The organism is Mucilaginibacter sp. A5337 (genome assembly GCF_059690695.1).
Window position 1 is genome coordinate 115,344 of record NZ_JCAWEC010000001.1, and the last position, 57,671, is coordinate 173,014.

Consider the following 57,671-nt stretch of genomic DNA (forward strand, 5'->3'; position numbering starts at 1 on the left):
GCCGGCAAATTACCAACAAACACAACTTAAACGGCAAGTGGCTATGCAGCAATCGCCGCTCAAATTTATACCTGGTTGTTTTGCACAGGAAAAGGAATGGCTGCAAAACCGCAATTTTCAATAAAGGATAATCTGTTTTGATGCCGACCTTCAGGTTATCAAAATAAAACGCAGATGATAACCAAATTGAACCACGTAAGCGTATTTGTACTTGATCAGGACAGCGCTTATGATTTTTATGTAAACAAATTAGGTTTTACAGTAAACACAGACGCCGCCATGGGGCCGGGAATGCGCTGGCTTACTGTTTGCCCGCCCGAACAGCCCGAACTGGAAATAGCATTAATGGCTATAAGCGAGGGCATGATGTTCGATGCACAATCAGCGCAACAAATGCGCGGGCTGGTACAACGCGGCACTTTTGGGTTCGGCGTTTTTGAATGCAACGACCTTATAGCCACCTATGAAGAACTGAAAGCCAAGGGCGTTGAGTTTAGTAAAGCCCCCACCAAAGAGTTTTACGGCTTTGAGGCCTTATTCAAGGATGACTCGGGAAATTGGTTTTCATTGGGCGAAAAGAAAAGTTAATCCTCCATTTTGCCATGGCGCAAAAACACCCTATTTATGGCACAAACGCCAAGGTTTAAACTTTGATTTTGAGCGGAGATTTGTATAAATCAATTTTTAAAACGCCATGCAAAATCAAACCACCACCCATCAAACCGATGCACGCATTAATTTACTGGCAGTATTTGAAGATACTGCCGGTAACCTGTTATCAACCTTTGCTTTATTTAATGATCAGCAAATTAATATCTCCTTATCTGCCGACAGCTGGTCTGCAGGGCAGATTGCCGAGCACATTTTTAAATCAGCAGCTCAACTTATTCCGGTACTTAACGGGGCAACCAAACCGGCCGAAAGAGATCCTGCCGAAAAAGTAAAAATGATCAAAGATCTGTTTCTTGATTTTGAAGCGAAATTCAAATCTGCACCGGAGATCTGGCCGTCAGACGGACCTCATAGCAAATCTGATATTATCGAATCATTAGCAAGCGTTATAATACAGGTTAGGGACATAATTAACTCCAAAGATCTTTACGCTATCTGCACCGACCTGGTAGTGCCCTTTTTCGGCGAACTTACCCGACTGGAATGGCTGTACCTTATTTGCTATCACACCCAAAAGCACATTCATCAGTTAAAAAACATCAGGCAATCTTTGTGATTTACTTAATGATATGCGTGTGTTTCCGGTCACCGGGTTTAGAATATAAATAGCAAGCCATAGCAAGCCGATCAAAGCATAGCCACTCAGGATAATAAGAGATAAGGCGCTTACTGAAGCCCCGTCCCTGCCACTTTGCATAAACAATGTGAGTATAGACAAGCCCACACCGGCACCTAAAAAGTAGGTTGTGGTGCCAAGACTTGAGGCCAAGCCGTAGTGTTGTTTGGGGATGTCTTTTACAGCCAATACCGATAAGCTTGTAAAACAAATAGTCATACCCAGACCGGATATAAATGCGACAGATAATAGCAGTAAAGGGAGCGAATGCCCTGCAAACACCGCGCAAATTAAAACCAGCCCGCCGGTTAACATGCAGCTCATGCCCAGCAACCCGGTTTGTTCGGTTGTTAAGCGTTTCATAATGCCCGGCAGCATAAACTTGGCTACGATGGCCGATAACAAGCTAAAAGGAACAAGCAGTAAACCGGCTTTTGCCGCGCTATAGTTCATATCCTTTTGCAACAGTTGAGATATAATAAACAGATACCCGGTAAAAAAGGCACCCAGTAAAATAAATACGCCATTTGCCGTAATAACCGATTGCGCTTTAAAAACCGACAGATCAATGAGCGGATTTGCCCGGCCGGTTAGGCGGGTATATAACAGCCTCATACAAATTATTACACCCGCAGCACAAAGCATAATTATAACATATTGCTGCTTGATATCTGCAAGCTGATGTACGCCATAACTAAGCATCAGCAAGCCGAGTACCAACAAAATGCCTGAAAACAGATCAGGAGATGGTTGTTTTTGTTCGGGAGTATCATTAGCCAGATAAAACCAGCCTACAATTATGATAAAAGCTAAAATTGGCACATTGATCAAAAACACCCAGTGCCAGCCCATGTAAGTGCTGATGATGCCTCCTATGGAAAGTCCGCTTCCTGAGCCTACTGCCGCAAACGAGCTGAAGATCCCTATAGCTTTGCTCCTCTCCTGCTCCTCGGTAAAAGTATGAGTTACTATTGAAAGCGCCGACGGCATGATCAAAGCCGCCGCCAAACCTTGTATGGCCCTTGATAAACTAAGAAACACGAAAGTGCCGGCCAAACCTGCTCCTAACGAGGTTAACAAAAACAATGCAGCACCGGCAATGAAGATCTTTTTCGGCCCCATAACATCAGCCAGTTTACCACCTATGATAAGGAATCCGCCATATAACAATACATAAAGTGTTTGCAGCCATTGCGCCTGGTCATTACTTACCAAAAACTGCTTTTGAATTGCCGGAATGGTGAGGTTAATAATAGCGATATCCAGTGCTTCCACAAATATGGCCATTGAGGCTATAATGAGGATATTGTTCTTTTTCAATGACATAATTATAAATTTTGTCCTTTCAAAACTATATTAATAGAAATTAATATCACTATTTATTATAATTTTGGAACATAAATTCAATTTACCTTCAATTACAAGAACAAACGTTCAGTCAACCTACCAATATGACACTTCAAACAGAACAAGAAAAAACAATTATCCAGCTTGATGAAAAGGATTACGAAATATTACGACTGATTGAACGGAATGCCAAGCTTACCGTTAGGGAGATTGCTGTTAAAATAAATCTGAGCCCTACACCTACGCACGAGCGCCTTAAACGCCTTGAAAAGGCAGGGGTTATTAAAAACTATACAGCCATTTTAGATAAACGAATGCTCAATAAACGCATTATGGTTATTTGCATGGTAACCCTGCGTGAACACAGCCGCAAAGCAGGCGCCGATTTTATTAATGCCGTGCTGGAGTTTGATGAGGTGATAGAATGTTACAATATATCAGGCGATTTTGATTTTATGCTAAAAATTGTATCTGAAAGCATGGATAGTTACCATTCCTTTTTTGTAAACAAATTAAGCGAGGTAAAAGGTATAGGCCATTCCAAAAGCACCTTTGTAATGGATATCATCAAAGAAACCAATCATTTACTTTAAGCGCAAAACAATAGCGGCGTTCTCAATCCGTTTATATGTCCGGATAATTAATCGGTTCAATATCCTGTTTTATCGATTCATTAACCTGGCTTATAAAATTGTTATCTTATTTTTATTGCCAACTAAAACTGTTATTTTATCGTAATTATTACCACCCGGGTTTATAACGGATATATATGACTACAAAACATTTACTGTTCACATCCAAAATTATTGGCTGCTTTTTAATAGCTTTTGCTTTTTTCGCCTGTAAAAAGGAGAAAACAACGCCTCAAACACAAATAAATCCGGTTACGCTTGGTTTATATGAATATGCTAACGGCGTAAACAAACGGATTTTTTTACCAATTACACAGGTGGGTACAAAAGCTGTGACCTATTATACTGTATTTGATACCGGCTCATCGGGCATGACGCTTGATGCCACAGATATCCTGCCGGCATCAATGATCACCTCGTCGGGTATCCAGGTTACCGGAGATTCGGTAGTGGTAAACGGCATAACAGTAACCAGTACCAAGGGAACCATAAGCTTCGGCGACCAACTAAGCTCCACCAAAGAATATGGTAATTTGGCCTATGCCAACATCACTATAGGCGATGCCCAGGGCAACCTTGCATTAAAAAGAGTGCCGTTCTTTTTATATTACAAAATAATTGACGAAACCGGCGCCAAATTACCGGCCCATGCCAGCGATGTTTTTGGTGTTGGTCCGGGTAACAGCTATGTAACCAGCCTGATTCAAAGTCCGTTAAGAGCGTTTGACACAGGTAACAACCTTACAAGCGGGTTTAAACTGGCTACATTAAACAAAAGCATGTTCTCTACCAGCGGCACTTATGTAACCAACCTATTAACCATCGGCCTAAGTAACAGCGACCTTTCTTCGTCGGGATTTATCATGCACCCGCTTTCATATTCAAGCAGCGGCGGATATTCACCCAATATACCGGCAACTATCGCATATAATGGCAACACGATTTCCGGACAGATCCTGTTTGATACCGGAACCCCGTCAACTACCGTTATTGAAGACAGACTGGCAACCACCTCTGTAGGCGACCTTCCTGCAAACTCAACAGTAACTATAACTACCAACAAGGGTTTTGTTTACACGTATACAACATCAAGCACCGGTAACCTTACAGAAGTGCAAAATCCAAATAACACAGGCGATTACCGCACCATTTTCAGTCTCGACTTTTTTCTCAGCAACGAATACTTAACCGATTACAGCAACCACCAAATCGGGTTAAAAAATAATTAATGCTTTAATATGATAAGGGCAGGCAATTTACCTCTTAAAAAACCTGCCCTTTAAAAGCCTATCCATTACTTCGTCATGAAAGCTCAAGCCTATATTGATTTTGGTGCCGTTAATATTTACCATATTACCTTCAATATTGCTGATCATGCCTGTATTAACCACATAGCTTTTATGTACCTGGATAAATTTACCGGCAGGTAGTTTTTCCTGCAAACCTTTAATGGTGAGATAAACGATTAGCCTTTTATGAACAGTATACAGTGTTACATAATTGGCCATAGCTTCTATATAAACCAGCTCATCATAAAGCACCCTTTCAATTTTGCCGTCGCACTTAACATAAAAATGGTCGGCTTCGTTTTTTTCGGGCGATACCTTTTCCCTTAACGTTTTTAACTCCAATGCTTTTTGCGATGCTTTCAGAAAGCGCTCAAGCGAAAATGGTTTTACCAGGTAATCAACCACCGCCATTTCAAATCCTTCAAGTGCATACTCCCCATAAGCCGTTGTCATGATCACCATTGGCAATTTTACCGCCGAACGAAGGAATTGAAAGCCATTCATCTTAGGCATATTAACATCCAGAAATATGAGGTCGATATCCAGTTTATTGATCAGGCCTGTAGCTTTTAGCGGATTTTCGGCAGTGCCTGATAATACTAAAAAATCGGTTTCCTCAATATACTCCTGCAGCAGTTTTCGTGCTATAGGCTCATCATCTATAATAAGGCATTTAAGTATCATATATCCAGTAATACTAAATTTATTTCAAAACTATCGCCACTATCGGTTATCTCAAGCCGGTGCTTTTGGGGATAAAGAATTTCAAGCCGCCGTTTAGTATTTGCAATTCCCAGGCCTGATGAGTGCTCATCCCGACCGGGAAAACTATCCTTAGTATTATAAACCCTGAATTGCAGGTGATCCCCTTCCTGCTTCAGGCTTATATCAACCTTATTTATCCTGCTCTCATTAAATCCCACATACTTAAAGGCGTTTTCTACAAACGTTATAAATAACAGGGGCGCCACATAAATCTGCCCCTTAATATCATCCGCACATAAACTAACCACCACCCTTTCGTCAATCCTTCCCTTTTGAATAGCGATGTAATTACGGATATAATTAAGCTCCTTGTTCAGGTCAATTTGTTCAACATTACATTCATATAACTGGTAACGCAGCATCTCTGAAAATACCAGCAACATATCCCGCGCATCCTTATTAACTTTATCAATATGCCCGTATATGGAATTAATGGAGTTAAACAAAAAATGAGGATTAAATTGCGCTCTTAAAAAGTTAAGTTCATTAGTAGCCCGCTCCTTTTCAATCTGTTCAATATAAACCTGCGAACGCATTCTTTCGATTACCATTTGAGCACCTAGAATACAAACCACCCAAAAGAGGATATTAATAAATGAATCGGCAAAAACGGAAAGCGCGTTAAACTGCATATTCAGTTTAAAAACATGAATAACAACCCACGCCGATACAGGCACTCTTAAAAGGGCGGTTATCAATATCCCGGTTAAAAAAACAAGACCAAACTTTACATATTGCTTTTTATTGAGGAGATGCGGAATTGCATAAAGCGTATTGAGGTAATAATTTGCCGATATAAACATTAGGTAACAAAACTGGATGGTTATGGCATGAGTTAACACCAGCGTACCGTTCCTGAAAATAAAGATCCAGAAAAGGTACGCCAGCAGCCAAAATGCTATATGATATACTACTTTGTTGAATTTCAATTTTCAGGATTATTTAATCAGGTTGTTATAGGTTGATTTATAAAGCAATTTACAATTAATTATTACCCGCGGCACCATCAGGAAATGCCTGCCCCTTATGACAGGTAGTACAGGAAATCACCAGTGCAGGGTTGCCTATGTTGATATGTTTAAGCTTAAAATACTTTTTGTTGATCCCAATGGTCATCCGCATCATTTGGCGTGCTATCACTTTTTCGGGCTTCGCATCGCTTACAAAATCAAGCCCGTGACCATCCTTTGCATTGGCATGGCAAAAACCGCAGGTTACACCAAGGCCGTCTTCAAAATCGTCGGCCATAATACTTTGCAGATCATGCGAACTTATATCCTTTGGCAATACCTTCAGGTTTTGATAATGTGCGGGTTCGGGTTTATTGGCTATTGCGGCGGTACAAGTTACCGAGGCACCTAATACCGCAATAACGCAAAGCTTTCTGTTTATCTTCACATTCATAACTTCTCTAACCTTTCCTTGCTGTTACACTGATTTCAACCTCAAGTTCATCAGCAATTGTGCTTGCGCCACCTATCCCAAAATCTTTCCTGTTTATTTTAAATCCCCCTTTAAAAATATAACCGGCGACGGCAGACGTGGCCGAAAAAGGGAATGATACCTGCTTTGCCTTACCTTTTATAGTCAGTACTCCCGTTAGCTGGTACATTCCACTTTTATTTAATCCGGCCACTTTTCCCGAAACCAACCTAATTTTGGGATAATCCTTTACGTCAAAATAATTTTCTCCGCGCAAATGCTCATCGCGCAGGCTATTATCAGTATTTACTGTTGATGCATTTATAGTTACATCAAAGCTGCAGTTAGCTATATTTTGAGGATCGAAATTGATGATCCCATCAAAGCCGCTAAACCTGCCATCAACGCCAAACCCCAGGTTTTTAATTGTAAATTTCAAGTTCGAATCCTGCTCAACAGGTTTATACTGCGCATTACTTATTGCCGCCGAGCAAACTATCAGCAGCATTAACAACATTCTTTTTATATCGAGTCCCATCTTCATTATTTCTGCCCTGTTACTTTTTCGCCTTCTATTAAAGGTGTATCAGTAATAGCAAGCGAATGATCATGTTCAACATAGTTTACACTGGTAAGCCCTAAAAAGCCACGAAGCTTTTCGGCCGGAACCTTCATCGGTCCGGGCGAAGGTGCGCTGCCTGGTGCAGGCTGAGGGAATGCCGTTGAGTTAGCTGTATGAAAAGTGATGTTCCCCTCCACCTTTTGAATAGCTTGATGGATATGGCCGTTTAACACCGATACCGATCCAAACCGTTTAAGCAGTGCCAAAGCCTGGGCGCTATCATCAGTACCCCAACCCCATTGCGGGTAAATAGCCCAAAGCGGAATATGCGCAAACACTACAATAGGCCTACTATTTGACAAGGGTTTCAAATCGTTCTCCAGCCATTTTAACTGGGCCGGCCCAATGTAACCCAGTCCTCCGTCAACATGATTGGTTACATTCACTAAACCAATAAAATGTACGCCATGCGAGTCAAAACTGTACCAGCCATCGCCTAAAGTACCTTTGCCATAACGCTCAAGGTACAATTTGCCATTATCGGTTACATCATGTTCGCCGGGCACATAAAATATTTTTTCGGTTTTCACACTTTTTAATGATTGTTCGAGGGTATCAAACTCATCCGCCTGTGCCAGGTGCGAGAGGTCGCCGGTATGCAATACAAACGCCGGCGCGTTGGGCATACTATTTATTTTAGCGATAGCAGCATTAAGCGTACCAACAACATCGGGATTAGCAGCTTTGTTAAACCCGATATGGCTATCGCTGATCTGTACAAAACTAAAATCAGATTTAGGCACTATCAGTCCCTTTTTAAGTCCTCCGGTTGCCCTGTCAATCATCTGGCTCATGCCGTATGATTTAAGTACGCCTCCGGTCATCATCCAAAGTACACCGGTACCTGCCCAGGCCATACATTCAAGAAAACCACGGCGGTCAATCCCATCATTACCCGCATCGTGGCTGGAGTTTTCATCAGCATGAAAGTGATTCTTCATAACGTTGTTTTTTGTGTTTTAATGAATTACAGCACTAAAAAACACAAACAGCGCCCCCTGCTAAAGTATTTTACATGAACCTGTATAAATACTTGATGAACATCAATTGCAGCACAAAAATCATAAAGGATATGATAAAGTTAAAGTGAAGTAAAATACCTGTTAAAGTTTGGGATGATTGGCATAGCAAAAGGCCGCTACAAGATTTGCAGCGGCCTTTTTATTGAAAGTTTATAGCTGATTGATTTATACGATAACCATGAATTAGTTAACGTTAATAAACGGATCCCAGCTAAAGTATCCAATAATCTGGCCATTTGAGTTGTTAACCAGCACAAACGATAAGGTATATTGAATTTTAACCTTAAGCTGAATAATTGTTCCTGAAACAGTGCTCACCTGGTTAATAAATTGCGTTGGTGTATTTACCGGCGGATTGCCTAAAGCAAGGTAAGAGTAAGCCTGGCCACATGCGTAAGATAGTGGCAGGTTAATAGCTGTCGAAGGATTAAATGAGCCGCCATACAAATATGGGGTTTGATCAAAATTATTATCAAATGAGGTAATAGCCCATTCAACGGTGTCACCGCTGTTGGCGCTGATCTGTAACTCTGAATCGCCCTGGGTACTATTGCTAACGTAGCTGTTTGGAGCAATCATTGCTACATAAACATCTGATGTACCATAAGATCCCAGGTTTGTTGGTGATCCTGCTGTGCCTGCTGAAAGGCTGCCGTCTGCTACTTGTGAAGCTAATTTTGCTGCATCTACTGCGATTAAAACATTAATTGTTGCCATGATTTTAGATGTATTTTTTCCTACTCGTTTGGCTTTTCGGTTTCGCCCCTGCAATATTTGCCTTTACAGGTAGACCCGTTTTTTTAAGTGGTAGCTGAATTCCACCTTTTTAAACCATTAAATCCTAAACATATGCATACAGACATATCCTGCTACACAAGTTGTGTTGATCAGTTTTTTTGATAAACTGTAAACTACATTAGGTTCAATTGCCAAAAAATGAAATTCCCGGGTATCATTTTCAATGTAAAATTAGCAGCCGCGGGCACGCGATTCAAGCGTAGAAATACCTGATTGATATAATGCGTATAAACTCCTGATAAAACGGGGAAGAAAAAAAGAAAAATCCCAAAATGGTTGCGTGTTTGGAAATGCAACAACGAACAGCTTTAAAATGCGGAACTCCCCCGGGATAGCAACAAAGCTTGCGTATATACTATGCAAAACTTCTCCGTCAGCTTACTTCGGTTATTATTACAATAACCTTATATCACGCCCACTATTTCTTATTACATATTTCGGTAACAGCGGTGCGGCGGGTAGCAGTATAAACTATACCGTTAACCATTTCATATCCGGTTGAAACGCTCTGTGAATATCGTTTTAAAATAACCCCGGTATTGTTGTCTATAAGTATTGATCCGTTGATACGGCTATTTAAACTACTGCCTAAAACTGACGTTTTATAGGTAATAACAGTAGTTGGGCCGTTTATAGCATAAACTGTATAATTGGTTTCGGCGGATGAGGTAGCAATTTTCCAGGTATAACCTTTTTTAAGTGTAAGGCTAACCGGAAAGTCAACCATGAACTGCAGCGTGGTGCCGGGCGATAAACGCTCGGGCTGGATGCCTGCAAAAGATAGAAGTGTATCATTAATAACAACAGGGCGTTTCAAACTCAACACCTCGCCTTTGCTATTTATTGATACTATTGATTGATTATTCAGCATCTTCTGCAAACCAACCTGTATAACAGAATTTGGATCGGCCGGTTTGCCTGAATGATACACCAGGTTCTGGTTCATAGCATTTATAGTATCAATAAGCTTATCAGTAGTAATGATAAAAGAGGCACCTTTTTCAGAGGCATCGGTTACTTTGTAGCTTTTAACAACTGTAGAAACCGAACCTACATGCAAAGTTTGGCTGCCGCGTTGTAAAACACAATTTGACTTTGTAACTATCTGCCTTTGAAACTCATCTCCCTGTTTAAACTTAACCTGCGCACAGCTAGTGCCACTTGCAAAGGCTAATATTAAAACTAATATATATTTTAACTCAATTGGGGTACTTTTCATTTTGGTGTTCTTGTTATAATGCCTTTAATAATTTGACATTATGTTACCGCTACTGTTTTTTCCTGTTTGAATGGTGCTTGCCTTTCAACTTTTCGTCCTTAGCTCCGGGCGGCGATATCATTTTAAAATTCTCGCTTTCGGGCATTTCCGGGATATTCCACGGCGTTAAACTTTCCGATGGTTGTAAAAGCAGTACGGTACTTGTTATATCGGGCATTACCGGTATTGGGCCTTTAATAATATTCACCTGTCCTGATATGGTTGGTTCAACCGGCGAAGGAGGCAATTCCGGAGATTCTGGCAAAGGAAGGTCAATAACAGATGCAAATTGAAGGTCCTGAATTGTTTGCTTAGGTAAATGAGGCGTTTCAGGTGCTTCGGGTGATGGAATTTCGGATAGTCCGCTTACCCCGGCGTTAATATTAGGCTGATCGGGAGCATCGACAATTGGTGGTGTTGTACCAATGGCAGCCAGCAAAGGAGCTTCAGTTGCGGAAACAAACGGCTGCGAAACTACCGGGATATCAGTAAGCGTAAGCACAACAGGCTTAGCCACCGAACCATTCCCCTGTGGTGTATTACCTTTATTTATTGTGCCGGGTGTTAACGGAGGAGGCACGTTCCAATCCGACTGATTACTTCTATTTTGAGCTACAGCCTGATATGCACAGCTCCAAACAACTAATAACCACACAAGGCCCGGTATTAATTTATTGCGTTGCCGGTTTTTCTTCTTTTTTTGGACGATGTATGACATTTCCATTTTTTTATCTTTCTGCAGAAAGCGATTGTTTTGAAAACAACCAGTCAGTTTTTATTGATGAATGATATCTTATTATTTTAATCTTTATTGATAAACCCTGGGTAAAACACCCGCTGTATTTGGTTCACCATTTATACATGCAAATCGCTAATAAAGTTAATCCTTTTTATGAATTTGCTTCGTATACCTTTCGATATACCTTATCTGTATGGTACAAAAATAACACATCTGAATAGTATAACTTTTTTAATATTCATTTGTAAAACTACGCTTTATCATTGTACACTAAAATACCAACTGCTTTGTATTGTGTGCATTTGTGCTGCTCCCTAAAATTGTACTATTAAACGCAACGATGAAATAAATATAACCAATGCCATTAATGGTTTTGAAACATATCAATTCATCGTGCTTCACCTAAATTAAAAGATCATGGAAAGCAATTTAAATTACCTGGTGGGCTTCATTTCCTTAATTTTTATGGGATTATCAGCCATGTACAAAATTAAACTCAACAAATTGCAGGGAACAGGCCGTATACCCAGCATCATCAGCGCCCGGCAGCGGCAAATTTTGTTCCTGATGTTATCGGTGTTATCGGCTTTAATCATACTCGTTGCCTGATTTGTAAAACACATTTAACAGGTAACCACCTTAAAAATCGTGGCTTTTGCTGATAAACATCAAATTACTATCTTTAACCGGGACCAAAACCCCGGGTATGAAATACTTTTTGTTTCTTCTGCTTATTGGGGCTGTAGTTCCGTGTTACGGTCAAAATATTGACAGTTTAAAAAAGATTGTCTTCAGCAATTCACCGGCGCAAAACCGTTTAACAGCCGCTACCCGGGTAGCCACCTACCCTGTTGAACAAAACCCCGCTAAAATTATCACCATTGCAAAAGAGGGCTTGACCTTAGCCTATAACTTAAAGCGTAATAAGGCAATTACCCTGCTGTCTCAAGCTTTGGGAAAATGTTACTATCAAACTAACCAATACGATTCCGCGGCATATTACTATAATATTGCCGCGGTTATACTCAATAAAACAAATCAGCAGGATATTTTAACGGATGATTACCGCAGGCTGGCGAAGGGTTACTTCAAAATAAAAAGCTACGATAAAGCTATTGAGTTTAATAACATGGCCATTGCGTATGCCCCCCAAACAGGTGATCGTACTGCGCTAACAGAAGCCTTAAACCAGGGCGGAACATTTTATGAAGCAAAAAACAATTACCAGCAAGCCTTAAATTATTACAGGCAGGCCTTTGATATAAAAGACTCCTTAAACCTTGCCCCGCAAACAAACGGAAATACTTCTGAAACTTACAGCCACCAATTTATGGGGGATGTTATGGGAAGCATCAAACAAAGCCAATCGGAGGAGGAAATTATAAAAACCATCGATATCAAAAAGTCGTTAAATGACACCCTTGCACTCTCAATTAATTACTTTAACCTCGGCGTATTGTATAAAAACAAACGGCTTTATACGCAATCGCTCGATGCTTTAAAAAACAGCCTTCAGTTTGCCACCCAGATAAATTATGCCGACATGCAAAGAAGCGCTACAAATGAAATAGCTGATTTGTATGAACAGATGGGGGATTATAAACAATCATTGATTTATTTAAAAAGGCATGCCTCCGTTAAAACCTCGGGTAGTAGTACGATTGATGAGTTACAGGCAAAATACGAAATAAAACAGCGTGAAGAGCAGGTACTGCAACAACAGTTTGAAATAACAAAACGTAATTACTGGATGGCAGGTATCTGTATTTTCATTTTATTGATGTTGTTTGGAGGCTTTTTTTATTACAAGCAAAATAAGTTGAAACAGCAAAACACGGCCATGCAGGCTATAATTGCGACCGAAGAAAGTGAAAGACAAAGAATTGCCCAGGATTTGCATGACAGCGTAAGCCAAATAATATCAGCGGCCAAAATCAACCTGGCGGTTATAGGAAGCGAATTGCATTTTGTAAATGAAGATCAAAGAATCCGTTTTGAAAAGGTAATTAATCTTGTTGACTGCGGTTTTAAAGAAGTAAGAACAATATCACACAACATGATGCCCTGGGCCCTTCATAAAACTGGGTTAGCGCAGGTAATCAAACAATTTATTGAAAATATAAAGAACGATAATATCATCATAAACTTTTTTAGCAGTGGCTTCGATTCGCCATTTAATGACACTATCGAGATTATTTTGTACCGGGTATTACAGGAAAGTGTAAACAATGTGATGAAGCACGCCTGTGCTAACAGACTTGATATTTCGCTCATAAGAGGCGAAGAAAGCATCAGCCTTACAATTGAAGACAACGGCCGGGGCTTTGACACAACCAACCCTGACATTTTTAAAGGAATGGGCTTAAACAACCTCCGGTCGCGGATAAATTTCCTAAAGGGCAAAGTTGAATTTGATTCGCAGCTTAACAGGGGCACCCTTGTATCAATTTACATTCCGCTTGCTAATAAACCCTTATAAGTTATATTGCATGATAAACCGGGTAAGTTCTACAGGATTTTTCAGGTTAAGTTTTTGCATAATGTTTTTACGGTGAGTTTCAACGGTATAAATACTCAGGTGAAGATGCTCGGCCATTTGCTGGTTGGTAAAATTTTGTTTTATAAATTGCAAAAGCTCAGTTTCCCTTTTTGTGAGCTGAAATTGCTTTAAAAAAGGATCCGCCTCATTAGGCATAGTATTAACGGCAACCTGCTTACCTGGAAAACACCGTTGCCCCTGCCCTACAGCGCGCATTACCTGCAATAGCTCCGCCTTCTCCGCATTTTTAAACAGGTAGCCATCGGCTCCCTCAATTTTTGCCTTTTCAATCAGATGCTCTTCATTATAGGTTGAAAGCATGATTACTTTAATTTTAGGATAGTAATCCTTTATTCGTTTAAGCACTTCAAACCCGTTTATACCGGGCATATTGATATCGAGCAATACCAGGTTAGGGGTGTGGGTATGCAGTAAATGCAACATTTCCTTTCCATTAGCGGCAATGCTTATAACCTCAATATCCGGTTCGCCCTGCAATAACATATACAAGCCGTTTATAAATAAAGTATGATCATCTGCTATTATTACTGATAGTTTTTCCACGACATTTTTAACTTATAAATTCACTATAAAGCTATACTTTATCTTTATTTCAAAAAATACCAACTGCTTTGTATTGTACACATTAATACCGGTGCATAAAATTGTTCATTGTAAATCAGCAGGAAAAAACTAATTCTACGGCTATTTATATGCCAGACTACTGATTGCAGCTATAACCAATGTACCCGGAACCTGTTAACTTCAAAAGTGATGCAATTCTTTATTAGTACTTTTTCAATAATGCTGATTTGTATAATCGCACTACTGCAAAACAAATCTTATAACGACGGTATAGTTTTATCAAGGCCTCAAAACAAGCGCCCTTATTTAAAAAGAAACCAGTTAGCCCCATGTAATTATGTTCCACACAATATTGCAAAGCTGCCTGCCGGACTTATCATCGATAAAAATGAGTCGCAAACAGAAGTGTTTGCTGCACTATTGACAGATAAGTTGGCCAATCCTTCAACTTTAAACAATCCTGCAGCAACACTCATCAAAGCAAGGCCAACAGAACATTTAAATACTAAAAAGAATCCCAGGAATGAAAATTGGTGCTGTTTTCAATGCGGAATAAACATACTTGCCCCTACCATCTATATTTCAGGTAATATTTTACCAGGCGTCAGGATAAATAGTTAACGGCTTTTGCCATATGTCTTGCCCTATGCGCAAATGCCGAAATAACCTAGACAAATAGATTTTCAAACATTTTCGATTAAAAAACTTTCGAAATCCTGATCAGGGCAAAAAAAATCAATTATTTTTTCATAAAATAAAATACAAAAAATCATAGTCGGCCATTATTATTTTGCCTGAATATGTCATCAAAGAAATAAATCATTGCCAGGAATAATAATCCCACGTCACGACAAAGATCATAACACAATGATAAACAATAATTTAAACAGAAACCACATTAACATAGATATTAATGATAAAAGCTTTTACCAAAAAATTATTCATTTCGACCCGCTGTAACTTTTTTTTTACAAAAAAATATTATTATTTTTAAAAGCCGAAATAATCAAATTTTTGTTAGACACGTATTTAACAAAAATTGGATTAAAAAGCTTCATTTTTTAAGCTTATTACTCAATTATTTTCGATAATGCGGTATTTATCCGAGATATTGCGTCTTTTTTACCTATATCCTACCTTCACAAATCCCAAAAACTAAAATTCATATAAAATTTACATGAATTTTATATGAGGAATCTAAAAAAATCGACTTTTTATCGATATTGAAACAACGTTTTATCATTTTTTTTATCAATATTTAAATATACATTTGAAATATTAAACTTTTTTCAACTTTTTTTTCATTTTATTACAAAAATTGTAGTTTTGGGTATTAACTAAAACTGATTTTTTAACAATGAAAAAACTCCTACTCGCAAGCTGGTGTTTGTTCATGCTATTTATTAGTGTGGTACATGCACAAAACAAAACGGTTACCGGCCGGGTAACTTCAAAAGACGATGGACTACCGCTGCCAGGCGTGTCCGTGAGAGTTGTAGGTACCACGCTGGGTACACAAACAAATGCAGATGGTAAATTCTCGTTATCTGTTCCTTCATCTGCCAAATCATTAAGCTTTAGCTTTATCGGTTTTACTTCCTCAACAGTCGAAATTACTTCGGCTCCCCTGGATGTTAAGCTCACAAGCAGCGCCAACAAGTTATCTGAGGTTGTAATCACCGGTGCTTACGGTACCAAACAATCATCACGTTCGGCTTCTTATGCTGCACAGGTGGTAAAGTCAGATGCATTGAATACCATACGCCAGCCTAACGTTAACAACGCACTGGCCGGTAAGGTAGCCGGTGTTCAGGTACGCAGCCAGTCAGCTGCAGCATTGGGCCGTAATACCAACATCAGGCTTCGTGGTGCTACAGGCTTTGGTAGCGGCAACAACCCTTTATATGTTGTTGACGGTACCATAATGCCAAATGCTGACGATTTGAGCAATGACGACATCGACAACATCAGTATCCTGAACGGCCCTGCTGCATCTGCACAGTTTGGTTCACAAGGTGCTTATGGTGCTATCGTTATCTCAACTAAAAAAGGTAAAAAATCAAAAGGTGTTGGTGTTGAATTAAACCTTGGTGCCAATTTCGACAAGGCTTACATCCTGCCTAACTACCAAAACAGCTATGGCGGCGGTGCCTCTGCCGATTTTATCCAGTACCATTGGAAAGATGGTGATCCTGAAGGATGGAAAGCATTAGACGGCAAATATTACCCGGATTATACCGACGACAGCAGTTGGGGCCCTAAAATGGTTGGCCAGGAGTATATTCCATGGTATGCATGGGCTGCAGGCACCAAATACTCGTTCAAAACCGCAAAATGGACACCGCAGCCAGATAATGCCAAAGATTTTTTCCGCACCGGTGTTGCCTTAAACAACAGTGTAGCATTTACTAAAGCCACTGATGATTACAATATCAGGATGTCGTACAACAACCAGCACACCACAGGTATAGTACCTGAAACCTGGTTAAACAAGAACAACTTTACCCTGAATGCTAACTTTGATCTTAACAAACACCTTACTGCAGGTGCAAGCATCAATTTTTCGGGCACACAACTTCATGGCCAGATCAGTGATGCTTACGCAAGTGCTTCAAGCGGCTCGTTCAACTCATGGTTTCACCGTGATTTGGACATGGGCATCATGAAAGAATTACAGGATTTAAAATCACCTGACGGAACTTACGTAAGCTGGAACCACCAAAACCCTAACTCATACGACGCATCTAATCCAGGTTCATTTTATGCAGGTAACTATTGGTACAACCCATATTTATGGCAAAAACAATGGCAAAACCTTAACACCCGCGATCGTTTGTATGGAAACATCTACTTACAGTACAAGATCAATAACGATTTAAGCTTTAAGGTTACCTACCGCCGCAACCAAACCAACACCTGGAATGAAGGTAAAATTTCGTCTGAGATACAGGCAAGTGGTACTCAAACAGGTCAAAAAGCAGGTTATGGTACTTCAACATCGTACTCAAACCGTGAAAACTACGAAACCTTGATTAATTATGATAAGCAGATCAAAGATTTCCACCTGAATGTTAACGCCGGTAGCGATTTTTATAATTGGAGTTACAAAGACAACGGCGCAAATACCAACAACGGTTTAAGTGTTCCGGATTTATATACATTAGCAAACTCTGTCGACCCTATCAGTGCCAGCAATACCAGGATCCAGGAGCAATACCGCGCGGTATTTGCAAAAGCTTCTGCCAATTACAAAAGGATTGTATATGCTGACGCGACTTTACGTAACGACTGGTTTTCAACCATCTCTACTATAAACAACGCTAACTCAGTGTTGTCAAAATCATTTGGTGGATCATTCGTATTCAGCGAGGTATTGCCTGAATTTAAAGACTGGTTAAGCTATGGTAAAGTTAGGGGATCATGGGGCCAGGTACCGTTAGCCTTAGGTAACTCAACCGAAACATTTGGCGCATACAGGAACAATACACTATACGGCATCGCTCCAAATAAATGGAACGGCGCCTTATTACAAGGCGGCCCAACTCAATTTGTTGATCCCGCATTACATGGCACAACCACTACTTCAAAAGAGATTGGTTTAGACTTAGGTTTCTTTAATGACCGTTTAACTTTTGGCGCTACTTACTGGGCTGCAGATGACAAAGACCTTCCATTGGGCTTAGCGGTTAACGCTGCCAGTGGTGTATCATCTATCCTGACCAACGTAGGTTTGATCAAACGGAGAGGTTTGGAGATAAGCGCAAGCGGCACCCCAATTAAATTACCAAACTTTAGCTGGACAATTAATACCAACTTTGCACAATTATTGGACAATACAGTTGTTGAGATCAGCAACAAATACGGTGTTGACCGCGTACAGGTTGCCGGCGTTTGGGGTACGGATATGCCTTACCTGATCAATCAAAAAGGTAAATGGTGGGGACAGATCTACGGTAATGGTATCAAACGTAACTCGGCCGGTGTCCCAATCTTAACTTCATCCGGCGCTTATATTAATGATCCTAACGTATATTTCGGCAGCGCGTTGCCTAAGTACACAGGCGGTATACAAAACACATTTACCTTATTCAAAGAGTTTGTGTTAAGCGCGAATATTGACTATCAGTTTGGTGGCAAATTCGCCTCATTATCAAACCGTTGGGGCCAGTATAGCGGCTTAACTGCTAATACTGCTGCTCTAAACGATAAAGGTATGTCGGTACGTGACCCTGTTGCAGATGGTGGCGGCGTTAAAGTTACTGGTGTAGATGCCGACAATAAGCCTGTTACCTACTATGTTGATGCAAAATCATACTACCAGGGTTTAACAAACAATAAAACTTACGATCCCTATATCTACGACTTAACCTTTATCAAACTTCGTGAGGTTGCGGTAGGTTACAACCTGCCGATCAAAAGATGGGGTTTAGGAAATGTATTCCAATCAGCCAGAATTGATTTAACCGGCCGTAACTTATTGCTGATATACGCTAAATCTAAGGACTTCGATCCGTCAGAGATCACCGCGACAGAAGGTGAAACTGCACAATACCCAGGTACAAGGGGTTTTGGTTTCAACCTAAAAGTAACATTCTAAGCGATTAAGGATTATTAGACTAAGAAAAAATGAAAAAGATATATCTATATACATTAGCAGGCGCGTTTACCTTTTTAGGCGCGGGCTGCAATAAGCTAAAGGATTTTGGCGATGTAAACAACAATCCGGCAGCAACAGTAACGCCTATCCCTTCGGCCTTGTTATCAAACGTTGAAGCAGGTTTGGGCGGTTATGCATCAACCGGTACCGAGGCGATAAGCGGCGGTCAGTATGCTCAATATTTTACAGAAACGCAGTATTCAGGTACTTCATTGTACAACCTGCCTCAAAACGGGTTTACAGGTAACTATGCAGGTAACCTGAACAACCTGCAGCTTATCATTAACCAAAACCCCAATAAAAACATGGTTAATGTTGCTAAGATATTACAACAGTATATTTTCTGGATAGTAACTGATTCTTGGGGCGATGTTCCTTACAGCGACGCGCTCAAAGGGGCGGCTAACATTTTGCCTAAATACGATACCCAGCAAGATATTTATAAAGGTATCATTACTACTTTAACAGCAGCTATAAACTCATTTGATTCATCAGCAATAAGCGGTGATATCATTTACGGCGGTGATGTTGCATCATGGAAAAGAATGGCAAACTCGCTTAAGTTGCTTGTTGCTATTCAAATGTCGAAAACAAGCGAAACCAGCATTGCATCTGCTGCGGCAAAAGAAGCTGTCACATCAGGTGTTATAGTTAGCACAGATCAAAATTTCGTTCTGAAATACCCTGGCGGCAATTACAAAAGTGCTTGGTGGAACCTGTACAACGGACGTAAGGATTTTGCAGAATCAAAAACCCTTACCGATTATACTGCAAGCACCAGCGATCCGCGTCAGGCAGCATTTGGCGGCGAAAGTGAGCAAGCGGGTAACGTTACTACATCAAGTATCGGCGTACCATATGGTTTAGCCCGTTTAGCAGTAACAGCTTTTACCGATGCCAATCCAAAATGGGCCCGTGTTTTGCGGGGCGATTTCAGACTTGAAAACGGGTCAGTGACCCTGATCACTGCTTCTGAAGTATGGCTGGCAAGAGCCGAAGGTGTAACCTTAGGCTGGCTTACTGATGAAACAGCAGCTAATGATTTTCAAACCGGTATAGGTGAATCATTCGTACAGTGGGGGCTAACATCTGCCGCCGGTAAAACTTTCGCGCAGAGCTTAGGCACACCTAACATCCAACTAATTTCAACTCAGCGCTGGGTAGCAAGTTATCCTGATGGCCATATGGCCTGGGATATATGGAGGAAAAGCGGCTACCCTGTGCTTAAACCTGCCCCTGATGCAACAAACTCTTCTAAAGAGATTGTAAGAAGGTTTGTGTACGCCACTTCGGAGTATAACACCAACGGTAAAAACGTGGCCGCCGCAGTAGCCAGGTTAAGTGGTGGTGACAGCCAGGATTCGCGCGTATGGTGGGACGTTAAGTAATTAATTAAAATTAACACACAAGATGAAAAAGAACATATCAAAATATTTACTTCTTGCCGGTATCGCATCTGCGATCGCTTTTTCAGGCTGCCGGAAAGAAACCGCTGCTGATAAAGTTGGCGGGCAGGCTATGGACAATGGCAAGTCGTTTGTCGGATTTCCGGACGGTCTTGAACAGCAGCATTTCTTTGATCCATTCACAAACATTAAAACTGTTGACGTTTTTTCTATCAAACGTGATGCAAAAAGCGCCGCCGATTTGCAAAAAGATCAGACGGTGATCTTGAAAGCAATTCCCGACGCAATTGATAAATACAACGAAAATAATGATACAGAGTATGAGTTACTTCCTACAAGTCTTTATACAATAAGCAGCACCAAAGTTACTGCCGGAACTTCAGGAAACCTTAATGCCAAATTTGCACCCGGGGATTTCCAGAACTATTTCACTATCAAATTGGATGGAAGCAAATTTGATCTGACAAAAAAATATGCGCTTGCATATATAATCAGTGACGCTGCTGGTTTAAACGTACATGCTGAAAGCAAAGATACCTTGTACACCTTCTTTGCTATCAAAAACAAGTATGACGGTGAATATCACTCAACAGGTATTTTCCACCACCCTGTGAATGGCGACCGTGTAATCGACAGGGATAAAACCCTTACTACAGCCGGTGCCACAGCCGTAAGCACGGAGATTGGTGATATTGGCGGATCAATGACCCTGACTGTAAATGAAGCTACAAACGAGGTAACTGTTTCTGGTAATGTTAGTGCAACCCAACCGTTACTACCTGTTGCCGGAAAGAAAAGCGTTTATGACCCGGCTACTAAAAGCTTCATACTAAATTACAGGTACCCAGCCGGTACCGGTGATCGTGTTGTTGAAGAAACAATAAAACACAAATAATCTACCAGCTAATAAAGAGCCGCTTGCATTACACAATGCGGCTCTTTTTATATCCTGAAACATCGTAATTATTTAATAATGGTGTACCACAGCCTTATCTGTAATTAAACAAATCCGTATTGAAGCGGGTGTTTAATGAATTATTTATTAGACGCCTATACTTTTAACTGCAGCTTCGTTCTTTTAGTTAATAGTTAAAATAAGAAACCGTACACCGTAAGCTCGTGTGCGGTTTTCCCTATTATATGCGGTACTATCAAAAATTAGGATCAAAATTAAAGCAGATCGGGTTTGACAACCCTACCATATTCCCGCTTAAAGCTGCCGACTGCGGTACCTGTGGATAAGGTGTTGATGGCCCTTCAACCGTAACCCTGTAATAGGTACGTCCGGCTATTGCCGGTGTATCGGTAAATTCAACCAAAGCAGTTTTTCCATCCATTTTAAGCGTACTAAACGGATTGCCATTTTTTACAATGTTGATGGTGTAAGTAGTATCGCGCACACTGCTTCCGCTTAACTTAACTTCAAATTTAACCGGCTTACCTGTTGCTTTCACATTATCACCCATCATCATATCCATCTTACCATCCCCATTTAAATCAGCATAAAACTCAACACGGGGCGCATAAGGGTTTGAGCTTATTGATACCCGCCCATTGGTTAATGCGTCAATAACAGCTCGTTTAGTACGTGCTGTAGCGAACACCCATGTGGTGGGCGTTCCGGCATAGTTAGCCTTTGCCTGATAGGTATTTGGCCCGGGCTTTTCACCCCCCACAGGAACACCATGATGAGCATCACTCCCTCCCCTGCCTGTTAGCTTCCGGCCCGATGACAACATATCGTCCCAGATCATAATAGCATTGGCATTTTTTGACCATATGGCCGAATTCCATACCTCGATAGAATTAACCATATCATAAGAATATCCAAAATGATCTTTACCACTTGGGTGGTTAGCCGACAGATGTATACCCAGTTTGTTTTTTATACGGCCAACTACAGTATCACGCTGGTCGCGCACGTCATATAACTGCTGATGATCATAAGGTTTAGCCGAAAAGGCGTTACCGTGACCACGAGTAGTTGTCCATTCGGCAGCATACAGCAGCAATACCGAGTCTGATTTAAATTCAGGGTCGACCCAGGTATTGTGGGCTACATCTCCCTCAACATGGTTGTCATGATCTGTAATAGCAAGAAAATCAATCCCCACCAGCTTACAAAAAGCAATTATTTTACTGATCGAATTATTTGATGATTCCATACTATGCCGTGAATGCATATGCAGCTCGCCCTTAAGCCAAACGCCGTTACTGAGACTTACCGGAGGGGGCAATGTGCCCAGCGGTTTAGGAGCCCATGGGTTTAGGTGTGCTGTCTGCCCAAATGATGCGGAGCTGATGCAACTTGCTATTATAATCATTAAACCCGTTTTAATTAACAGCCCAATTTTCCTGTTAGTTTGTAGTGCCATAAGTAGTTTTTACAGATCTTTTTATAGTGTACTATTTTGGCAACCAACTTAGCCTACTCATATTAGCTAACCGTTAACAGGTGCAAATGATATAAAAATGTGACAGTGAAGGCAAAAATTGCATACATATGCCTTATAAGGTAAAACATAGCCAAAATCGCCATCTAATTTTTTTTGCAGGGAAGCCAGGGTAACATCTGCAAAAACATTAGTAATTTAGAACTAAACGAATCCGTTTAATTCTACCCTTATGAACAATCCGATAACAACACGCTGGCCAAAGCTTGATTACCACGACCTAAGAGATACCCTTGCAAGTGTCCATATGTGGACTCAAATCATTGGTAAAGTAAGATTACAGCAAATGCCCTGGATCAACCATTCGTGGCAGGTAACATTGTACGTAAGCGCTACCGGCCTTACCACGGGGAGCATGCCGTTTGAGGGCGGCGTTTTCCAGATCGACCTTGACTTTATCGACCATACACTGAATATCTCCACCAGCACCGGCGAAAAGCGGTCATTTGGACTCGGTACGGGCAGTGTGGCTGCTTTTTACAGCTCGCTCATGGATAATCTTAGCTCGGTTAACGCAGATGTAGAAATATACGCCGTACCTAACGAGGTTGAACCGGCCGTTCCTTTTGCCGAAAACCATACACCATGTAAGTATAACGCGTCTGTTATGCATGATTACTGGCAGGCCCTGGTCAGGATTCACAATGTCTTCACCGAATTCAGGGCAGGCTTTCAGGGCAAAAACAGTCCGGTACATTTCTTTTGGGGCGGATTTGACCTGGCTGTTACCCGCTTTTCGGGCAGGAGTGCACCAAAGCACCAGGGCAGTGTTCCTAATATGCCTGCTATAATAATGCAGGAAGCCTATTCACATGAAGTAAGCTCGTGCGGCTTTTGGCCGGGTTCGGATACTTTTCCTCATCCGGTATTTTATTCTTATTGCTACCCCACACCGTCTGATTTTGGCCAGCAACAGGTATCGCCCCCCGAAGCATTTTACAGCGGAGAAATGGGCGAATTTTTATTGACTTACGAAGTTGTTTCCGGATCAGTAAATCCCGAACATACTTTGCTGCAGTTTTTACAATCCACTTATGACGCCGCCGCAAAAACCGGGAACTGGGATAAAGATCTGCAATGTGATTTGTCAGCATTAAAGAACCTTTAATTGAAGATCTTGTATTGTTACGCAAAAAGTAAAAAAGGGATATGGGCCGGCAATCAGGAAACATATTTACATTTGCTTTTATGCCGATAATAACTTAACTTTAATTAGCAATAATTATTTGATTATGAGCCAATTTCCAGACCCGGACGAAACACCTGCTCCCGACGAAGAGGGTGGAAATATCCCTGATATCTGGGATATCAAAACATCAGGCAAAGGCCGTGTGGGCAGGTCAGACCCCAATCTTGATGAGGCTATGCCAGCTGCCGCAGACAGCGAACCTTACCTGGAAGGGGATTCCGATACACCCGGTTTGTGGAACAGTGATGATCTTTCTTCATACGAGCAAGGAGATTACCTTGAAACCGAGTAGTCAGGAAGCTATGTTTGCAATAGCAAATGCGATACTCATAACTATGGGCGAAAAAAATATTGCTCTTAAACAAAGCACATAAATGTTCCACCTATAGTTATTTTTCTTTGTGTTTTGCTCAATCCGTTCCTGGTAATTAATGATTTCCACTTTGTAGAATCTCAAAATCCGTTCGTTATCAGTAATGTCTTTGTGAAAAAACGCGTTATCAAAGTATACCTTAGGCTCTGTACCAGGCAGCAGGTATTCGCTTGGTGTTAAACCCTGTAGTACAAACATCAGCCCCACTATCAAAAAGTAAAATATCCCTACTATGGCTGTAAACAACAAACTATCCATGTGGGGCATATCCTTCCACTTTCCTATGGCATAAGCCACCAAACCGATCAGAATACCGGAAACCAGCGTCAGCAACCCGTTTGATCGTTCATAAATTCCCTTTGCCGTTTCGATGGTGTAACTATATGATTTTTCGGCCTGCTCAAATATAAACTTAGCATCTTCTAAGGTTAATTTGTCAAGCCATTCCTTTCTTTCCTGCCAAAAGTTTTCCATACGTTTACTTTTAACCTAATTTAAACGTATTAGAACTTAATTCCTACAAAATCAATCGAATACAGATATTTTATATATCGACAGATAAAACAAAGCCCCGATTACTTATGCAGTAACGGGGCTTTGCTTATGCAGTTATAATGAATTATTTAGAGCTAAATGTATAAGGCAAATTGGTAAACGTTCCGCCTAAAATTTGAGATGTTTCTATCGAAGCAATGTTTCCGTCATCATCATAGTTAACTTTTTTTGTAGTCATAGAATATGTACCGGTAATTACATTTTTAGATGGATCAATAGATGTAACGATAATGGTACCCGATCCTGGCTCCACTGTTCCTACCTGATCATAATTTATACCGCCTGGCGCGGTATAATACGCCATTTTCACCCTGTCTGTAGCGTCAACCTTGTATGTGCTTAACGGGAAAGTATTTACATTGGTAGCGGATGCAGCATCACTTAAGGTGATTGTCCATTTAACTCTTTTTAAATCGGCGGTACCAACAACATCAAATGATTTTGTTTTAGTAGCAGCGTCATAAGTTATTGTAGCAGTAACATCATCTGGTATCCATGATGTACCGTTTATAGTAGCAGCAAGTATTTGGTCGGAAGTAGTAGAAGCAGAAGTAACAACGTCCTTTTTACAGCCCTGAAATATTATAGCTGATAAAACGAACAGCATTAATAGTTGGATTTTCCTCATATATAAATTTTATGCAAATAACGATGTTTAAGAAGTAATAATCACAACAGATTTACTTTTTTCACATATTTTAACATTCGCCCGCGCGGCGACTTTTAATAGTTAAGCCCCAATTATAATACAAATCATTTTATTTAACCATATTAGGCCGAAATTTTTAAACATGATCAACGTAAACGAATATTTTGAAGGTGCCGTTAAATCACTGGCATACACTACAGCGCAGGGCCGCTCAACCATTGGCGTCATTGAACCCGGCGAATACGAATTTGGCACATCAAGCCACGAAACCATGACTGTAATTGAAGGCAGCCTTGAAGCATTGCTGCCCGGAGCAGACAAATGGCAAACATTTACCAACGGACAAACATTTGAAGTTGAAGCCAACACATCGTTCAAAGTAAAAACACAAGTGCAGAGTTCATATTTGTGTACTTATAGGTAGTTGATTTTGTCTGAACTCGAATTAAACGAATTCTGAGAATTTATAGAATTTGCATAGCATTATATTAATTCCTTAAATTCTATAAATTCGAGTTCAGACAATAATCCGGAATCAAAAGCTATCACATTTTTTTTAGGACCTACCGAGTCCCAGGACTATCTATACCTTGATAGGAAATCTTTCAAAATTCAACTTCCGGACTTGCCGACTTACCGACACCGGACTTCGCCCAGCCAATTCCTACTAATCATATAGAAAAACAACACAAAATTTAATTTGGTTATAGCCAAAAAGTCAGCTTTAATAAATGTATTGCACAAGTTTGGTATAACTTTATATTGATTCTAAATAATTTTTTTCGTACTTTCATTTTGTACATCATAATATTTATCTTATTTTGTTGAGATAATGTTAAATAATTATGATTTAAATAATTGTTTTTTTAGAAATCTTTAAAAATTACCGTAAATTTTATAATTTATTCGAGTTTTGGTAACTTCGTGGTTACACCCCTTATAAAATTGTAAACGGTTTAATTTAAACAATGGATCAAACTGATAGCCACCAGGGTCTTTACAGACCGGAATTTGAACACGATTCGTGCGGAACGGGATTTATAGCCAATATAAACGGTCATAAAACCAACGAAATCATCGATAACGCGTTGACCATGCTTGAAAACATGGAGCACCGTGGTGCGTGCGGATGCGACCCCGAAAGCGGGGACGGAGCAGGTATATTAATACAACTGCCCCATGAGTTTTTAATGGAAGAATGCTCAAACCTCGAAATCAGCCTGCCGGAACCCGGCGAGTATGGTGTGGGTATGATATTTTTACCTAAGGATTCGGCCCAGAAGAAGGCCTGCCGCACTATTATTAACAATGCAATTGAGAAATTAGGTTTGCATAAACTGGGCGAACGTAAGCTTGCTGTTGATTCATCAGTTATTGGTGAAACAGCGCGCCAGGCCGAGCCTGATATTGAGCAAATTTATATTGCCCGCCCGCATCATATTACCAATGCCGATGATTTTGAGCGTAAACTGTTCGTGCTCAGAAGGTATATCAACAAAACCATTACCGAAACCGTAACCGGTGCCTCTGATAACTTTTATTTTACATCATTAAGCTGTAAAACAATTATTTACAAAGGACAGCTTACTACATATCAGCTACGTAAATACTATGCTGATCTTTCTGATCCGCGTATTGCATCAGGCTTTGCTATGATCCACTCGCGTTTCTCAACCAATACCTTCCCTTCATGGAAATTGGCCCAACCGTTCCGCTTAATTGCGCATAACGGCGAGATCAATACGCTTACAGGTAACTTAAACTGGTTTTATGCAGGCTTGAAATCATATGCTTCGTCATACTTTACTGCCGAAGAAATGGAAATGCTGCTGCCGGTGATTGATAACAACCAGTCAGATTCGGCTTGTTTGGATAATATCATCGAAGTATTGCTGCACTCCGGCCGTTCATTACCACACGTAATGATGATGCTGGTACCTGAAGCATGGGATGGCAACGAAGCCATGGATCCGCTTAAAAAAGCATTCTATGAATTCCATGCTACATTAATGGAGCCCTGGGACGGCCCTGCTGCCATCACCTTTACCGATGGTAAACTGGTGGGTGCCCTGCTTGACCGTAACGGCTTACGCCCGCTACGTTTTGTGGTAACTAATGATGGCCGCGTTATAGCTGCATCAGAAGCAGGTACTTTAACTATCGACGAAAGCACCGTTTTACGCAAAGGCCGTTTACAGCCTGGTAAAATGCTGTTGATAGATACTGAAAAAGGGCGCATCATTACTGATGAGGAGATCAAAAAACAAATTGCCTCACAGCAGCCATATGGCCGCTGGTTAGAGAACTATAAAATTAACCTGAGCGAGCTTTCAGAACCACGTTTGGCTTTCGCCAGCCTGTCTGAGGCTTCAGTATACCGTTACCAGCAGGTATTTGGTTACAGCCGTGAGGATATCGATACTATCATTAAACCAATGGCCCTTGACGGCAAGGAGCCTGTAGGTTCAATGGGCACCGATGTACCTTTGGCTATCCTTTCAGATAAACCACAGCACCTTTCAAGCTATTTCAAACAATTCTTCGCCCAGGTAACCAACCCGCCGATCGATCCGATCCGCGAGCGTTTGGTAATGAGCCTTGCTACCTTTATAGGTAACAACGGCAACCTTTTGGACGAAGATAAAATGCATTGCCATTGCGTGGTACTAAAACACCCGATATTGAAAAACCACCAGTTAGAAAAACTGCGTAGTATAGATACCGGCCTGTTCCACGCTAAAACACTGCAAACATACTTTAAGGCTGATGGCCTGCCAGGTTCACTGGAAAAAGGTATCGCCCGCCTTTGCCGCTACGCCGAAGATGCTGTTGATGACGGCTTTGAGGTATTGATCCTTTCGGATCGTGCGGTTGATTCTGAGCATGCCCCTATCCCTACCCTGCTGGCTGTATCTGCAGTACACCACCACCTGATCCGTAAAGGTCGCCGTGGTGCTGTAGGCCTGGTTGTTGAAACCGGCGATGCATGGGAAGTTCACCATTTTGCCTGCTTATTGGCTTTCGGTGCTACTGCTATTAACCCGTACCTGGCGCTTTCAACCATTGAAACACTTAAGGACAATGGCAGCCTTGAAACCAGCTACGATATCAAAAAGCTGCGTAATAACTACGTTAAATCTATTAACGATGGTTTGTTGAAGATATTCTCAAAAATGGGTATCTCAACCTTGCAGTCATACCATGGCGCACAGGTATTCGAAATCCTTGGTTTGAACAAAGCAGTTGTTGACAAATATTTCCACGGTGCGGTTACCCGTATAGGCGGTTTAGGCCTTGACGAAATTGCCCGCGAAGCACTTTGCAAACATAAAATGGGCTTTGAGGCCAAAGGTGCCGATAACCTGTTGCCTGAAGGTGGTATTTACCAGTGGAAACGCCGCGGCGAAGCCCACTTGTTTAATCCTACTACTGTACACCTGTTGCAGCACGCTACACGTACCAACAACTATGAGGTATATAAAAACTATGCTAAAGTAGTTAATGAGCAAACTGAAAAACACTTCACCATCCGTGGCTTACTTGATTTTGCACACCACCGCGAATCAATCAGCATTGATGAGGTTGAACCGGCTGAAAGCATCATGAAGCGTTTTGCTACAGGTGCCATGTCATTCGGCTCTATCTCGCACGAGGCACACAGCACTATGGCTATTGCCATGAACCGCATTGGCGGCAAAAGCAATACCGGCGAAGGTGGTGAGGATGAAATGCGTTACGACAAGCTGCCAAACGGCGATTCGTTACGTTCAGCTATCAAACAGGTAGCATCAGGCCGTTTTGGGGTAACTTCAAACTACCTTACCAACGCCGACGAACTACAGATAAAAATGGCGCAGGGTGCAAAACCAGGTGAAGGCGGTCAGCTGCCAGGCCACAAGGTTGACGACTGGATCGCTAAAACCCGTCACTCTACTCCGGGTGTAGGCTTAATCTCGCCTCCGCCGCACCACGATATTTACTCTATCGAAGATTTGGCACAGCTTATCTTCGACCTTAAAAATGCTAATCGTGCTGCCCGTATCAACGTTAAACTGGTTTCAAAAGCCGGTGTAGGTACTATTGCAGCCGGTGTTGCCAAAGCACACGCCGATGTGATCCTGATTGCCGGTTATGACGGCGGTACAGGTGCATCGCCAATCAGCTCAATCAAACATGCAGGTTTACCATGGGAGCTTGGCTTAACTGAAGCCCACCAAACATTGGTACGTAACAAACTACGCAGCCGTGTGGTATTACAAACAGATGGTCAGCTGAAAACCGGTCGTGATTTGGCAATCGCAGCGCTGATGGGTGCCGAAGAATGGGGTGTAGCCACTGCTGCCCTTGTTGCAGGCGGCTGTATCATGATGCGTAAATGCCACTTAAACACCTGCCCTGTAGGTGTTGCTACCCAGGATCCTGAACTGCGTAAATTATTCTCGGGCAAACCTGAGCATATCGTAAACCTGTTCCGCTTTATGGCCGAAGAGTTACGCGAGATCATGGCCGAGCTTGGTTTCCGAACCATTCATGAAATGGTTGGCCGCGTACAATTCCTGAAAGTAAAAGATAACCTGCAAAGCTGGAAAGCCAAAAAGATTGATCTTAGCGGCATCCTGCATCCGGTTACCAACACCAAAGGCATGACGCTTTACAACAGCGAATCACAGGATCATGGCATGGCTAATATCCTTGACTGGAAACTGGTTGAGGCAGCTAAACCTGCCCTGGAAGATAAAACACCGGTATTTGCATCATTCGATGTAATTAACGTTGACCGTACTATTGGTACCATGCTATCAAACGAGATCTCGAAGGTTTATGGTTCGGCTGGTTTACCTGACAATACTATTAACTTCAAATTCAAAGGTTCGGCAGGTCAAAGCTTTGCTGCTTTCACAACCAAGGGCGTTTCTTTTGAACTGGAAGGTGAAGCTAACGATTACGTGGGTAAAGGCCTTTCTGGTGCTCAAATAGCCGTTTATCCGGCAGCTAACGCAACATTTGTTCCCGAGGACAACATCATCATCGGCAACGTGGCCCTTTATGGCGCTACATCGGGCGAGTTGTTTGTAGGCGGTATGGCCGGCGAACGTTTCGCGGTGCGGAACTCAGGCGCCACCACAGTTGTTGAAGGCATCGGCGACCACGGTTGCGAATACATGACCGGTGGCCGTGCACTTATCCTTGGTAACACGGGCCGCAATTTTGCAGCCGGTATGAGCGGTGGTATAGCATGGGTTTATAACCCTGAGGGCACTTTTGCAGAAAACTGCAATACCGAAATGGTTGACCTTGACCCGCTAAGTGTACAAGACGAAGAGCAGATCCTCACCCTGTTGCGTAAGCATATCACCTTAACAGGCAGTAAGCTGGCGCAAAAGATACTAAACAACTGGAATGAAGCATCAACCCAGTTTGTGAAAGTATTCCCGAGAGAGTATAAAAAAGTATTAGAGAAATTACAATATCAAACCATAGGCTAAGAAATGGGAAAACCTACAGGATTTCAGGAGTTTAATCGCGAACTGCCATCAAAAGTTCCGGCTGCTGAACGCGTTAAGAACTATAACGAATTTGTGAATTTATACACCGAAGAGAAGCTTAACCAGCAATCGGCAAGGTGTATGAATTGCGGTATCCCTTTCTGCCATTCGGGATGCCCCCTTGGTAATATTATCCCTGAGTTTAACGATGCCGTGTATCGTAAAAACTGGGAAGAAGCTTACCATATATTATCATCAACCAATAACTTCCCCGAGTTTACAGGCCGGATCTGCCCTGCCCCATGCGAATCTGCATGTGTGTTAGGCATTAACAAACCGCCTGTTGCTATTGAGGAAATTGAGCGCCATATCATCGAGATCGCCTACGAGAAAAACCTTGTAAAACCAACTGCTCCGCTTGTTAAAACAGGCAAAAAGGTAGCCGTTGTAGGTTCGGGCCCGGCAGGCTTAGCCGCCGCAGCCCAGCTGGTAAAAGTTGGTCACACTGTAACTGTTTACGAACGTGACGACCGTGCAGGTGGTTTGCTTCGCTACGGCATCCCTGATTTTAAATTAGAAAAATGGGTTGTTGAGCGCCGTGTGGAAGTAATGGAAAAAGACGGCGTTGTATTTAAATACAATAGCGAGGTTGGTGTAAACGTGGCTGCCGAAGAGCTGGTACGCAACAACGATGCCGTGATTTTGGCGGGTGGTTCAACTATCCCGCGTAACCTTAACATTCCGGGCCGTGAGTTAAAAGGGATTCATTTTGCAATGGATTTCCTGAAACAGCAAAACAAACGCGTTAGCAATATCGACGTTACTGCCGAAGAGATCATAGCTACCGGTAAAGACGTAGTAGTAATTGGCGGTGGTGACACCGGATCGGACTGTGTGGGTACTTCAAACCGTCAGGGTGCAGCATCTATCAAACAATTTGAGGTGATGTTTCAGCCACCGGCTCAGCGTACACAGCACATGCCATGGCCTACTTACCCAATGGTATTGAAAACCACCAGTTCTCACGAGGAAGGCGCCGACCGTTTCTGGGGCGTTAATACCTTAGAGTTTTTAGGCGATGAAGAAGGCAACCTGCGTGCCCTGCGAGTAGTTGATGTTGAATGGGAACAGGATTTTATGGGCCGCCCTGTAAAATTCCACGTAGTTGAAGGTTCGGAGCGTGAAATCCCTTGTCAGCGTGTATTCCTGGCTATGGGCTTTTTACACCCACAACATGATACCTTCATCAGCCAGCTTGGCGTTGAACTTGACGACCGTAAAAACGTTAAAGCCAAAGAAGGTGTTTATCGTACCAACGTAAGCAAAGTGTTTACAGCAGGCGATATGCGCCGCGGACAATCACTGGTGGTTTGGGCTATATCTGAAGGCCGTGAAGCTGCCCGCAAGGTTGACGAGTTTTTAATGGGCCACTCTCTGCTGGAAAGCAAAGACGCCGTTAACCAGTTTGACCAGGTGTTTTAGTGGTAGAGATTGGAGGTTAGAGATCAGAGGTTGGTTTAACTTCTAAAGCAGATATCTCCTTATCATATTGTTTTAATTATAAGCCGGGCGTTTGCCCGGCTTTGTTGTTTTATGGGCAACAGCAATAAATAATACCTTTTATTACTTTTCAAGGTACTCTTTAAGCGAGATACCTGTAATATGTGTCCAGCCGGCAACAAAATTTTCTTTTTTGAATGAATCCAGTGGCGGGAAGGTTTCGAGCCCGCTATGAGTGAGTATCAATTTAGTACCCTCTCCTTCCGGGAAAAGCTCCCAGGTAACTTCCGAATTACCTTCATAACCATCATAGCGCCAGGTGTAAGCAATGGTTTTGCCCTCAACAACCTTAGTTACCCGGCACAGATGAAGAAATTCTTTATTTCCGTCGCTTCCGGTAAATTCAAATTCAAAACCTACCTCGGGCTTAAATTCGGCAAAGTCAAAATACCACTCTTTCATCTTTTCCTTAACGGTAATGGCTTCCCATACTTTTTTGATGGGCGCTGCGTAAACTCTTTCAATTACAAATGGTTGCGTGCTCATAGTTTGTTGTTTTTATGGTTATCTGTTTTTTGTTCATTGGTTAAAAATGCGTCCAAGGCATCCAGTTTTTGCGTCCAGAACTGGCGGTATTGTTCGGCCCAGTCGGTAACTTGTTTTAGCTGCTTTAAGTCGGCATGACAATAGCGCTCCCTTCCCTGCTGTTTAACAACAAGCAGGCCACATTCGGTTAATATTTTTATGTGTTTTGATACAGCTGGGCGGCTGATATCAAAATTATCGGCCACCGCATTCAAGTTCATTTGCCGGTGGGCCAGCAGGTTAATGATCTCGCGCCGGGTAGGGTCAGCAATGGCCTGAAAAACATCTCTTCGCATAATAACTGAACAATCATGTGAAACCGTTCGGTTACAAATATAAATGAAACCTTTTGGTTACACAATAATTCTTTTAAATTTTCCAAAATCCATTTCATATGCTTTTTTGCGTGCCGGCTAATTCGGCATATCGCTCCATGTTCATTTTCAAGCACATAAAACATCTTTTCAGTGTAGATTATTGCCCCGAAATATGTACCGGCACTTGAGCTATAGGTAATTTTACGTAGTGAAAATTGGGTGATTATACCTATTTCGGGGTATTGTTTTTTGCCATATTTTTATTCCACCTGAACATCTAATGCAAATAACACAATGGCAGTACGTATAGTATGTATAAAAACCGATACCCGGCCTCATGATAATCCCTATGTGGCCATCGATGCGCTTGAATGGATCAACGAACGGATCAATGTAAAAGGTCTTACCGAACGCTCAAAGCTGTATGATTGGATAAAAAATGAAGACGGCGAAGCTTATATCATCGATAACAAGGGTAATAAAACCAGTTTGATCCCGGCTGTGTGCCCTCAGGGTAATAAATATGTTAAAACTGTGAATGACGAATCGGAACCAGACTACCTGCTGGGCTTACCCGAATGCGCCTGAAAAATCTTTACCAGTTTTTAATCGGATTGACGCTTAAAAAGGAATTGTAATATCGCTTATCTCCGGTTACTTCGGTAGTTACCCAGGGCGGTAATTCAAATTTTTCATCCTCACTATCAAGTTCAATCTCGGCCATGAGCAAGCCGCCATTATCGCCTAAAAACTCATCAACCTCCCAAAGTTTACCTGCATAGTTGATGTTGTAGCGATATTTTTCCAATTCGGATGAGGCAAAGTTATCAAGTAGCTGATTGCCATCAGCTATAGGGATAGTGTATTCGAACTCACTGCGGCTAAAACCTGCAGTGCTTCCTTTTATGGTAATAAATGCATCAGTATCGGTAACCCTTACCCTGATAGTTTTCTTTTCATCGCTAAAGATGTATCCCTGCCTGAAATGCATTGCCTCAGGCTTTGCTAACTGCTGCCATTTTTCGTGATCTACCAAAAACTTACGTTCTATTTCAACTGCCATCAGATTATATCGAATTTATTTCAGCCTGCAATTTTAGCATTATTTAACATTTAGGAGTAGATAGATACCGTATATTTATTATATATATAAAACCTACATGCTAACCGCTAAACCTGTTACAAAACTAACCTGCATTGTATTGACTTTGTTTTGCCTTAGCTGCAAACAACGCAACATCGTTAAGCACAACGGCGAAAAGGACCTCATCTCATTTAAACCCGTACTGGGTATCAGCTACACCGAAATTGCCCGACGTTCACAGAATGGCCTCTCTTTTAACAGTTTCGGCTATCAGTTGGAACCGCAATGGAAAATGCAATTTGTTTCAAATGATTCCGCCAGCATTTATAGCCCAACAAAAAAGCGGTTTATCAATTTCCCCCTTACCCGTGGCTATGACTCTATTTTTAATACGGCTCGCAGTTGGCTTAAAGTTAAAACCATAACAAAGGATAGCCTCATCGTTGAGCTACTCAAGGCATATGCCGATTCGGTGGATACCAGGGGCGCCAAAGTTTACATGGTTTTCTATGCCGACAATTATATTAAAAACGTGCTTCATGGAGATATAAGCCATTGCAAAAGCCCCAACCGTAAGGATAGTGTGTACATACAATCATTAACCGAAGCAGCAAATAAAGATTTTAAAAAGGGATTTGCGGCCAGGCAACCCGCAGAGCTTAAAAGCAAAAGTCCGTTGGTTACTATCAGTAAGCGTTATACCGAGCCAACCATGCTCAACAACTTCGATGCCTCTTATGATTATATGAACCCCGAGTTTGATATTACTATCGATAAAGCCTACGCCAATTTTTACTATTCATTCTCTGTGTTTGTTGATACGGCCGGGCAAATACATTATGGAAAACCCCTTACAGTATTCTCGGAGAAAAGCTACGAGGAAAATTATATTCACCTCTCTACGGCAGTAATGAACAGTTATCTTAAATACTACCTGAATTTCATTCCTGGTAAAACACTTGGTATAGTACATACCAGCGAGATAGCTGTTCATGTTACAGGGAACCGGGGCGTATAGATCTAAGTCAAAAGATTATGTAAACTCCTCATTTTAGCGTTCATAATAAGTTATATATTTAATAAATACCTATATGATAACCAACAACCAATGGCAAAATTAACCTGCTTTGTATTGGCTTTGCTTTGCATGGGCTGCAAACAACGTAACATCGTTAAACACAATGGCGAAAAAGACCTGATTTCGTTTAAACCTGTATTGGGTATTAACTATACGGAAATAGCACGCAGATCAGATAATGGACTGTCATTTAATAACTCAGGTTATCAATTAGAACCGCAATGGAAAATGCAATTCGTTTCCGATGATTCAGCCAGCATTTACAGTCCAACAAAAAAACAATTCATCAATTTTCCGCTTACCCGCGGATACGATTCCGTTTTTAATACCGCCCGCACCTGGTTAAAAGTTAAAACCATGACTAAGGATAGTATGATCATCGAAATGCTTAAAGCCAGTGGCGATTCGGTTGATACCCGAGGAGCAAAGGTTTTCATGTTTTTTTATGCCGATAATTATATTAAAAACACGCTCCACGGCGATTTGAGCAAATGTAAAAGCCCAAACCGCAAAGACTCGATATATATAAAGCGGTTAGCCGACGCTGCCAACAAAAACATTGAAAAAGCCTTTGCAGCCCGGCAACCGGTTGAGCTTAGCAGCAGCAGCAACCGGATAAAAATAAAAAAACTCCATACCGAGCCAACCATGCTCAACAATTTTAACCCATCCGACTATATGCGACCCGAGTTTGACATCACTATTGATAAAGCCTATGCAAACTTTTACTATTCGTTCTCAATTTTTGTTGATCCCATGGGGCGGATGTATTATGGCAAACCCCTGCGGGTATTTTTCGAAGAAACTCAAAGGGTAAGCAATACCCGCCTTTCAAAAGCCGTAATGGAAACTTACCTCAAGTTTTATCTTGATGTGAAGCCAGGCAGTACGCTTGGCATTGTGCATACCAGCGAGATTGCGGTAAACGTTACCGGCAAAAGTGGCCTGTAATGATATCGGTTCATTTTTTAGCCATTTATCTAATTATGTATATCTTTAGCGGCAATGCTATTCATCAATCTAAAAACGTTAAAAACGGCAGCATTCGGGTTGCTCATCATCATATCTGCCTCTATATCGGGCTGCGGCAATAGCCAGCCGGGCCAAAAGAAAAAAGAGCTTATTTCATTCAGGCCTTACAACGGTATCAATTATTCTGAGGTATCCAGGCGTCAAAAAAACGGTCTATCGTTTAACGAATACGGCTATCAGTTGGAGCCGCAATGGAAGCTAAAATTTGTTTCAGATGATTCTGTAAGCATTTTCAGTCCTACCAAAAATGCGTTTATAAATTTCCCGCTTACACGTGGCTATGATTCTATTTTTAATGCAGCCCGCTCATGGTTAAAGATCAGAAAGATTGATAAAGATAGCATCACCATGGAGATCCTGATCCAGAAAGGTGATTCACTCGATGTTAAAGGTACCAAAGTATTCATGCGATTTTTTGCTGATAATTATGTAAAAAACGTTTTGCACACCGATACAACTACGTTGAGAAGGCCAAGCCGTGCCGATACGTTATTCATTCGTTCGCTTGCCGCGAAAGCAACAGCAGATTACACCAGGGCTTTTGCAGCAAGGCAACCAGCTGTTATCACGAGTAAAAGCCCGTTGGTTACGGTATCGCGCCGCACTACCAAACCCGATATCCTCAACAACTTCGATAACTCTGATGATTACCTTGACCCTACTTACGACATCGTGATCAAAAACGCATATAAAGATTTTTACTATTCCTTCACCATGTATGTTGATGATAAAGGCAACTTATATTATGGCGTTCCTCTTGTTGGATTTAACGGCGACCAGGAAAGAGAGGCCGATTATATTCATACATCAAAAGCTGTTGTGGAGAGCTACTTTAAGTTTTATCTTAACGTAAAACCTGGTACAACACTGGGCATGATCCACTCAAGTGTGGTTTCGGTACACGTTGAGGGTAAAGCTAAAACAACAACTAAGTAACAATTGTGCTATTTTGCATAAACGTATAGCTTTTAGCGTTTAACTTTCGCAAACTGGCTAAAAAGGCATTTGTAAAAAAGTGTTAAATAAACGGCCGCTAAAAATGCAATACGGCTAAATGTTTATATTAGCCCCTGTTACTTCTTTAACTTATATTGATGATCATACGTCGATTTTTACTCCTATTATGCCTGTTAACTGCCTTTGGCGCGTCTGTATTTGCCCAGCAGGATAGCATCCCCCTGACAACCATAATTGAAAAAACCAGCAAGTTCAGCGCCAGCTACCCTATCGAAAAAGTTTACCTGCATACAGATAAACCTTACTATGCTGTTGGCGATACCATCTGGTTTAAGGCTTATGTAACCATTGAAAAGCATCAGCCGTCGGCATTGAGCCGCATAGTTTACGTCGACCTCATCAATAACCGGGATTCGGTGGTCGAAAGTCAGCGTATTGCCGTTACCAATGGGTTTGCAAGTGGTAACATTGTGCTTAACGGCGATACCTATAAACAGGGAGCATACCGCCTGCGCAGTTACACCAACTGGATGCGTAATTTTGACCCTGATTATTTTTACGACCATACTTTCAATGTTGGTAATGCCATTGATAACCAGGTACGCACCAACATCAGTTATAAAAGTTCGAGCAAAAAAACCGGTGTTAAAGTTGATGCCACCATTCTTTATAAAGGAGCGGACAACAGCCCTTATGCCAACAAAAAAGTAAGCTGGCAGCTCATGAAAAATGGCGACCCGGTAAGCAAAGGTCGCGGTACTACCGATGACAAAGGCGTATTATTGGTTGATATTCCTGAAAGCCAGGCTGATGTAATTACCGGTGGCATCCTGGTCACAGCCATTGACGTTGGCGATCGCAAAACCATCAGCAGCAGCTTTTCTATGCGCACTGCGGTTAAAGGCTACGATGTCCAGTTTTTCCCCGAAGGTGGCCAGTTAACCAATGGCATCCGCACCAAAGTTGCTTTTAAAGCCATAGCTTCAAGCGGTTTAGGTGTCGACATCAAAGGAACGATAGTTGACGATAAAGGCGCTGAAGTAGCCCAGATCAGCAGCGCACATTTAGGTATGGGGATCTTTGCTATTACACCCGATATCGAGCGTTCATATAAAGCAAACATCACTTTCCCCGATGGATCACAGGCAACCTATAACCTGCCGCGCGTGCAATCAATGGGGATAAATATTGCCGTTTACAACAATGATCCAACCAATCTCACTGTAAAAATATCGGCTAACGACCTGTTCTTTCAGCGTAAACAAAACAAAAGTTTTTACCTGGTAGCGCAAAGTGGCGGCGTTATTTACTATGCGGCTCAAACAGTGTTGCAAAGTACCGTTTATTCGGCCAATATCCCTAAAACTAAATTCCCTACAGGCATTGTGCAGGTAACGCTATTTTCATCGGGTGGATATGCTTTATGCGAGCGGATAGTGTTTATCCAGCACAATGACCAGATGAATATTGCCCTTAAAACTGATAAGCCATCATACACCACAAGGGGCAACGTTAAGATCACTGTATCTGCAAAAAACAATACAACGCCGGTTGAAGGCAGCTTTTCGGTAGCCGTGGTTGATGATGGCACCGTACCATCAAATGAAGATGCCGAATCGACCATATTGAGCAATATGCTGCTTACCTCTGATCTGAAAGGTTACATTGAAAAACCAAACTATTACTTCAATAAACCGGACGAAGAAAAACTGAACAACCTGGACATTTTAATGCTTACCCAGGGTTACCGCCGTTTTGATTACGAGGATATACTGGCAGATAAAAATCCGCCTATTTACCTGATGCCGGAACAAGGTATTGACGTAACGGGAACCTTAAGGACCAATGCCGGTCTTCCGGTAGCCAAAGGCAGCATAAGGTTGCTGATCCCCGATAAAAACTTTTCGGCAGAGACAATTACCGACATGTCGGGCAACTTTAAATTTTCGAATGTGAATGTGCCGGACACATCAAAAATCACCCTGAGTGCCCGCAACAACCCTAACGGACGCAACATGGTTATATCGGTTAATGGCGAAGCTTATCAAAAACTGAGCAAAAACAATAACATCCCCGATGAAATCCTGAATATTGACAGTACTTTCCGCCCTTATCTGCAAAACAGCTATAAGCAATATCAAAGTTCACGTACTATAAAGGAAGTTGTAGTAAAATCGACCAAAATTGTAAAAAAAGCAAGCCATACCGATTATGGTACATTTGCAGGCTTGCCTATGTTGGCCGACCATGAAATATCAACACAACAATTAGATGGTTGCCCCCTGCTTATAAACTGTTTATCAACCATGGCAATGGGCCTTACTTATATTGATAACAATTTTTACATTACCCGCGATTACAATTCTGGTAGCCGCACTCCGGTACAGATATATGTAGGAAGCTTACCTGTTGATGCCAACTTCCTATCAAGTATGGCGGCAAGCGAGGTAGAATCCGTCGAGATCTTTTTAAACGACGGCGTAAGCGGGATCAATCGTAGCACCCAAACTAAAGGTGTAATGGTTATCAATAAAAAAGTTGTCAAAAAACAAAAGATAACACTTGCCCAGTTGCAGGAGCTTATCCCTAAACAAAACGTAATTACTTTTGCCGTGCAGGGCTATACCAAGGCCAAAGAGTTTTACTCGCCTAAATATGATGTAACCAAAGCAGGCACCCTTGGCGGCGATTTGCGCAATACCATTTATTGGAAACCGAACGTAATTACCGATAAAGCAACAGGTACTGCAACTATCAATTTCTTTAACAGTGACCAACGCGGCTCATACCGCGCCATAATTGAAGGCATTGACGCCGAGGGTAATATAGGCCGTAGCGTGATACACTATAACGTAAAATAGTACAATACAAAAATTCGTTATTAAATTTTGAGAACCCTGATTGCTTAAATCGTAATCAGGGTTTTTCATTTACGCCTATTCAATCATTTTTTCTTGAAAGCTTTGAGCTTTGCGCATTCAGCTTTCAGCTTTTATTAATTATATTAGTACAACCAATTTAATTTAAACATTATCATCATGAACTTTCAACTTATCAACTGGCTGGCCGTTGTGGTTGCAGCATTATCTGCATTTTTAGTTGGCGGCATCTGGTATTCTCCAGCCCTGTTTGCCAATGCCTGGATGGCCGATAATAAACTAACCAGTGCCGAACTACAGGCATCCAGCAAAGGCAGAGCCTTTGGCTTCACAGCTTTCTTTTCCATTATTATGGCTGTAAACCTGGCTATGTTTTTGGCCGACGCAAAAACCGATCTTGCCTGGGGAACAGCAGCAGGTTTCCTTGCCGGTATCTGGACATTCTGTGCCATTGCCATTCACAGTTTGTTTGAACTTAAAAGCTGGCGTTTGATATTTATTAACGGCGGTTACAGCGTGGTATCACTAACCCTGATGGGATTAATATTGGGTGCCTGGAGATAATTAACACTAATAAAAACAAATTTATACGAATTACACGAATAACTACCGCGCTTTAATTCGTGTAATTCGTGTACATCCATTAGTGTATCCTCAAAATGACATTTGTGTTATACATTCCATGAACAATAACGGTGTTTTTTAGTTGAACTTTACAGTAATCAAACCAAAAAACATGACCATGGCAAGCACAACAAGTTCATTTGAAAAAACATTCACCATTGGTGGCGACATTACAATCAATCGTTTGGGTTACGGCGCTATGCGTATTACAGGTCCCGGTATCTGGGGGCCACCGAAAGATAAAGATGAAAGTATCCGCGTGTTAAAACGCGCTGTTGAACTCGGTGTAAATTTTATTGATACTGCTGATAGCTACGGGCCAAATGTATCAGAAGAATTAATTGCTAAAGCCCTGCATCCTTACCCTGCCGATCTCCTGATAGGTACAAAAGGCGGCCTGCTACGTACAGGGCCAAATGAATGGCCGGTGGATTCATCGCCGGAGCATTTAAAGGCAGCCCTTGAAGGTAGCCTGAAACGCCTGCAGGTTGATCGTATCGATCTTTACCAGCTACATCGTATCGACCCTAAAGTGCCTGCCGAAAAATCATTTGAGTTTTTACAAAAGGCACAGCAGGCTGGCAAGATCAGGCATATAGGCTTATCTGAAGTAAGTATTGATGATATCAAACTTGCACAGCAATATTTTGAGGTAGTATCAATACAAAATATGTACAGCGTTGATAACCGCAAATGGGAAGCCGAGCTGGAATATACCCGCGACCATAACATTGCCTTTATTCCGTGGTTCCCGCTTGGTGGCGGTAATGTACAGGGCGAAGAGATATTAAATCGAATAGCAGCCAAACATGGCGCAACCCTCCATCAGATTGCATTAAGCTGGTTGCTGCACCATTCGCCAAATATCCTGCTCATTCCGGGAACATCGAGCGTTAAACATCTGGAAGAAAACATGAAAACTGCAGATATTCAGTTATCAGAAGATGATATTGATGTATTGGATAGTTTAGCTGAAGCGTAACGAGGGAATTAAAAGTTTATAATTAACGTCCCCTCAAGGTCTCTCGCAGATTTAAGTTAACCCACAAAATTGCTTTGTCGTTTAACCAGTAAGGCGTTTTGTTTTGACCCTCCGGGGCAAAGGCTATTTCTATATATTTTTATGCTACAAACCTTTTGCACCTCTGGTGCACCTGTCCTTGGGCAGTTAATACATGTTTATTAAATTGCAAAAAATCCCCCAGAGGGGGAAAAGGTTTGTAGAAAATAACATAACACCCTTTCCCGAACCCCAGAGGGGTTCAACTTATGCACATTACCCAATTTGACTATTGATTTTGTGGGTTAACTTAAATCTGCGAGAGACCCTAAGGAAACATGAAACTATTTCTCCAAAAAATTAAAAGGATGTTAGTAATTTGGCATCCTTTTTATTATTTAAGTCAATAGAAGATAGTTACTGGCACCAATATCAAATGAGAAGTAAAGAAGAAATATTGAATAGCTACAATACTACCGGAAACGATGGATTACCTGAAATAAGCGCCGGCGACCTCCTTAAAGCTATGGAAACCTATAAACAGGAATGGGCAGAAGCAGCATTCACTGCTGCGAGACAGCAGGATGCATCTGGTAATTATAAGTTTAACAATTATGCCGATTTTATAGATAGCGTTGAAAAAAAGGCTAAACCGGTTGATGAATTTGGTATCACCCTCGCTGCCGTAGCCGACAGTATTGTCACCAACTTTTTGCCCTATGATAATTCAGTAACCGAATTTGATTTTAATTTCACTATGCAGGGTAAAGGTTATACGGCCTTTTATACCAAAGATACCCAGGGCTATTGGAAAATGAGCCGCTGGGCGGAACAGTTTTAAGTGAGTAGTGGCAGTTGCAGTGGTCAGTATTCAGTTTGCAGTCAGTAACGACATAAGAAAGGCTACAATTACATGTGCAAGCTAATTTACAAACACTGCATATTGCCCACAGAAACCGCCACTTGACACTGTCATGTCAACCGCGAACTGAATATTTTCTACTGAAAAATTGCCAACTGCTACTGCCACTAACTTACAAGTCTGCCACTTTAAACGGCTTCACATCAACACTTTCCCAAACACGTTGTGTAATATAAGGATCGGCATTTTTCCAGGCCTCTAATTCTTCAAAGGTTTCAAACTGTACAATCATTGTTGAACCTATCATTTTGCCTTCATCATTGAGCATAGCTCCGGCTACAACTAAGTTACCGCTGGCTTTAAGCGCTTTTGCACCATCAACATGGTGCGGACGCGCAGCCATGCGGCGGTCAAATGCTTCGGCGTCTGTGTAATCATATGCGGTTACAAGGTATTGCTTCATAAGTATTTATTTAACTGGTTAAAGGGTTTTATCAGGGGCGAATATCAGCAAAACTACCCCATAAAAATAAATTAAAAATTAAAATAAATTTATAACTGTAAAGTTGACAATTTTTACAATATTTGTTTTCCGAAAAACCAACCTGAATAATGAAGAATAATTTGCACCAGGAATTTAACAAGATCTTTAACAAAGAAGCAGACAACGTATACTTTTCGCCGGGCCGCGTAAACCTTATTGGCGAGCATATTGACTATAACGGCGGGTTGGTGATGCCATGTGCCATTACTTTTGGCACTTATTTACTGACCGCCCCTAACGAAGATGGCATTTTCCGTTTCAGAAGCTTAAATTTCAACGAGCAAAAAGATATTCCGCTGCAACTTCATTATGAAAAAACTGGTGAAAACTGGTTTAACTTCCCTATTGGCGTTATAGACCGTTTTGTACAAGATGGGCACCAACTTAAAGGACTGGATATGTTATTTTATGGCGATATTCCAATCGGTTCGGGTTTATCGTCATCTGCTTCTATTGAGGTAGTTACCTCCTTTGCGCTTAACGACCTGTTTCATAGCGGCTACAGTAAGCTCGACCTTGTTAAATTGTCAAAATATGTAGAAAACAATTTTATAGGTGTTAACAGCGGCATTATGGACCAGTTTGCGGTAGCCTTCGGCGAAAAAAACAAAGCCTTAATGCTCAATTGCGATACTTTAGATTACCAGGCTGTTGATAGCAACCTTGGCGATTATGTATTGGCCATTATCAATACCAATAAACCTCGCAAACTAGCCGAGTCAAAATACAACGAACGTGTACAGGAGTGCCAGGCAGCCCTTCAGGCCCTGCAACAACAACTGAATATCAAATATCTCTGTGAAATTAACAGCGCCACTTTCGAACAATACAAACACCTGATAACAGATCCGATTGTACTGAAACGCGCCAAACACGTAATTGAAGAAAACGATCGCGTAAAACTGGCCGCAACAGCCCTTGCTTCCAACAACCTGGCCGAATTTGGCAAGCTGATGTACGCTTCGCACGGTTCGCTGCGTGATCTGTACGAAGTAAGTGGTGTTGAACTGGATACTGTTGCCGAATACAGCAAAACCAACCCCGATGTTGCCGGTGCACGTATGACAGGTGCAGGCTTTGGTGGCTGCGCTATAGCGTTGGTAAAAGGAGATGCTTTCGATAAATTCAGCAAAGAAGTAACCGAATATTACACGCAGAAAATTGGTTATGCACCTTCAGTTTACAGCTCGCTTATTGGCGATGGCGTAGGCGAACTGGCTACTGTACTTAACTAACGGCTTTTTTTAATAGTTTTGCACTTGGTTCATAGTTGATAGTTCATGGTTCATGGCCTGTTATTAAACATACGTTGGCTATGAACTATGATCTATGAACCATGGACTAAAAAAAGTATGCGCAAATTAAAATTGGATGAGCTGAACCGGGCTACGGTTGATGAATTTAAAGCACAGGATAAATTACCGGTAGCTGTAGTGTTGGATAATGTGCGGAGCATGCACAATATCGGTTCCATCTTCCGTACATCAGATGGCTTTGCGGTTGAACAGATTTGTCTTTGCGGCATCACCGCACAACCTCCCCACCGCGAAATTGAAAAAACAGCCCTTGGCGCTACCCAATCTGTTAACTGGACATATTACGAAACTCCTCTCCAAGCTGTTGAACGATTACGCAAAGACGGCTATAAGATTATAGCGATTGAACAGGCCGAGAACAGCACTATGCTTCATGAGTTTAAACCTGCCGAAGATGGCAAATACGCCCTAATTTTTGGCAACGAGGTAAATGGCGTAAGCGATGAAGTAATGCAGACAATTGATGCCTGTATCGAAATCCCCCAGTTTGGCACCAAACATTCGTTTAATATCGTGGTGTCGGCAGGAATTGTACTTTGGGACTTTTTTGCTAAGATGGCGATATAAGAGGAAACATAATACGATGTCATTGCGAGCGCAGCGCGGCAATCGCAAGGAAGCATAGCCGCTCTGTATAGCGTGCGATTACTTCGTCGTTCCTCCTCGCAATGACATTTTTTTGCAATTACTTCCTCAATACATAAAACGACATTTCCTTCCTCGTCACAAAACCGAGCTTTTCATACACGTTAATAGCCCTTTCATTTTCACTTTTCACGTGCAGAAAAGGAATTTCGGAAGCTGCTTTAATCCGCTGAGCCTGGTTTAATAATAATTTACCGGCATAACCGCGTCCAAGGTAATCAGGATGTGTACAAACAGCGCTAATTTCAGCATAAGGCGTAGGGTTTAAACGCTGGCCGGCCATGGCAACCAGCTTATCGCTATCAAATATGCCGCGATAGTGTCCAAACTCAATAGTACGTTCTATAAAAGGCCCGGGATTGGTTAATTGAGTAAGTTCAAGCATTTGGGGTACGTGCTGTTCTGTAAGCGGCAACAGCTCTTCATCAGCAAAATCGGCAGGCACCTCTCCCTCAAAAACCATCTGCAGGCATTTAAGGTAATGTACTATTTCCCATTGCTCCGGGATCACAATATCATGTGGTGCTATAAATATAAAACGGCTTTCAAAAGGAATGACATCGTAAAGCAGGTTAAAATTTTCGGCAGATATCTCAGGAATGCCTACAAAAGGCGAAACCTCCTTAGGGAAATATTTAGCTGCATCATTGCCTCCTGCAAAGATTTTATTACCGGTGTTAAGCGCGTTCCAGGCAGGGTTATCAAGTACATGTTCCATCAAGGCAAAGCTATTAAAAATACCATGCAGCGGGGTTTGGGCTTGTCATTCAATTTTAATTTAATGCTTACATTAGCTTTATCCACCATCAAACTGTTTATCATGAACGTGCTTGCTAAAAAACTGCTGATCAAACCAAATTCGCGCTGGCTGCTGCAAAATGCCCCGGCTGGTTATCCGGATAGCCTGTATCCCCTGCCTGATAACGCCAATCTTGTTTTTAGCACCGAAGGAGAGTTTAACGGCATTCAGTTATTTGTGATCAATAGCACCGAGCTGGTGTCAGAACTCAAAGTGATCACTCCGCTCCTCAAAGCCGATACCGTTTTCTGGATCATCTATCCCAAAAAAAGTTCGGGCATTCAAACCGACCTGGAAATGATGAGTAGTTGGGATGCCCCGGCACAATATGGCCTGCGCCCGGTAGCATCGGCTGCCGTTAATGAAGTATGGACGGCATTACGCTTTCGCCCGGTTGAAGCCGTAAAAGTTTCTGAAGGACGCAATGAGGCTGTACGTAACAACGAACACAGCGCTTATATTGATGTGGATAATAAAATAATTACCCTGCCCGATTATGTAAAGGAAACGCTGGAACAATATCCGGGAGTGCTTGACTACTTTCAGTCGCTGGCTTACAGCCATAAAAAGGAGTATGTACTTTGGATCCTCACAGCCAAACAGGAAAAAACCCGCCAGGACCGTTTAGCTAAAATGGTAGAGATGCTGCAGAATAAAAAGAAAAATCCTTCGGATAAATAAAATATAGGCATTATGGGTTACGGATTTTATGATATTACGCTTTACTGCCACTCTGAGAACAATAACAATAAAGATTTGGCTATTCGAAACAATCTCATCTCCGACTTATACATTGATTTCCTTAACGGTTACAAACCGACAGGCACTACAAGAATTTCCGTTAACATTGGAAATGAAGACTATATAAGAGGATATTTTGGAAGTATACTAAACGTTGAAGCTATTTTTAACGAAAAGGAATATTGGCTAAGCTCACCCGAAAATCAGAATAAAACTATCCTGGACACCATACACAGGATAGCTATTTTCTGTGCAGAAAAATACGGATGGGATAAAGCTGTTTTCGACAGTGCTTATAACAAAGTCATTGAATGCGGATTTATTTATAAAAAGGAGTTAAAAAGAAAACCTTCTAAAGACAGGAAACATCAAGCCTCGTTACTACTGGAAAAAAATGGCGATTCGGCTATTATTTCAGTAAATTTTTATAATCCCAAAGGCGAGTTTCTAAAATCGGTTGAATTGCTTAATTCTTTTCATCATGCAATGCATTATAAGAAAGTATCAACCAACAATAGATGGTTTAACAATCTTGATTTTGGGATACACCTTCTGGATCAGGAGATAATCATTAAAGCATCACTTGAAAAACTGGGCTCAGAAACAATACTAAAACCAGTCAGGAATACACTTGAGGAGTTGGAAGGGTATTTAAGATTGATAACTTACAGGGAATTTGCAGACATATCGGATCTTGTTGATTGGGCAAATCGATAATTCACCTATAGACTGAATTTAAAAGCATCAAACAAAATCGCCCTGTATTTTAAACAAATGCAGGGCGATTGTATGTTAATTTTATTTACCAGCCTGAGCCTTTTTTAGCATTACCATTTTTGATATGCTCTTCAGCAGTAGCTTTACCCATAATGGCAGCCATTTTGTTTCCTTCACTGTCTGTTCCTGTGGCAATGTATCTGCCCGATTTTACGTCGATAACTGGATTGATCATCGGTACATTTTTAGTTTTTGTTTTCACTGAATAAGCGGTGATACCACTTCCTTTTTCTGTTGCCATGATAAGTTCTTTTTGTTTTTTAATGTTAACCCCATTTAAACTGAATTGTTTTCAGCACAGGTATAATTGGTTTCTATGCGTAAACATGCATCATTTTTTTTTAATTAAAAATAGCTGGCATAAATAATTTGTTAACAGATTTAAGTTTGTGTTAATAACGAGTAAACCATAGTGTCCTCAAAGCGGCCATTATGCAGGTGATCTTCCTTAAAATAAGCCTCCTGAACAAAATTATTTTTGAGCAATAATTTAATTGAAGCGAAATTTTCCGGGCTTACATAGGCCCCTATGGAGTGTAGTTTGATCACGTTGAAACCATAATCAATAACTGCTGTTATGGCTTCCTGCATGATCCCCTGCCCCTGGTATGCCGGGTTTAAAAGGTACCCGATCTCGGCACGGTGGCTGTCTTTCTCTATCCGCCAAAAACCAATACTGCCGATATATTTATCACTGTTTTTCAGGCAGATACACCAGGTTATACCATCATTTTTACTTAGCAAGTCCTCTATAACATCAATTAGCCAGATCGCATCATCAATGGTTTTATTAATTGGCCTGTGGATGTATTGCATCACCGTTTCGTTTGATCGCATTTCAAACAAATCTGCAGCATCATCATAAGTAAAACGTCTCAATACAAGCCGTTCGGTTGTTAAAACCGGGAATGGATTAAAGTCTGGATAAAGCATAAATGAATTTGTTGATAACCGATTACCGGAAGCCGGCAAGTCTACCGTTAAATTTGACTATCAGGTTAAAAAGATCGGTGTATTTATTGAGTGACAGTGTGGCACTGATGTCAAAAACATCGTGATAAGCTTTTATTCCACCCATAGTATAAATAAAAAACGCGGGGACACCCTGTTCAGTAAAAAAGTAATGATCACTGTTGGCTGCCTTACCGCGGGAGGCTACTTTCACAAAGTAATTATTTTCCTTGTTGATCTGCTGCATCACAGCAAACTCTTTTGGATAAACAGAGGCATTTACAATGGTTATACCATCAATGCCCGTCCCGTTAAGATCGAGATTAATGAGAAAGCGGATGTTTTTAAGCGGAATAACCGGGTTTTGCGTAAAATATTTGGAACCCAATAAACCGGCTTCCTCTCCTGAAAAACAAATGAAAGCCACGCTGTAAGGCAGCGGATGTTTAGCGTAATACCTGGCAAGCCCCATCAATTCGGAAATTCCGCTGGCATTGTCATTAGCACCTGGAAAATAAGTTTTATCACCCATTCCGCCTAAATGGTCATAATGGGCGGTGATCACGATAACGGAATCGGGTTTGGCTGTGCCTTTTACTATACCGCAAATATTAGCTGTTTTAAAATCGGGGACCAGCTTATTTTCAATTGATACGTTAAGCGTTACCGGAGTTTCTTTTAGCGCTTTTTTGTCAACCTGGATCACGGTATAATCTAAAACCTGCTCTTCTGCCGACCAGGTAAGCTTATCCTCCAGCGATAAAACAATACGATTTTGCTGGTCGATAAAGTGGGTACTATCCTTTTTAACCAGCTGTCCTGTACCTGTAACCCCACGGCTATCGGGCGACACAATAAAATCCTTGCCGGGTCTTAGCTGCAAACCATTTACGGCCACCTCCATTTTGCCGGGAAAAGTATTAACCGGGTAGCTAAACTCTTGCAGGTAATTTTTGCCGTCCATGGGTTTTACACCGTAATGCTTTAGTTGAGCCGATAAAAAATCAGCCGCTTTATGAACACCGTCTTTAGTATAACCACGCCCCCAGAAGTAAGGCGACGTAAGCGTATCAACCATTTTACGGGCAAAAAGGGCATCCTGCGCTAAAAGCGTATTCGAAATAAAAAGGAATGCAATGGCAAGTCTAAATTTCATTAACTTCCTAAATAAAGCTGTCAGCCTCTCTGTAAGCTTTGATCAACGCAAGCTCGCCTTCTTTTCCTGCCCCGGCTGTTCCGTGCTCCATACCCATTACGCCTTTATAGCCTTTATTATAAATGTGCTTGAATATGTTTTTATAATTTACCTCGCCGGTACCGGGTTCTTTACGGCCAGGGTTATCCCCTATCTGGTAATAACTTATCTCATCGTAAACCAAATCAAGCGTTGGAATAATGTTTCCCTGGTTGCGCTGCACGTGATACATATCATACAGGATCTTGCATGAGGGGCTCCCAACGGCCTTACAAATGGCATAAGCCTGATCGGGCGTGCGTAAAAACAAATCGGGGTTATCACTCAGTGGCTCCAAAACCATAATTACACCATGTGGCTCCAATATGGCAGTACCTTTTTTAATGGCTTCAATTACATTACCGGTTTGTACACCAATGGGCAGTTTGCGTGCAAAATCTCCGGGAACAACGGTAACCAGCTTACTGCCAATCCGTTTAGCTACCTCAACAGCCTCTTTACATGAAGCAATAAACTTTTCGACCTGGTCGGCATTGCCGGTTGCCAGCATGTTGCTGTCATTACCCAAGCTGGGCTGCACAAAAACGCCCATTGCCATGCCCAGCTTCGCCAGTGTATCACCTATCTTTTTTTGCTGTTCAACTGGCCGGCCGCTCATGCCGTTATCCTCGATAGCGCGGAAACCTTTATCGTAAGCAAATTTTATCTGGTCAATGAAATCTTCGCCGGCATGGCTTTTAAACATGCCATCATGAATGCCGTAGTTAAGGTTAAAAGGTTTATCGCCGGCAATCACATTTGCTTCGCCAGCAGGTTCGGCACAGCCTGAAAGCGTGGAGGCTTTTAAAATGCCTGTTGTAAATAACGAAGCTCCGGCCAGCACCGAGCTTTGAACAAAGTTTCTGCGTTTCATGAGGGTTGTTGATTGGTTTGGGGCTAAATATAATCATCTACTGCTCATTTAGAGAGATGGATGAGGTTGTTTTATGGGGATTTTTTAAATCATTCATGACAACCCAACGACAGGGAGCGGTTGAAAATTCAGCTATTTTTGTTATCTTTGTGTATAAACGGCAAAATTTCAAAGCTATTCCAGCTTACTGCGCCCAGCTATTTTGATGCTGATCTGTTTTATTCCCTGCTGATACCGTTGCTGCCCGGAACTTAACTTAAAGATCATTTTTACGCTCACTGAAACAGGTATTTATCGCCTGGCCCGGCCTTTTTATTGCTATACGGAATAGCTATTATTTAACTTAATTAATCATAATTATGGCTAAATCGCAAGCAACATTCATGAAAAAACAACTGGAAAAAAATCGCCAGAAAAAAAAGGAAGATAAAGAACAACGTAAACAGGAACGCAAACTAAACGCAGGCAGCAGCGATCTGGATAGCATGCTGGCCTATGTAAATGAATTTGGCGAAATTGTATCAACCCCGCCCGAAAAAAAACCGACACAGCAAGGTTCAACGAATATTTAATTGTTACATTGTAACTATTTAGTGGCTATAGCTTTTAGTGATTGAACCTTTTAGTATTTTAATTGTCATAACAAAAAATCAACCACAGTTATGAAATTTCAATTAGGCTTTGTTTCCCTTATCGCAATAATGGTTGCCTCTTGCTCGGGCAATCGTTCAACAAATGATGCCGATACGGCAATTAAAAAGGAAGACACCGCCATGGCAAATGCTCCCGATGCTCCGGCTGTAAATATGGAGTATTGCTTTTATACTACCGAAGGGAGCGCCAGCCAGGATACTACAAAAGTAAACCTGCACATCAACGGCAACAAGGTTACCGGCGATATGGATTGGTTGCCTAAAGAAAAAGATGCCCGCAAAGGCACATTGATGGGTAATTTAAACGGCAATGTTATCAAAGCCTTATGGACTTACGGCCAGGAAGGCAGTTCCGATACGCTAAGTGTCGATTTTCAGTTAAGGGGCAACAAACTTGCACAAAAACCTTATCAATACGATGCAAAAACCGGCAAACAGCAAACCAACAGCGCTGCCGATTATACCGTAATTTACAGCATGAAAAATTGTCGTTAATTTAAACGCTATTTATAAATTAGCTAAAAATAAAAAGCCAAAAATGGAAAAGCGCGAAACCAGCATACTGTACCTTGTATTGGGTTTATATACCTTAATGATAAGCTGGTACTATAACCACAGCATAATTTTATTGATTATCCATTACATATTTTGGCCGGTTTACCTCATATACGAGCTGCTGATAGGTCACCTCGCTCATGGTATGTGGAAAACAATCCCGCTTTCATATTTTAAGTAGGCTATTATATAGCCATGTAAGGCATAACAGAAAAACCGCTCCGAAAACTACATCGGGGCGGTTTTTCTATTTTTATTAAACCTTTTCAACTACAACAGCTGTACCATAAGCAAGTACTTCGGTAATGCCCTGCATTACCTCGTTTGCATCGTAACGCATGTTTATGATGGCATTGGCACCAATGGCCTGCGCATGCTGAATCAGCAATTGATAAGCCTCTTCACGGGCATTTTCGCACAGTTCAACATAAATTGAAAGCCTGCCGCCAAACAGCGATTGAAAACCTCCTGCAATGTTACCCAACGCACTCCGGCTGCGTACCGTAATGCCACGTACAACGCCTAAATGCCTAGTAACCCTGTAGCCATCTAAGGCTGTGCTGGTAGTAATAAGTGATGTATCCATTTTAGTTTAAGTTTGTTAGCCAGCTTTAACCGGCCATTTTTTATTTAGATGCAGTATAGTTAACGATATTACTTAATTGACTGTTTTTATTTTTTGAGATTAGTCGATTAGTGATTTGAGGTTAGAGATTAGTTGCTTTGCTCCGTTCATTTGTCTGAACTCGAATTAAACGAATTTAATTAATGGACAGAATTTTAAAATTCAATTAATTCCTATAATTCGTTTAATTACGGTTCAGAAAAAAATCCGAAATCGAAAATCCGATATTCGAAATCAATAATGGCGTTACCTGCGGCCCGCGCTATACGCTCATACGCCTGCAGGCATTACGCTCAGGGCCGGTATCCCAATGTCATTAAGTTAAGAAAATCCCCCAGAGGGGGAACAGGTTTGTAGCACATAATATACCGAAAATAACCGTGCCAGAGGTACGGAACATCGGAGTTGTGTACCTCTGGCACACTAAAAATCCAATTCATTTCTATTTCTACAAACCTTTTGCACCTCGGTATCCGCTACTATCCCTAACGCTTTTTCTGAACCAGGATTTATAGGATTAACGGATTCATCAGATTGCTTTATTCACTCATCTTTCTACCACCACTACTATAAAGCCATCTCATAAACCAACTACCAATCACCAATCGTTAACTACGATCTATGAACCATCAACCATGAACTAAAAAAACGTACCTTTGCCGAAAATTTAAAATCAATGCCAGATAAAGTTAAAGCTGTTTTTTTAGATCGTGATGGTGTGTTAAACCAGGAAATGGGCGATTACGTGCGCCGTTTTGAGGATTTTCATGTACTTGATAACTTTGATGCCCTTAAAACCCTGCAAGACCGTGGTTATATGCTGCTTATTGCTACAAACCAGGGCGGCTTAGCCAAAGGATGGTACACCGAAGAGGAACTGGCAAAAATGCACAACCATCTAAAACAGGTTTATCACGAACATGGCGTTGAACTCACCGACTTTTTTTACTGCCCGCATCACCCCAACTTTACCGGCGATTGTGATTGCCGTAAACCAAAACCAGGCTTGTTGCTTCAGGGCATAGCCAAATACAACATCGACCCATCAAAATCATATTTCATAGGCGATCGTGAACGCGACGTTGAAGCCGGAACTGCTGCTGGTGTAAAAGGCATCCTGATCGACAGTGATCAGCCTATAAGCACGGTACTTGATCAGATTGCGTAAGGCAAACAAACATGTCATTGCGAGCGAAGCGTGGCAACCGCACGGAGGCATAACTGCCCGGTATAGCATGCGATTGCTTCGTCGTTCCTCCTCGCAATGACATAAAAATAAAGCCCTTTCCTTAAAACATTTTCTTCTCTCCTGCTTTTTACCAATATTTATATTATCCTATGCAAAAAAGCCGCTACTTAAAAAACCTTGATGCTGTTATTGCCGCCCTTATCGGCTGGTTTATATTAAGCTTGTTTTTCAGGTACAGTGGCGTGGGGATTTCGCCGGATAGTATTATGTATACCAGCGCAGCAAGGAGTTTTAAAGGGCACGGCACTTTGCTAACCTTTAACCATGTGCCCATTGTTGATTTCCCGGTATTTTATCCCATTTATCTTGGCATTATTTCGTTCATCACGCAAATAGATCCGGTTAAGTTTGGCGCGGTGTTGAACGGTATTATGTTCGCCACGCTTATCTTCACCAGCGGCTGGATCATGGAGCACTTTGTACCTGCCTCAAGAATTTATAAGTGGCTAATGCTGGCGGCAATTATCCTGAGCCCGCCACTATTACAGGTATATTCATACTTATGGTCCGAGACGCTGTTCATTCTTGAGATCCTGTTTTTTTTGGTTGCTTTCCGCGAATATCTTTTAAAGCATACACTTAAAGCGCTTATAGTAGCAGCCGTTATCGCTGCCGTAAGCTGTATTACACGCTATGCGGCTGTTACCATCGTAGGTACAGGCGGTTTACTTTTGCTATTAGACAGGGTATTGCCCCTTAAAAAGAAGATTACCCATATCATCGTTTACGGGCTAATTTGTATCTCGCTACTGGTGACCAACCTTGTTTTCAATGCTTTTGTAACAGGTACAACAACCGGTCCGCGGGAGCCGTCCATCACTCCATTCAGTAAAAACCTGTACTACTTCGGTACTGTGATGTGCGATTGGATGGGCCTCAGTCCAAATCAATACTGGACCGCTACGGCTTTGGCCATTATTATTTTCCTGGGCTTCATTGCCGCCCTGGCATTTAATTATTACCGCCGCAAGCTGGATAGCTTTGAAAACCTGGCCATTACCTTTGCACTGGTTTACGGAGCATTTATAGTGCTCTCATCTACCTTTTCAAGGTATGAACGGATCAATCACCGCCTGTTATCGCCATTATACATTTCGGCTTTATGGGGATATACCAGTTGGGCCCTGTTACTGCTTAAAAAGTTAAACAATACTACTACACGGCGTATTGTTGGAACCATAATGGTGATATTAATGCTGGGCTTCATCACTAGCGAATTTTTGATAAATAAAGCCCGCTACAACGACCAGGTAGCCGATGAATACGGCAACCCAGGCTATACCGACGAAAGCTGGATAGATTCGGAATTTGCTGCCTACTTAAGGGGCACAGATCACAGTTTGTTTAAACCCGGCATCAAGATCTATACCGATGCGCACGAGGCGGTCTACTTCTTCTCGGGCATGTCATCGTACCTGGTACCGCATCGCTTTTTCACTAAGGATATTGATAAGTTTTACAAGGTTAAACACTATTACCTCATTTGGTTTAATGTACTTGAAAACCCCGAACTCATTAACCTAAAGGATATTCAAAAAGTTAAAAACCTCAAAAAGATCAAGGATTTTGGCGAAGAAGGGGCGATTTATGAGTATGTGTCTGAACCGTGATTTATAGGATTTTAGGATTATCGTGAATTGAATGAACGCGGCTTCTTATCGCAGCAAGTTAGCATATATTCATGCTTTTTAGGCCTGTGTAGGGGCCGCGTTAGATTGTAGTGTAAAGCCCGGAGCGGGCGTTAGGATTGTGCACAGGAAACACGAGGACTTGTAACGGAAAGCCCGGCCCGTTAGCTAACGGGAACGCCCATATTATAAACGAATCAAAAATATCCTCCTGCCATTGTTGATGTTGTCAGGAATTAACAAGGCCATTATGCAGGCGTAAGTTGTTGGTGACAACACCATAGGTGTTCGGAAGATTTTTTAATTCCCTCCTTGGGGAGAGGTGCGGCAGACTTATGTAGTGGCAGGAGGGGTTTATGCGCCGTTAAAGCAGATAAGCCTGCCGTCGAAACCCCTCCATACACCCTCCCAGGGGAAGGAATCGCACAATCCCCTACTTTTTTTCATCTTCCGAACACTTGTGGTTACAACACCAACAACGGCAAAAAACCAACTACAAACTGAATATTTTAACATTTTGGGGGGTTAGCATCAATTTCAAACTAAATTACTAATTATCACCTAGTTAACTCAAAAATACTCAATTTTATGTTAACCCTGTTAACCCCCTGCCATTGCGGCCTCCGCCGTTGTTGATGACAAAATTAAATTCTAATAACTCACCTGAAAAACCATGAAACTTCTTAAAAATTTCACATACCGGCACACTTTTTTACTTTAAATTTTGATTTAAAAAACATCTGTCTATATTTGCACCGCTAATCTATAGTTTTACTATATAAAAAATGAACGGTATCGCACTACATCATCTTCATCTGCATCACCACCATGTGGTGATCAGCTAATATGTATGTTTCTACGCGAAATAACAACCTCCGTTTATATTCTTTTTTATCATAGTCTCTTAAATTCAATCTTTTGAAAACACTTAAAATAGCTATCCAAAAATCGGGTAGGCTCAACGAAAAATCTGTTGAATTATTAAAAAATTGCGGCTTAAACTTTGAAAACTACAAAAGCTCGCTTATCTCTCCGGTATCCAATTTCCCTTTAGAAATCCTTTTCCTTCGCGATGACGATATCCCTGAGTATGTACAGGACGGCATTGCCGATTTAGGTATCGTAGGCGAAAACGTGATCCAGGAAACCGAAGTTGAAGTAAGCTACCTGCAACGTTTGGGCTTTGGTAAATGCTCACTCAAAATAGCTGTACCAAACAACAGCGATATCAATTCCCTTGCCGATTTACACGGCAAAGCAATTGCTACCACCTACCCTGTCATTTTAGGCAAGTTTTTAAAACAACAAAATATTACTTCAGATATCCGCACCATTTCCGGTTCGGTTGAAATTTCACCGGGTTTAGGCCTTAGCGACGCCATTTGCGATTTGGTATCAACAGGTGGTACGCTAAAAAGCAACGGACTGAAACCCTTTGCCGATGTAATGTCATCAGAAGCGGTGCTGATTGGCAGCAAGGCCGTTGCCGAAAGCGACCTTGTATTAGAGCTGATCCAGCGTATCCAATCTGTTTTACGCGCTAAAGAGACTAAATATGTAGTGCTTAACGTTGAAAAAAAGAACCTTGACGCTGTTATTGCTTTACTACCAGGTGTAAAAAGTCCGTCGGTAGTGCCATTGGCCGAAGAAGGTTGGGTTGCTGTACACACAGTGATCCCCGAGCGCGATTTCTGGGACCGCATAAGCCAGCTCAAACAAGCTGGTGCACAAGGCATTGTGGTAATGCCTATTGAGAAGATCATTTTGTAAGCCACGCCCCCCGGCCCCCTAAAGGGGGAGTAACGGAGGGCAATCAAAATACAGGACATTAACTCCCCCTTTAGGGGGCTGGGGGGCAAATGAAGACATACAATTATTCAGAACTTTCATCCACTGAAATCCAGAAACTGGTTCAGCGCAATGTTGATCCGGCAAATGAGATCAGGACAATTGTTGAGGATGTGATTGCCAACGTGCAGCAGCATGGTGACAGCGCTTTATTTGATTATGCATTGAAGTTCGACAAGGTAGAGCTGAACAAACTTTATCTTGATAAAGCCGAACTCGCAGAAATTGCCAAAGCAATAT

General features: G+C 41.6%; 58 protein-coding genes (2 of these 58 cut by a window edge). 35 read left to right on the plus strand and 23 right to left on the minus strand.

The window, feature by feature from the left end:
* The 3 genes from AC59JO_RS00465 to AC59JO_RS00475 all read left to right on the plus strand — a co-directional run.
* Positions 1–124: the 3' end of an AraC family transcriptional regulator gene (locus AC59JO_RS00465; protein ID WP_497302755.1), read on the plus strand. It extends 314 nt beyond the left edge of the window; only the last 124 of its 438 coding nucleotides appear in the window; its start codon lies off the left edge, out of view; the stop codon is at positions 122–124.
* Between the two features lie 50 nt (positions 125–174).
* A complete protein-coding gene (locus AC59JO_RS00470) occupies positions 175–588 on the plus strand; it encodes a VOC family protein (protein ID WP_497302756.1) in 414 nt (137 codons plus the stop codon).
* 106 nt (positions 589–694) lie between these two features.
* Positions 695–1,228, plus strand: a complete 534-nt coding sequence (locus AC59JO_RS00475) for a DinB family protein (protein WP_497302757.1) — start codon at positions 695–697, stop codon at positions 1,226–1,228.
* On the opposite strand, the gene AC59JO_RS00480 is transcribed toward AC59JO_RS00475, so the two are convergent.
* A complete protein-coding gene (locus AC59JO_RS00480) occupies positions 1,202–2,614 on the minus strand; it encodes an MFS transporter (RefSeq protein WP_497302758.1) in 1,413 nt (470 codons plus the stop codon). The genes AC59JO_RS00475 and AC59JO_RS00480 overlap by 27 nt on opposite strands.
* Positions 2,615–2,739: 125 nt before the next feature.
* Between AC59JO_RS00480 and AC59JO_RS00485 the strand changes: the two genes are divergently transcribed.
* Together AC59JO_RS00485 and AC59JO_RS00490 are read left to right on the plus strand one after the other, a co-directional pair.
* The gene (locus AC59JO_RS00485) at positions 2,740–3,228 is read left to right on the plus strand and encodes an Lrp/AsnC family transcriptional regulator (RefSeq protein ID WP_497302759.1); all 489 of its coding nucleotides are present in this window, start codon (positions 2,740–2,742) and stop codon (positions 3,226–3,228) included.
* Between the two features lie 176 nt (positions 3,229–3,404).
* Positions 3,405–4,496 carry a pepsin/retropepsin-like aspartic protease family protein gene (locus AC59JO_RS00490; RefSeq protein WP_413668678.1) on the plus strand — a complete coding sequence of 364 codons (1,092 nt, stop codon included), beginning with the start codon at positions 3,405–3,407 and terminating at the stop codon, positions 4,494–4,496.
* Between the two features lie 27 nt (positions 4,497–4,523).
* On the opposite strand, the gene AC59JO_RS00495 is transcribed toward AC59JO_RS00490, so the two are convergent.
* From AC59JO_RS00495 to AC59JO_RS00530, 8 genes are all read right to left on the minus strand, one after another.
* Positions 4,524–5,240, minus strand: coding sequence for a LytR/AlgR family response regulator transcription factor (locus AC59JO_RS00495; protein WP_413668679.1), 717 nt, complete (start codon positions 5,238–5,240; stop codon positions 4,524–4,526).
* Positions 5,237–6,250, minus strand: a complete 1,014-nt coding sequence (locus AC59JO_RS00500; RefSeq protein WP_497302760.1) for a sensor histidine kinase — start codon at positions 6,248–6,250, stop codon at positions 5,237–5,239. Before AC59JO_RS00500 ends, AC59JO_RS00495 begins: the two co-directional genes overlap by 4 nt.
* Before the next feature lie 55 nt (positions 6,251–6,305).
* Positions 6,306–6,719, minus strand: a complete 414-nt coding sequence (locus tag AC59JO_RS00505; protein WP_497302761.1) for a c-type cytochrome — start codon at positions 6,717–6,719, stop codon at positions 6,306–6,308.
* Between the two features lie 13 nt (positions 6,720–6,732).
* Entirely contained in the window at positions 6,733–7,287 is a 555-nt protein-coding gene (locus AC59JO_RS00510) for a YceI family protein (protein ID WP_497302762.1), read from the minus strand.
* The gene (locus AC59JO_RS00515) at positions 7,287–8,306 is read right to left on the minus strand and encodes a metallophosphoesterase family protein (RefSeq protein WP_497302763.1); all 1,020 of its coding nucleotides are present in this window, start codon (positions 8,304–8,306) and stop codon (positions 7,287–7,289) included. The genes AC59JO_RS00510 and AC59JO_RS00515 overlap by 1 nt, the downstream gene beginning before the upstream one ends.
* 264 nt (positions 8,307–8,570) lie before the next feature.
* Positions 8,571–9,104: an AidA/PixA family protein gene (locus tag AC59JO_RS00520; RefSeq protein WP_413668684.1), complete on the minus strand. Its 534-nt coding sequence runs from the start codon at positions 9,102–9,104 to the stop codon at positions 8,571–8,573.
* Between the two features lie 499 nt (positions 9,105–9,603).
* The gene (locus AC59JO_RS00525; RefSeq protein WP_413668685.1) at positions 9,604–10,404 is read right to left on the minus strand and encodes a hypothetical protein; all 801 of its coding nucleotides are present in this window, start codon (positions 10,402–10,404) and stop codon (positions 9,604–9,606) included.
* A gap of 49 nt (positions 10,405–10,453) precedes the next feature.
* On the minus strand, positions 10,454–11,161 hold the full coding sequence (locus tag AC59JO_RS00530; RefSeq protein WP_497302764.1) for a hypothetical protein: 708 nt from the start codon (positions 11,159–11,161) through the stop codon (positions 10,454–10,456).
* Between the two features lie 438 nt (positions 11,162–11,599).
* Here AC59JO_RS00530 and AC59JO_RS00535 point away from each other — a divergent pair, with 438 nt between their 5' ends.
* Together AC59JO_RS00535 and AC59JO_RS00540 are read left to right on the plus strand one after the other, a co-directional pair.
* Positions 11,600–11,791, plus strand: a complete 192-nt coding sequence (locus AC59JO_RS00535) for a hypothetical protein (RefSeq protein ID WP_413668687.1) — start codon at positions 11,600–11,602, stop codon at positions 11,789–11,791.
* A gap of 97 nt (positions 11,792–11,888) precedes the next feature.
* Positions 11,889–13,661 carry a tetratricopeptide repeat-containing sensor histidine kinase gene (locus tag AC59JO_RS00540; protein WP_497302765.1) on the plus strand — a complete coding sequence of 591 codons (1,773 nt, stop codon included), beginning with the start codon at positions 11,889–11,891 and terminating at the stop codon, positions 13,659–13,661.
* On the opposite strand, the gene AC59JO_RS00545 is transcribed toward AC59JO_RS00540, so the two are convergent.
* Positions 13,656–14,285: a response regulator gene (locus tag AC59JO_RS00545; RefSeq protein ID WP_497302766.1), complete on the minus strand. Its 630-nt coding sequence runs from the start codon at positions 14,283–14,285 to the stop codon at positions 13,656–13,658. The two genes, AC59JO_RS00540 and AC59JO_RS00545, sit on opposite strands and share 6 nt — an antisense overlap.
* Before the next feature lie 210 nt (positions 14,286–14,495).
* On the opposite strand from AC59JO_RS00545, the gene AC59JO_RS00550 reads away from it, so the two are divergent.
* From AC59JO_RS00550 to AC59JO_RS00565, 4 genes are all read left to right on the plus strand, one after another.
* Positions 14,496–14,927 carry a hypothetical protein gene (locus AC59JO_RS00550; protein ID WP_497302767.1) on the plus strand — a complete coding sequence of 144 codons (432 nt, stop codon included), beginning with the start codon at positions 14,496–14,498 and terminating at the stop codon, positions 14,925–14,927.
* Between the two features lie 736 nt (positions 14,928–15,663).
* The gene (locus AC59JO_RS00555) at positions 15,664–18,903 is read left to right on the plus strand and encodes a SusC/RagA family TonB-linked outer membrane protein (protein ID WP_497302768.1); all 3,240 of its coding nucleotides are present in this window, start codon (positions 15,664–15,666) and stop codon (positions 18,901–18,903) included.
* A gap of 29 nt (positions 18,904–18,932) precedes the next feature.
* A complete protein-coding gene (locus AC59JO_RS00560; RefSeq protein ID WP_497302769.1) occupies positions 18,933–20,351 on the plus strand; it encodes a SusD/RagB family nutrient-binding outer membrane lipoprotein in 1,419 nt (472 codons plus the stop codon).
* Between the two features lie 22 nt (positions 20,352–20,373).
* Complete coding sequence (locus AC59JO_RS00565) at positions 20,374–21,264, plus strand: BT_3987 domain-containing protein (protein ID WP_413668693.1); 891 nt, start codon at positions 20,374–20,376, stop codon at positions 21,262–21,264.
* A 256-nt stretch (positions 21,265–21,520) separates the two neighbouring features.
* Here AC59JO_RS00565 and AC59JO_RS00570 read toward each other — a convergent pair whose 3' ends face one another.
* Positions 21,521–22,693: a CehA/McbA family metallohydrolase gene (locus AC59JO_RS00570; protein ID WP_497302770.1), complete on the minus strand. Its 1,173-nt coding sequence runs from the start codon at positions 22,691–22,693 to the stop codon at positions 21,521–21,523.
* A gap of 301 nt (positions 22,694–22,994) precedes the next feature.
* On the opposite strand from AC59JO_RS00570, the gene AC59JO_RS00575 reads away from it, so the two are divergent.
* Together AC59JO_RS00575 and AC59JO_RS00580 are read left to right on the plus strand one after the other, a co-directional pair.
* Positions 22,995–23,930 (plus strand): DUF5996 family protein, encoded by a 936-nt coding sequence (locus AC59JO_RS00575; protein WP_413668695.1) that lies wholly within the window; start codon positions 22,995–22,997, stop codon positions 23,928–23,930.
* A 124-nt stretch (positions 23,931–24,054) separates the two neighbouring features.
* Entirely contained in the window at positions 24,055–24,303 is a 249-nt protein-coding gene (locus AC59JO_RS00580) for a hypothetical protein (protein WP_497302771.1), read from the plus strand.
* Here AC59JO_RS00580 and AC59JO_RS00585 read toward each other — a convergent pair whose 3' ends face one another.
* Complete coding sequence (locus AC59JO_RS00585; protein WP_413668697.1) at positions 24,304–24,858, minus strand: hypothetical protein; 555 nt, start codon at positions 24,856–24,858, stop codon at positions 24,304–24,306.
* A 145-nt stretch (positions 24,859–25,003) separates the two neighbouring features.
* Positions 25,004–25,567 (minus strand): hypothetical protein, encoded by a 564-nt coding sequence (locus tag AC59JO_RS00590; RefSeq protein ID WP_413668698.1) that lies wholly within the window; start codon positions 25,565–25,567, stop codon positions 25,004–25,006.
* A gap of 163 nt (positions 25,568–25,730) precedes the next feature.
* On the opposite strand from AC59JO_RS00590, the gene ppnP reads away from it, so the two are divergent.
* The 3 genes from ppnP (at position 25,731) to AC59JO_RS00605 (ending at position 32,556) form a co-directional block, all read left to right on the plus strand.
* Positions 25,731–26,012: a pyrimidine/purine nucleoside phosphorylase gene (gene ppnP, locus AC59JO_RS00595; RefSeq protein ID WP_413668699.1), complete on the plus strand. Its 282-nt coding sequence runs from the start codon at positions 25,731–25,733 to the stop codon at positions 26,010–26,012.
* 544 nt (positions 26,013–26,556) lie between these two features.
* Entirely contained in the window at positions 26,557–31,074 is a 4,518-nt protein-coding gene (gene gltB, locus AC59JO_RS00600) for a glutamate synthase large subunit (RefSeq protein ID WP_497302772.1), read from the plus strand.
* A 3-nt stretch (positions 31,075–31,077) separates the two neighbouring features.
* Complete coding sequence (locus AC59JO_RS00605) at positions 31,078–32,556, plus strand: glutamate synthase subunit beta (RefSeq protein WP_413668701.1); 1,479 nt, start codon at positions 31,078–31,080, stop codon at positions 32,554–32,556.
* A gap of 141 nt (positions 32,557–32,697) precedes the next feature.
* Here AC59JO_RS00605 and AC59JO_RS00610 read toward each other — a convergent pair whose 3' ends face one another.
* Both AC59JO_RS00610 and AC59JO_RS00615 read right to left on the minus strand, forming a co-directional pair.
* On the minus strand, positions 32,698–33,120 hold the full coding sequence (locus AC59JO_RS00610) for an SRPBCC family protein (RefSeq protein ID WP_497302773.1): 423 nt from the start codon (positions 33,118–33,120) through the stop codon (positions 32,698–32,700).
* Positions 33,117–33,455 carry an ArsR/SmtB family transcription factor gene (locus AC59JO_RS00615; RefSeq protein WP_497302774.1) on the minus strand — a complete coding sequence of 113 codons (339 nt, stop codon included), beginning with the start codon at positions 33,453–33,455 and terminating at the stop codon, positions 33,117–33,119. The genes AC59JO_RS00610 and AC59JO_RS00615 overlap by 4 nt, the downstream gene beginning before the upstream one ends.
* A 315-nt stretch (positions 33,456–33,770) precedes the next feature.
* On the opposite strand from AC59JO_RS00615, the gene AC59JO_RS00620 reads away from it, so the two are divergent.
* Entirely contained in the window at positions 33,771–34,064 is a 294-nt protein-coding gene (locus AC59JO_RS00620) for a DUF3892 domain-containing protein (protein ID WP_413668704.1), read from the plus strand.
* A gap of 7 nt (positions 34,065–34,071) precedes the next feature.
* On the opposite strand, the gene AC59JO_RS00625 is transcribed toward AC59JO_RS00620, so the two are convergent.
* A complete protein-coding gene (locus AC59JO_RS00625; protein ID WP_413668705.1) occupies positions 34,072–34,539 on the minus strand; it encodes a CYTH domain-containing protein in 468 nt (155 codons plus the stop codon).
* A 97-nt stretch (positions 34,540–34,636) separates the two neighbouring features.
* On the opposite strand from AC59JO_RS00625, the gene AC59JO_RS00630 reads away from it, so the two are divergent.
* From AC59JO_RS00630 to AC59JO_RS00660, 7 genes are all read left to right on the plus strand, one after another.
* Positions 34,637–35,578 carry a hypothetical protein gene (locus tag AC59JO_RS00630; RefSeq protein ID WP_413668706.1) on the plus strand — a complete coding sequence of 314 codons (942 nt, stop codon included), beginning with the start codon at positions 34,637–34,639 and terminating at the stop codon, positions 35,576–35,578.
* 90 nt (positions 35,579–35,668) lie between these two features.
* Entirely contained in the window at positions 35,669–36,589 is a 921-nt protein-coding gene (locus tag AC59JO_RS00635; RefSeq protein WP_497302775.1) for a hypothetical protein, read from the plus strand.
* A 54-nt stretch (positions 36,590–36,643) separates the two neighbouring features.
* Positions 36,644–37,606 carry a hypothetical protein gene (locus tag AC59JO_RS00640; protein ID WP_413668708.1) on the plus strand — a complete coding sequence of 321 codons (963 nt, stop codon included), beginning with the start codon at positions 36,644–36,646 and terminating at the stop codon, positions 37,604–37,606.
* 158 nt (positions 37,607–37,764) lie between these two features.
* Positions 37,765–40,488, plus strand: coding sequence for a carboxypeptidase regulatory-like domain-containing protein (locus tag AC59JO_RS00645; RefSeq protein ID WP_497302776.1), 2,724 nt, complete (start codon positions 37,765–37,767; stop codon positions 40,486–40,488).
* 177 nt (positions 40,489–40,665) lie between these two features.
* Complete coding sequence (locus AC59JO_RS00650) at positions 40,666–41,070, plus strand: DUF1761 domain-containing protein (protein ID WP_413668710.1); 405 nt, start codon at positions 40,666–40,668, stop codon at positions 41,068–41,070.
* A gap of 178 nt (positions 41,071–41,248) precedes the next feature.
* Positions 41,249–42,112, plus strand: coding sequence for an aldo/keto reductase (locus tag AC59JO_RS00655; RefSeq protein WP_413668711.1), 864 nt, complete (start codon positions 41,249–41,251; stop codon positions 42,110–42,112).
* A 454-nt stretch (positions 42,113–42,566) separates the two neighbouring features.
* Entirely contained in the window at positions 42,567–42,971 is a 405-nt protein-coding gene (locus AC59JO_RS00660; protein ID WP_497302777.1) for a hypothetical protein, read from the plus strand.
* 193 nt (positions 42,972–43,164) lie between these two features.
* Here AC59JO_RS00660 and AC59JO_RS00665 read toward each other — a convergent pair whose 3' ends face one another.
* Positions 43,165–43,455: a YciI family protein gene (locus tag AC59JO_RS00665; protein WP_091210634.1), complete on the minus strand. Its 291-nt coding sequence runs from the start codon at positions 43,453–43,455 to the stop codon at positions 43,165–43,167.
* Positions 43,456–43,604: 149 nt separating this feature from the next.
* On the opposite strand from AC59JO_RS00665, the gene AC59JO_RS00670 reads away from it, so the two are divergent.
* The gene (locus tag AC59JO_RS00670) at positions 43,605–44,771 is read left to right on the plus strand and encodes a galactokinase (protein ID WP_413668713.1); all 1,167 of its coding nucleotides are present in this window, start codon (positions 43,605–43,607) and stop codon (positions 44,769–44,771) included.
* 117 nt (positions 44,772–44,888) lie between these two features.
* A complete protein-coding gene (locus tag AC59JO_RS00675) occupies positions 44,889–45,419 on the plus strand; it encodes an RNA methyltransferase (RefSeq protein ID WP_413668714.1) in 531 nt (176 codons plus the stop codon).
* 118 nt (positions 45,420–45,537) lie between these two features.
* Here AC59JO_RS00675 and AC59JO_RS00680 read toward each other — a convergent pair whose 3' ends face one another.
* Entirely contained in the window at positions 45,538–46,215 is a 678-nt protein-coding gene (locus tag AC59JO_RS00680) for a GNAT family N-acetyltransferase (protein WP_497302778.1), read from the minus strand.
* A 63-nt stretch (positions 46,216–46,278) separates the two neighbouring features.
* Here AC59JO_RS00680 and AC59JO_RS00685 point away from each other — a divergent pair, with 63 nt between their 5' ends.
* Positions 46,279–46,977 (plus strand): YdeI/OmpD-associated family protein, encoded by a 699-nt coding sequence (locus tag AC59JO_RS00685; protein WP_497302779.1) that lies wholly within the window; start codon positions 46,279–46,281, stop codon positions 46,975–46,977.
* Positions 46,978–46,989: 12 nt separating this feature from the next.
* Positions 46,990–47,754 carry a hypothetical protein gene (locus tag AC59JO_RS00690; protein ID WP_497302780.1) on the plus strand — a complete coding sequence of 255 codons (765 nt, stop codon included), beginning with the start codon at positions 46,990–46,992 and terminating at the stop codon, positions 47,752–47,754.
* An 85-nt stretch (positions 47,755–47,839) separates the two neighbouring features.
* Here the strand turns inward: AC59JO_RS00690 and AC59JO_RS00695 are convergent, their stop codons facing one another.
* From AC59JO_RS00695 to AC59JO_RS00710, 4 genes are all read right to left on the minus strand, one after another.
* Positions 47,840–48,055, minus strand: a complete 216-nt coding sequence (locus AC59JO_RS00695) for a hypothetical protein (protein ID WP_090526601.1) — start codon at positions 48,053–48,055, stop codon at positions 47,840–47,842.
* 140 nt (positions 48,056–48,195) lie between these two features.
* Positions 48,196–48,747 carry a GNAT family N-acetyltransferase gene (locus AC59JO_RS00700; protein WP_497302781.1) on the minus strand — a complete coding sequence of 184 codons (552 nt, stop codon included), beginning with the start codon at positions 48,745–48,747 and terminating at the stop codon, positions 48,196–48,198.
* Between the two features lie 22 nt (positions 48,748–48,769).
* A complete protein-coding gene (locus AC59JO_RS00705) occupies positions 48,770–49,921 on the minus strand; it encodes a M28 family metallopeptidase (RefSeq protein WP_497302782.1) in 1,152 nt (383 codons plus the stop codon).
* 7 nt (positions 49,922–49,928) lie between these two features.
* The gene (locus AC59JO_RS00710) at positions 49,929–50,873 is read right to left on the minus strand and encodes a hydroxypyruvate isomerase family protein (RefSeq protein WP_497302783.1); all 945 of its coding nucleotides are present in this window, start codon (positions 50,871–50,873) and stop codon (positions 49,929–49,931) included.
* Between the two features lie 359 nt (positions 50,874–51,232).
* On the opposite strand from AC59JO_RS00710, the gene AC59JO_RS00715 reads away from it, so the two are divergent.
* The 3 genes from AC59JO_RS00715 to AC59JO_RS00725 all read left to right on the plus strand — a co-directional run bounded on the left by AC59JO_RS00715 (position 51,233) and on the right by AC59JO_RS00725 (position 52,262).
* The gene (locus AC59JO_RS00715) at positions 51,233–51,445 is read left to right on the plus strand and encodes a hypothetical protein (RefSeq protein WP_497302784.1); all 213 of its coding nucleotides are present in this window, start codon (positions 51,233–51,235) and stop codon (positions 51,443–51,445) included.
* Positions 51,446–51,535: 90 nt separating this feature from the next.
* The gene (locus AC59JO_RS00720) at positions 51,536–52,021 is read left to right on the plus strand and encodes a hypothetical protein (RefSeq protein WP_497302785.1); all 486 of its coding nucleotides are present in this window, start codon (positions 51,536–51,538) and stop codon (positions 52,019–52,021) included.
* A 43-nt stretch (positions 52,022–52,064) separates the two neighbouring features.
* The gene (locus AC59JO_RS00725) at positions 52,065–52,262 is read left to right on the plus strand and encodes a hypothetical protein (RefSeq protein ID WP_091210644.1); all 198 of its coding nucleotides are present in this window, start codon (positions 52,065–52,067) and stop codon (positions 52,260–52,262) included.
* 75 nt (positions 52,263–52,337) lie between these two features.
* Here AC59JO_RS00725 and AC59JO_RS00730 read toward each other — a convergent pair whose 3' ends face one another.
* On the minus strand, positions 52,338–52,667 hold the full coding sequence (locus AC59JO_RS00730) for a YbjQ family protein (protein WP_091210645.1): 330 nt from the start codon (positions 52,665–52,667) through the stop codon (positions 52,338–52,340).
* 715 nt (positions 52,668–53,382) lie between these two features.
* Between AC59JO_RS00730 and AC59JO_RS00735 the strand changes: the two genes are divergently transcribed.
* From AC59JO_RS00735 to hisD, 4 genes are all read left to right on the plus strand, one after another.
* A complete protein-coding gene (locus AC59JO_RS00735; protein WP_091210646.1) occupies positions 53,383–53,874 on the plus strand; it encodes a D-glycero-alpha-D-manno-heptose-1,7-bisphosphate 7-phosphatase in 492 nt (163 codons plus the stop codon).
* A gap of 170 nt (positions 53,875–54,044) precedes the next feature.
* On the plus strand, positions 54,045–55,565 hold the full coding sequence (locus tag AC59JO_RS00740) for a hypothetical protein (protein ID WP_497302786.1): 1,521 nt from the start codon (positions 54,045–54,047) through the stop codon (positions 55,563–55,565).
* Between the two features lie 936 nt (positions 55,566–56,501).
* Positions 56,502–57,353, plus strand: a complete 852-nt coding sequence (gene hisG, locus AC59JO_RS00745) for an ATP phosphoribosyltransferase (protein WP_497302787.1) — start codon at positions 56,502–56,504, stop codon at positions 57,351–57,353.
* An 89-nt stretch (positions 57,354–57,442) separates the two neighbouring features.
* A protein-coding gene (gene hisD, locus AC59JO_RS00750; RefSeq protein WP_497302788.1) for a histidinol dehydrogenase crosses the window boundary here: on the plus strand, positions 57,443–57,671 show its beginning. 1,067 nt of this gene lie beyond the right edge of the window; only the first 229 of its 1,296 coding nucleotides appear in the window; it begins with the start codon at positions 57,443–57,445; its stop codon lies beyond the right edge, outside the window.

Excerpts from the sequence above, each read along its gene's own strand:
- AC59JO_RS00660 (WP_497302777.1), top strand. The coding sequence starts at position 42,567 with ATGAGAAGTAAAGAAGAAATATTGAATAGCTACAATACTACCGGAAAC.
- AC59JO_RS00665 (WP_091210634.1), bottom strand. The coding sequence starts at position 43,455 with ATGAAGCAATACCTTGTAACCGCATATGATTACACAGACGCCGAAGCA.
- AC59JO_RS00630 (WP_413668706.1), top strand. The coding sequence starts at position 34,637 with ATGCTAACCGCTAAACCTGTTACAAAACTAACCTGCATTGTATTGACT.
- AC59JO_RS00490 (WP_413668678.1), top strand. The coding sequence starts at position 3,405 with ATGACTACAAAACATTTACTGTTCACATCCAAAATTATTGGCTGCTTT.
- AC59JO_RS00690 (WP_497302780.1), top strand. The coding sequence starts at position 46,990 with ATGGGTTACGGATTTTATGATATTACGCTTTACTGCCACTCTGAGAAC.
- AC59JO_RS00700 (WP_497302781.1), bottom strand. The coding sequence starts at position 48,747 with ATGCTTTATCCAGACTTTAATCCATTCCCGGTTTTAACAACCGAACGG.
- AC59JO_RS00640 (WP_413668708.1), top strand. The coding sequence starts at position 36,644 with ATGCTATTCATCAATCTAAAAACGTTAAAAACGGCAGCATTCGGGTTG.
- AC59JO_RS00535 (WP_413668687.1), top strand. The coding sequence starts at position 11,600 with ATGGAAAGCAATTTAAATTACCTGGTGGGCTTCATTTCCTTAATTTTT.
- AC59JO_RS00645 (WP_497302776.1), top strand. The coding sequence starts at position 37,765 with ATGATCATACGTCGATTTTTACTCCTATTATGCCTGTTAACTGCCTTT.
- AC59JO_RS00695 (WP_090526601.1), bottom strand. The coding sequence starts at position 48,055 with ATGGCAACAGAAAAAGGAAGTGGTATCACCGCTTATTCAGTGAAAACA.
- AC59JO_RS00615 (WP_497302774.1), bottom strand. The coding sequence starts at position 33,455 with ATGCGAAGAGATGTTTTTCAGGCCATTGCTGACCCTACCCGGCGCGAG.
- AC59JO_RS00470 (WP_497302756.1), top strand. The coding sequence starts at position 175 with ATGATAACCAAATTGAACCACGTAAGCGTATTTGTACTTGATCAGGAC.
- AC59JO_RS00520 (WP_413668684.1), bottom strand. The coding sequence starts at position 9,104 with ATGGCAACAATTAATGTTTTAATCGCAGTAGATGCAGCAAAATTAGCT.
- AC59JO_RS00540 (WP_497302765.1), top strand. The coding sequence starts at position 11,889 with ATGAAATACTTTTTGTTTCTTCTGCTTATTGGGGCTGTAGTTCCGTGT.
- AC59JO_RS00650 (WP_413668710.1), top strand. The coding sequence starts at position 40,666 with ATGAACTTTCAACTTATCAACTGGCTGGCCGTTGTGGTTGCAGCATTA.
- AC59JO_RS00555 (WP_497302768.1), top strand. The coding sequence starts at position 15,664 with ATGAAAAAACTCCTACTCGCAAGCTGGTGTTTGTTCATGCTATTTATT.
- AC59JO_RS00725 (WP_091210644.1), top strand. The coding sequence starts at position 52,065 with ATGGAAAAGCGCGAAACCAGCATACTGTACCTTGTATTGGGTTTATAT.
- AC59JO_RS00740 (WP_497302786.1), top strand. The coding sequence starts at position 54,045 with ATGCAAAAAAGCCGCTACTTAAAAAACCTTGATGCTGTTATTGCCGCC.
- AC59JO_RS00715 (WP_497302784.1), top strand. The coding sequence starts at position 51,233 with ATGGCTAAATCGCAAGCAACATTCATGAAAAAACAACTGGAAAAAAAT.
- AC59JO_RS00620 (WP_413668704.1), top strand. The coding sequence starts at position 33,771 with ATGGCAGTACGTATAGTATGTATAAAAACCGATACCCGGCCTCATGAT.
- AC59JO_RS00570 (WP_497302770.1), bottom strand. The coding sequence starts at position 22,693 with ATGATTATAATAGCAAGTTGCATCAGCTCCGCATCATTTGGGCAGACA.
- AC59JO_RS00605 (WP_413668701.1), top strand. The coding sequence starts at position 31,078 with ATGGGAAAACCTACAGGATTTCAGGAGTTTAATCGCGAACTGCCATCA.
- AC59JO_RS00685 (WP_497302779.1), top strand. The coding sequence starts at position 46,279 with ATGCTTACATTAGCTTTATCCACCATCAAACTGTTTATCATGAACGTG.
- AC59JO_RS00730 (WP_091210645.1), bottom strand. The coding sequence starts at position 52,667 with ATGGATACATCACTTATTACTACCAGCACAGCCTTAGATGGCTACAGG.
- AC59JO_RS00610 (WP_497302773.1), bottom strand. The coding sequence starts at position 33,120 with ATGAGCACGCAACCATTTGTAATTGAAAGAGTTTACGCAGCGCCCATC.
- AC59JO_RS00625 (WP_413668705.1), bottom strand. The coding sequence starts at position 34,539 with ATGGCAGTTGAAATAGAACGTAAGTTTTTGGTAGATCACGAAAAATGG.
- AC59JO_RS00670 (WP_413668713.1), top strand. The coding sequence starts at position 43,605 with ATGAAGAATAATTTGCACCAGGAATTTAACAAGATCTTTAACAAAGAA.
- AC59JO_RS00590 (WP_413668698.1), bottom strand. The coding sequence starts at position 25,567 with ATGAGGAAAATCCAACTATTAATGCTGTTCGTTTTATCAGCTATAATA.
- AC59JO_RS00480 (WP_497302758.1), bottom strand. The coding sequence starts at position 2,614 with ATGTCATTGAAAAAGAACAATATCCTCATTATAGCCTCAATGGCCATA.
- AC59JO_RS00655 (WP_413668711.1), top strand. The coding sequence starts at position 41,249 with ATGGCAAGCACAACAAGTTCATTTGAAAAAACATTCACCATTGGTGGC.
- AC59JO_RS00585 (WP_413668697.1), bottom strand. The coding sequence starts at position 24,858 with ATGGAAAACTTTTGGCAGGAAAGAAAGGAATGGCTTGACAAATTAACC.
- AC59JO_RS00635 (WP_497302775.1), top strand. The coding sequence starts at position 35,669 with ATGGCAAAATTAACCTGCTTTGTATTGGCTTTGCTTTGCATGGGCTGC.
- AC59JO_RS00680 (WP_497302778.1), bottom strand. The coding sequence starts at position 46,215 with ATGGAACATGTACTTGATAACCCTGCCTGGAACGCGCTTAACACCGGT.
- AC59JO_RS00485 (WP_497302759.1), top strand. The coding sequence starts at position 2,740 with ATGACACTTCAAACAGAACAAGAAAAAACAATTATCCAGCTTGATGAA.
- AC59JO_RS00525 (WP_413668685.1), bottom strand. The coding sequence starts at position 10,404 with ATGAAAAGTACCCCAATTGAGTTAAAATATATATTAGTTTTAATATTA.
- AC59JO_RS00565 (WP_413668693.1), top strand. The coding sequence starts at position 20,374 with ATGAAAAAGAACATATCAAAATATTTACTTCTTGCCGGTATCGCATCT.
- AC59JO_RS00705 (WP_497302782.1), bottom strand. The coding sequence starts at position 49,921 with ATGAAATTTAGACTTGCCATTGCATTCCTTTTTATTTCGAATACGCTT.
- AC59JO_RS00560 (WP_497302769.1), top strand. The coding sequence starts at position 18,933 with ATGAAAAAGATATATCTATATACATTAGCAGGCGCGTTTACCTTTTTA.
- AC59JO_RS00675 (WP_413668714.1), top strand. The coding sequence starts at position 44,889 with ATGCGCAAATTAAAATTGGATGAGCTGAACCGGGCTACGGTTGATGAA.
- AC59JO_RS00575 (WP_413668695.1), top strand. The coding sequence starts at position 22,995 with ATGAACAATCCGATAACAACACGCTGGCCAAAGCTTGATTACCACGAC.
- AC59JO_RS00720 (WP_497302785.1), top strand. The coding sequence starts at position 51,536 with ATGAAATTTCAATTAGGCTTTGTTTCCCTTATCGCAATAATGGTTGCC.
- ppnP (WP_413668699.1), top strand. The coding sequence starts at position 25,731 with ATGATCAACGTAAACGAATATTTTGAAGGTGCCGTTAAATCACTGGCA.
- AC59JO_RS00550 (WP_497302767.1), top strand. The coding sequence starts at position 14,496 with ATGCAATTCTTTATTAGTACTTTTTCAATAATGCTGATTTGTATAATC.
- gltB (WP_497302772.1), top strand. The coding sequence starts at position 26,557 with ATGGATCAAACTGATAGCCACCAGGGTCTTTACAGACCGGAATTTGAA.
- AC59JO_RS00510 (WP_497302762.1), bottom strand. The coding sequence starts at position 7,287 with ATGAAGATGGGACTCGATATAAAAAGAATGTTGTTAATGCTGCTGATA.
- AC59JO_RS00735 (WP_091210646.1), top strand. The coding sequence starts at position 53,383 with ATGCCAGATAAAGTTAAAGCTGTTTTTTTAGATCGTGATGGTGTGTTA.
- AC59JO_RS00530 (WP_497302764.1), bottom strand. The coding sequence starts at position 11,161 with ATGTCATACATCGTCCAAAAAAAGAAGAAAAACCGGCAACGCAATAAA.
- AC59JO_RS00515 (WP_497302763.1), bottom strand. The coding sequence starts at position 8,306 with ATGAAGAATCACTTTCATGCTGATGAAAACTCCAGCCACGATGCGGGT.
- AC59JO_RS00475 (WP_497302757.1), top strand. The coding sequence starts at position 695 with ATGCAAAATCAAACCACCACCCATCAAACCGATGCACGCATTAATTTA.
- AC59JO_RS00495 (WP_413668679.1), bottom strand. The coding sequence starts at position 5,240 with ATGATACTTAAATGCCTTATTATAGATGATGAGCCTATAGCACGAAAA.
- AC59JO_RS00710 (WP_497302783.1), bottom strand. The coding sequence starts at position 50,873 with ATGAAACGCAGAAACTTTGTTCAAAGCTCGGTGCTGGCCGGAGCTTCG.
- AC59JO_RS00580 (WP_497302771.1), top strand. The coding sequence starts at position 24,055 with ATGAGCCAATTTCCAGACCCGGACGAAACACCTGCTCCCGACGAAGAG.